Below are 46,967 nucleotides of genomic sequence, written 5' to 3'. Positions count from 1 at the left end.
CGGGACCGCCATTTTAATAAGGCTCGGTAGCTCAGTCGGTAGAGCAGAGGACTGAAAATCCTCGTGTCGGCGGTTCGATTCCGTCCCGAGCCACCATTTATTTTAATAAAATACGCCGGCTTAGCTCAATTGGTAGAGCAACTGACTTGTAATCAGTAGGTTGGGGGTTCAAGTCCTCTAGCCGGCACCATGTAAGTTTCGGAGGGGTAGCGAAGTGGCTAAACGCGGCGGACTGTAAATCCGCTCCTTCGGGTTCGGCAGTTCGAATCTGCCCCCCTCCACCATTTACATAGGGGCATAGTTTAAAGGTAGAACTGAGGTCTCCAAAACCTCCAGTGTGGGTTCGATTCCTACTGCCCCTGCCAAATATATTTACACAACATGGCGGTTGTGGCGAAGTGGTTAACGCACCGGATTGTGGCTCCGGCATTCGTGGGTTCGATTCCCATCAGTCGCCCCATTTTTATTTTAAAAATTACAAATAATCTAATGGATACTTACATATAATTAAGTAAGAATTCGATGGGCTATAGCCAAGCGGTAAGGCAACGGACTTTGACTCCGTCATGCGCTGGTTCGAATCCAGCTAGCCCAGCCATTTTTGCGGAAGTAGTTCAGTGGTAGAATACAACCTTGCCAAGGTTGGGGTCGCGGGTTCGAATCCCGTCTTCCGCTCCAATAAAATTTAATATGGCGGCATAGCCAAGTGGTAAGGCAGAGGTCTGCAAAACCTTTATCACCGGTTCAAATCCGGTTGCCGCCTTTTCTTTTGTGCCGATGTGGCGGAATTGGCAGACGCGCACGACTCAAAATCGTGTTCCTTCGGGAGTGTCGGTTCGACCCCGACCATCGGTATCAAGAACGGCGAAAAAAACTCTATACTAATTGTATAGAGTTTTTTTGTGTTTTCTTTTCATTACATGACAAAATAAGCACAAAAAGTGTACGGTGAGTAAACGGCGAAATATTAAAAGGCTAAAAACAAACATTCATTTTTATCCTTTTAATTGCGGTATTCTATAAAATTCCAGCAGAATATTGTATATATAATATTTCCTTCGAGCACTCTAGAGAGAATTTCTCCACCCCGGTGACATGAAGTTAAATCCCACGCCACCAGTAGATATTAGTACATGATCAGCTGTTAATTTCGTAATTTCTAAGAACTTCTTTTCAAACTCTTCTCTGTTGTATTTGTACATAGTTGAGTGGCATGACCACATGTGCGTTGAAGTACTCAACCAGTCTCCTAATTCCTTTAATTCAGAAAACGACTCAAATCGAATTGGTTCATCTAATTTCATGAATCTCACTTGATAGATAGTTGGGTTTAATTTTTCTCTTATTCCTTTAAAAGCATGTGATTTTTTGTCTTTTGAATGTGTCATAATTCACCCTCCATCTTTTCTTCAAATTTTTTCCTGTTTTTATTATACAACAATAGAAAACAATTATGGGAATAATATGGAAATCGGTATTAGCAATATAAAAAGACTCTAACAGAAATGTTAGAGTCTTTTTGTTAAATTATACTATGTGCTTCTAAAATTCGTAATAAACGTAGGAATTCATGTATAATATAACTTGTCGAAAGAACAAAATGATAGTGATTTATATTATGTCTGTAATATGAATCAAAAATGAACTTTTTATATTTCTTTTAAAAATGTGTTGAACACACAATATATTTCATATTAATATTTTTATGTAGATTTAAAACGGGAAAGAGAGTGGAAAGTATGGGCCGTAAATGGAACAATATTAAAGACAAAAAAGCATCAAAAGATGCAAATACAAGCCGTATATACGCGAAATTTGGGCGTGAAATTTATGTGGCAGCAAAACAAGGCGAGCCAGATCCAGAATCAAACCAAGCACTAAGAGTTGTATTAGAGCGTGCGAAAACATACAATGTTCCAAGAACAATTATTGATCGTGCAGTTGAAAAAGCAAAAGGCGGTTCAGAAGAAAATTATGACGAGCTTCGTTATGAAGGATTCGGACCAAATGGAGCTATGGTTATTGTAGATACACTTACAAATAACGTAAACCGTACTGCAGCAGATGTACGAGCTGCATTTAGCAAAAACAGTGGTAATATGGGTGTGAACGGTTCTGTAGCTTACATGTTTGATGCGACAGCTGTTATCGGCCTTGAAGGTAAAACATCAGATGAAGTTCTTGAAATTTTAATGGAAGCAGATGTAGATGCACGTGACATTCTAGAAGAAGAAGATTCTGTTATCGTGTATGCTGAACCAGATCAATTCCATGCAGTACAATCTGCACTTAAAGGTGCTGGGGTTGAGGAGTTTACAGTTGCAGAATTAACAATGCTTGCACAAAGTGATGTAACACTTCCTGAAGATGCTCAAGCACAATTTGAGAAAATGGTTGATGCATTAGAAGATTTAGAAGATGTTCAACAAGTTTATCACAACGTAGACTTAGGAGAGTAATACGATAGATGACCCTTTTCGCTTAGCGGATAGGGTCTTTTTTATGAAGTTAATTAAGGTGATGAAGTATTAAAGGTATTTTGTTGTAGGTAGGGAATATGATTATAGGGATATATAAAATATTCATTATCTCTAGGAGGCTTAATATGGAACATAAGACACCAAAGCATATCGTTGCTGTAGCCGGTTATTTAACAAATGGAAAAAATGAAGTGTTATTAACAAAAGTGCACTGGCGAGCTGATACGTGGGAGTTGCCAGGAGGACAGGTAGAAGAAGGCGAAGCGCTCGATCAAGCTGTCTGTAGGGAAATAAAAGAGGAAACAGGGTTAACGGTGAAGCCTATCGGAATTACAGGCGTTTATTATAATACTTCTATGCATATTCTAGCTGTTGTTTTTAAAGTAGCATATATAAGTGGTGAAATAAAAATTCAACCTGAAGAAATACAAGAGGCTAAATTTGTTGATTTAAATGAAGAGAACATAGATGAGTATATAACGCGTCCTCATATGAAATCCAGAGCGCTTGATGCAATGAGAGCAACACATTTTATTCCGTATGAAACGTGGGAAGTACAGCCATATAATTTAATAGGAAGATTGTAAAGAAAAGAGTAGCCGATTTGAGATACATTCGAATCACTACTCTTTTTTTGTATACTGTTTAAGAAAAAGGTCAAAATAATAATAGCACTAGTATTGATTTAAGGAACATTTGTTCTGTATAATAAATCTATATGTTATATACATTTAGATTACTAGATAGTCAAAAGTATATATATTTGTAGATGATATAATTAAAGTGTAAAGTGAAAATATAATAGTCTTAAGGGTTTCTCTATTATTGGTTATTCGTACTTTAACATAACCTATATTCAATATTTCAGATGAATAGTAGATAAAAAAATACTGTGATACAATACTTTTTTATCCCACTATTTGCTGGGCAGTAAGCCTGATTGATGAGGGCTCATTAAAGTTTCACTTTATACCTTACAATGATGTAAGGTACGTGTAAGAGAAATCGATGGGATATTTTTTTACAACAATGTATTCTTAAAGTAAGAGTTATATGCTGTGTGGAAAAGAGGTGTTCAAGATGAAAGAACGAGTATTATCTAGGGTGAACTATCATCAAAAAGTTGCATTAAATCCAATGACTAAACTTTTTTATAAAGCCATTATATTATTATTATTGTTAAGTTGTACGTTATTATTCATTGGAAATGTAATGATTGAGAAAAGTGATATTAGTAAATTACATGTACCGGCTAAGTTAGAGGTGCCAGAATCATTAACACATGCATTTATTGCGACAGAAGATAAAAGATTTTATCATCATAACGGTTTAGATTATATAGCAATTATTAGGGCATCTGTTGAGAATATAAAGGCTGGTGGTGTCGTGCAAGGAGGAAGTACAATTACACAGCAGCTATCTAAAAATGCCTTTTTAACGAATGAACGTACATTTTCTCGGAAGTGGAAAGAGATTTTTTATACGAAAAAAATTGAACGCACATTTACGAAGGATGAAATTTTAAAATTATATGTAAGTAATATTTATTATGGAGAAGGAGCATGGGGAATTGAAAAAGCAGCAAACCTTTATTTCGGTAAAAAGGTGAACCAATTAACGTTGGCTGAAAGTGCAATGATGGCTGCTGTAGTAAAAGCACCTGCTTATTACTCACCTGCACAAAATTATGATAAAGCAGTAGAGAGACGAAATGTCGTTTTGAGACTAATGGAGAAAGAAGGCTATATAAGCCATGATGAGTATGTTCAAGCAGTTAGTGAGAAATTGGTAATTCGTCATGATATAAAAATAGAGCAGTCGATGTTAAATAGCGCGCGTAAAAAAGCAGTAAGTTAAGAGAAGTTCCTACAGAGGAGCTTCTTTTTTTGAATAAATTGTGACAAATTGTGACACAATATCGTCACAATTATTGTGTTTTTGTAATTTATGTGAGCGTGTTCATTGCGTGACGTATATAAGTGTTGATATTATGTGTATTGTGTACAATGCTGTATACAGAATATGAATTTAAAGAGGAATGTATATGAAATCAAATAAACTCATGGCTCTTGGTATAGTTTTTTCTATCGCAGTATTAATTGTAATTGGAACAATTGCGTATAGCATCATAAATGACAAAAAAGATAAAGGGAATGAGATGTTTGCTTATTCTACGCAACAATCTTTAGGGAAAGATGATGCTCCAGTTAAGGTAGTTGAATTTGGAGACTTTAAATGTCCTGCTTGTCGTACTTGGGATGTAACAGTATTACCTCGATTAAAAGAAGAGTATATTGATAAAGGCAAAGTGCAGTTATACTTTATTAACTTCCCATTTATTGGAAAAGACTCAGATTTAGGTGCAGCAGCTGGTGAAGCAATTTATAAACAAGATAAAGATTCATTCTGGATCTTCTATGATGAGATCTATCAAAACCAAAAGAAAGATACAGAAGAATGGATTACAGAAGATTTGCTTCTTAGCATTGTGAAAGAGAAACTGCCGAAAGTTAATGTAGAGCAATTTAAGAAAGATTTACACAGTAAAGACATTAAAGAAAAAGTAAGTAAAGATTCAGATCGTGCTCAAAAATTAAAAGTTCAAGGTGCTCCTTCTGTATATGTAAACGGAAATCTTGCAAATCCTGATTTTGATAGTATGAAGAAGGCAATTGATAAAGAATTGAAAAAGTGATGAGGTCTCTCATCACTTTTTCGACTTTTTTCGATAAAATTCTTGCCTCTACTTTTTTTACATGCTATACTACTTTACATAAGTTATTCTAATATCTTATATGTAATTCATATTTGCGGGTGTAGTTTAGTGGTAAAACAAGAGCCTTCCAAGCTCTGGTCGAGAGTTCGATTCTCTTCACCCGCTCCAAATTTTATTAAATGTTTTTCTATAAATTGTGATCAACGCAGTGTTTCGTTTCCGAGATAAACGAGGCATTGCGTTTTTTAATGTTTGAAAAATATAATTACATGCGAAAATAGAAGTAAATAATAGTATTCCAAACGTGAATTACTAACCAATAGAGTGGTTACATAAGGGGTGGATTCATCTGAGGAGGCGATTAAGAGTGGATTTTGAACAATTAAAGCAAGATGTAATTGCGTATAGTAAAACAATTGGCATAGATAAAATAGGCTTTGCGAGCGCTTCTCCTTTTGAGGAATTAAAGCAGCGCTTAATCCAGCAACAACAATTAAATTATCAATCTGGATTTGAAGAGCCTGATATAGAGAAGAGAACGAATCCGCAACTGTTATTACCGGGTGCTAAATCAATTATTGCGATTGCTTTAGCATATCCTTCAAAATTAAAAAATGCACCATTAAGTAAGCGTGGAGAACGCCGTGGGATTTTTTGTCGTGCTTCTTGGGGACAAGATTATCATCTTGTTTTACGAGATCGTCTGCAAAAATTAGAGGCATATTTAATTGAAAAACTTCCCGATATAGAAGTGAAGTCCATGGTTGATACAGGTGAATTAAGTGATCGAGCTGTATCAGAGCGTGCTGGTATTGGATGGAGCGGTAAAAACTGCTCTATTATTACACCAGAATTTGGTTCGTACGTATACTTAGGGGAAATGATTACAAATGTTCCATTCCCGCCAGATAGGCCGATAGAAGATCAATGCGGGGGCTGTACGAAATGTATCGATATTTGTCCTACCGGTGCTTTAATACAGGGGGGACAGTTAGATTCGAAGAAGTGCATTGCGTTTTTAACACAAACGAAAGGATTCCTACCTGAAGAATATCGCGATAAAATAGGAAATCGCATATATGGATGTGATACGTGTCAGACTGTTTGTCCGAAAAACAAAGGAATGGATTTTCATAATCATCCTGAGATGGAGCCGGATCCTGAGCTAGTTAAACCATTATTAACGCCACTTTTAACAATTAGTAATCGTGATTTTAAAGAGAAATATGGGATTATGTCAGGGTCATGGAGAGGGAAAAAGCCACTGCAAAGAAATGCGATTTTAGCATTAGCACATTTTAAAGAAGCATCGGCAATTCCAGATTTAATTGGTGTTATGAAAGATGATCCAAGACCGGTACTACGCGGAACGGCAGCATGGGCACTTGGGAAAATTGGCGGAGATGGAGTAGGCGAAGCGATTGAGAAAGCGATGGAACGTGAGAAAGATGAAGAAGTGCTTCATGAAATGAATCGCGGGCTTGAATTGTTAGCACAGAAAAAAGAGTAGATAATATTTCCCTTTTTCATATTGTAATATGGGAGGGAGACAGAATGGTTGTAAAAACGAAGATTGAAAACCAAGTACAACAATTTTTAGCATATATAACGGAGAAAAGAACGAATGTGGATGGTATTGCTGAGGATTTACTACAAATGGCACTGAGAAAGAAACAATTGTTTCAAAGGCGTAGTGCACATATAGTGAAAGCAACTGCGGATGTTTCTTTCATTAGACAATTAAATAGTAATGACCATCAAGAAATTGATTATCAAATACATTTTAAATATTTAATTAAGCATAAAGAATTATTTTATATTGAAGAGGAACAATTAAAACGAAGAGTTTGTTTAAATAATAGTCGAATTATAGGCGATTCTGCTATTGAAGTGTCAGAAGAAATTAGAATGGGTGAGACATTAGAAAGGGATATTACGAAAGAGAAGTACGGTTCTTATCAGTATAATCGTTTAGAGGCAGTGAAATATGCAGAGCGTTGGTGGGATGACCGGAATCCTATGTATCGTAATTTCCCTGATAATTGTACGAATTTCATTTCTCAATGTCTTCATACTGGAGAAGTACCTATGAACGGGTATCCTAATATTCGTAAAGGATGGTGGCAAAGGGAGAATCAGTGGAGTTGGAGCTGGGCTGTTGCACATTCTTTTTATTGGTATTTGTCAGGTGCTACAACAGGACTTCGAGCAGAGGCGGTAGAGAGGCCAGAAGAACTTATTCTTGGAGATGTCATTGCTTATGATTTCGAGGATGACGGAAGATGGAATCATACGACGATTGTAGTAGCAAAAGATGCAGATGGTATGCCGCTTGTAAATGCACATTCAGCGAATAGCCGTCGACGTTATTGGAACTATGAAGACTCTAGTAAATATACACCACAAATGAAATATAAATTCTTTCATATTATTAATGGGTAGAGATTTTTCGCTCAAGTGGTATAATACGTAGTAGACAAAAAACAGAGGTGAATATCGCGTGGGAGTACATGTTGTTTTATATCAGCCAGAAATTCCAGCAAATACAGGGAATATTGCTCGTACTTGTGCAGCAACTGGAACAGAATTACATTTGATTAGACCGCTTGGATTTTCAACGGATGATAAAATGTTAAAGCGTGCAGGATTAGATTATTGGCAGCACGTAAAAATTACGTATTATGATTCAATTGAAGAATTTTATGAAAAAAATAAAGACGGTGAATTCTTCTATTTAACAAAGTATGGCGAGAAAGCTCATACAGCGTTTGACTATAGCAAGCGTGAGAAGGATTACTATTTTGTATTTGGAAGAGAAACAAACGGCTTACCAGCTAATGTAATCGAAGAAAACTTTGATCATTGTTTACGTATTCCAATGACAGATAAAGTACGTTCATTAAATTTATCTAATACAGCAGCAATTTTAATTTATGAAGCGTTCCGTCAACAAAATTACCCTGGATTAGATTTAGAAATCGTTTATTAAAAGTCGCCATATGGCGACTTTTTTTTATAAAATAAAAATAATATATAATCATACATTTAAAAGAGAGGACATAATCATATAGAATGGGATATATGATTAAAAATAGATAAGACGGGTTGAGATAAATATGAAGGAAGAATATAGTCATCAAAATACCTTTTTAAGTATGATAGATATGGATTTAATTAGACAAGGATTATTACATGCTATTCAAGATTTAGTATTCATATTGAAAGTTATTGATAATGAAACGTTTCAATATATGTATGTGAATAAAATAGGAATGGATTATGCTAGGTTAAGCGAAGAGTGCTATGGAAAAACTTTTGCAGAAGTATTACCAAAAGATATAGCGGGGATATTGCAAAGGCAATATGCAAAAGTAGTGAGAGAAGCGAAAGCACACACCTTTTGTGATGTAGTCAATTTACCAAAAGGTGAGATACATTATGAATCTTCACTTAATCCTGTATGCGATGAAGAAGGAATATGTCAATTTGTTATTTGTATTACAAGAGATATTACAGCTCAAATTGAGGAGAAGACAAAGATAGAGGAAAAACAAATGTTATTTAAGTCGTTACTGGAATATAATAATGACTCAATTATATCTATAGATTCTATAGGGAGAGTTACATATGCAAATCCGGCAACGTATGAAATATTTGGATACCGGTATGAGGAATTAAATAATAAATTTATTTTTGAATTCATTAATAAAGAATATGAAAAAGATTTTCAAATTATATTTAAGGGATCGATGCAAGGAAAAGCAAAACAAATTGTTTCAAAGAAATATGTTCATAAAGAAGGGTACGAGCTATATATTTCTTTGAGAACTATCCCGATTATTGTGAACGGTGAAATTGTTGGGATTTATATTGTTACGAGAGATGTTACAAGGCAAGTATTAAACGAAATGCGAACAGAATATTTAGCTTACTATGACCAGTTAACGGGATTAATGAATAGAATTTCATGTACAAATAAGTTAAATACTTTTTTAAATGAGAGTGTAAATTTTGCACTTGTATTTATAGATTTAGATGAGTTTCATCGTATTAATGATACATTTGGTCATAAAGAGGGAGATAAAGTATTACAAAAAGTTACAGAATGTTTAAGCAATCTAAAAATAGAAGATATGCACTTATTTAGAGAACACGATGATCAATTTGTTATGTTGATAGAAAATATAACGAAAGAATATGTAGAGGAAGTTGCAAAAAGCATACTGAAAAATATTAGTGAATATTTTGTAATCGAAGAAGAAGATGTATATTTAAGTGCATCAATTGGAATTGTAATGGCTCCAGCAGATGGAGAAGATGAAAAAATACTATTTCAGAGGGTCGATGCTGCTTTAGAAAAAGCAAAAGAAAAAGGAAAAGGACATTATCATTTTTATTGTAGTGGATTAGACTGTGAGCGTGAACAAAGGTTTATAATAGAAAACCAGTTACATCGTGCTATAGAAAAAAATGAATTTTTCTTATATTATCAGCCACAAATTAATATTGAAACGAAAAAAATAGCTAGTATGGAAGCTTTAATAAGGTGGGAGAATAAGGAATTAGGATTTGTTTCTCCGAACCAATTTATTCCATTGGCGGAAAGAACAGGATTTATTATTAAGCTCGATGAATGGGTAGTAAATCAAGTGTGTCAGCAACTGCGCGAATGGTTAAATAAAGGATATGAAGTGGTCCCAATTGCGGTTAATATTTCAGCTAGACACTTTCGTTCTATTACATTAATAGAGATGATTACACGGGCTTTAAATAAGTACAATGTATCAGCTCATTTATTAGCGATAGAGGTTACAGAAGGAGCTCTTATACATAAAGATATATCAAAGAGAGTGTTACTACAATTAAAAGAACAAAATTTAAAGATTCATTTAGATGATTTTGGAACAGGCTATTCATCTTTAAGTTATTTAAAAACATATCCAATTGATACTTTAAAAATTGATCGTTCTTTTATGGAAGGTATACATATAGATGAACGTGATACGAATATTACAGCTGCAATTATTCATTTAGCTCATACTTTAGAATTGAATATAATTGCAGAAGGAGTAGAAAAAAAGGAGCAAATACAGTTTTTGAAAGAAAAGAATGTGAAGCTTGTACAAGGTTATTATTATAGCCGACCACTATCCAAATATGATATGGAAAATATGTATTATAAATAAAAAAATGATGTGCTAAAAGCACATCATTTTTTATGTGTACCTGGTTTGTCATTGTAACCGGATGTAAAAATAGCTGTAAGAAATGTGAGTGATACACCTAAAATTAATAATAATTTCATACTAATATCCTCCTTACTTTTTTCGGTTCATGAGTTTTATTTATTATCCAAAATGTATGTAAGGTTCTTAGAAGAAAAGAATTTATTTATAATGAATAGCAGTGTAAAAACGTTAATACCTATATTATACAGAATTTTCTTTGAATTTTGGAGAGAATTTTAGCGTGCTATTATATATTTCGTTTTGATTTAAAGAATGTTTAAGGACATCCTAGCATACCTTTTATAATAATCCGATTGAACAAGGAGATGGGGGAGGAGCTATAATGGATATTCTAAAAAAGATTGAACAGCATCGAGCAGCAGAAGAACGTTTACAATGGGAAGGTACGTTTGCGGAGTATTTGGAGCTTGTGAAAGAAAGACCATGGGTGGCTCAAACAGCACACTCTCGCATTTACAATATGATAAAAGACGCTGGAATTGAAGAAGTTGATGGTAGAAGAAAGTATAACTTCTTTAGTAATCAGCTCTTTGGATTAGAGGATGCTCTAGAACGTCTTGTAGAGGAATATTTTCATCCATCTGCAAAACGATTAGATGTTAGAAAAAGAATTTTATTATTAATGGGTCCTGTTAGTGGAGGGAAATCAACGTTAGTTACAATGTTGAAACGAGGATTAGAAACATATTCAAGAACAGATCGCGGAGCAATTTTTGCAATTAAAGGATGCCCAATGCACGAGGATCCACTGCATTTAATTCCACATCATTTACGAGATGATTTCTTTGATGAGTATGGGGTTAGAATTGAAGGGAATTTATCACCACTAAATGTCATGCGTTTAGAGCAAGAATACGGATCAAGAATTGAGGATGTAGTTGTAGAGCGTATTTTCTTCTCTGAAGATCGCCGTACAGGGATTGGTACATTTAGCCCGTCTGATCCAAAATCACAGGATATTGCAGATTTAACAGGTAGTCTGGACTTTTCTACGATTGCAGAATATGGTTCAGAATCAGATCCGCGTGCGTATCGATTTGATGGAGAATTAAATAAGGCAAACCGAGGAATGATGGAGTTCCAAGAGATGTTAAAATGCGATGAGAAGTTTTTATGGCACTTATTATCGCTTACACAAGAAGGGAATTTCAAAGCGGGAAGATTTGCGCTTATTTCAGCAGATGAATTAATTGTAGCGCATACGAATGAAACAGAGTATCGCTCATTTATAGCAAATAAGAAAAATGAAGCATTGCACTCAAGAATTATTGTAATGCCAGTTCCTTATAATTTACGAGTAAGTGAAGAAGAACATATTTATGAAAAAATGATTCGTGAAAGTGATGTATCGAATGTTCACATTGCACCACATACACTTCGCGTTGCAGCAATGTTCACTATTTTAACTCGTTTAAAAGATCCGAAGCGTCCGGATATTGATTTAATTAAAAAGATGCGTTTGTATGATGGAGAAACGGTAGAAGGTTATAATGCGATTGATGTAGAAGAATTACAACGCGAATATCAAGATGAAGGTATGAAGGGTATTGATCCTCGTTATGTCATTAACCGAATTTCGTCTACAATCATTCGAAAAGAGGTACCATCTATTAACGCGTTAGATGTACTTAGATCTTTAAAAGATGGGCTAGATCAGCATCCATCCATTAGTAATGAAGACCGTGAACGTTACATGAACTTCATCTCATTAGCGAGAAAAGAATACGATGAAATCGCGAAGAAAGAAGTACAAAAAGCGTTTGTTTATTCATATGAAGAATCAGCTAAGACGCTTATGGATAATTACTTAGATAACGTTGAGGCGTACTGCAATAAATCGAAATTACGTGATCCGTTAACAGGAGAAGAAATGAGTCCAGATGAAAAATTAATGCGCTCAATTGAAGAGCAAATTGGAATTTCAGAAAATGCTAAGAAAGCGTTCCGTGAAGAGATTTTAATTCGCATTTCTGCTTATGCCCGTAAAGGAAAACGCTTTGATTATAATTCACATGAACGTCTTCGTGAAGCGATTCAGAAAAAACTATTTGCTGATTTAAAAGATATAGTGAAAATTACAACATCAACGAAAACGCCGGACGAAAATCAGCTTAAGAAAATCAATGATGTTGTTGCGCGTTTAATTGATGAGCATGGTTATAATTCTTCTTCAGCAAATGAATTACTACGCTATGTAGGTAGCTTGTTAAACAGATAGTTTGATAACAAAACGCTGTCTCTTGTATTTTGCGGGACAGCGTTTTATTATCCGTTCATATGTGTATAAAGTGTCATACCTTGTCCAAATGTAATAAATTAAGATGCAATTTTATGAATTTATTGTCAATTATTTTTACAATATGCATATGATAGAGTAACCAACCATTCATACGAAAAAAGCCAACACAATACAATATGTTGCAAAGTAAAAATGTGTGCAACAATGCATTGTGTTTCTTTCTTATCAGTGGCTGAATATTTCTTTCTATTTATGTGAGTGGCAAAATTTTGTTTAGGATGCTCGGGGTATTGTATGAAAAACGTTATAAATGTTTATGGGATGATTTTCTGTGGGCAGTTACCTTTCAAATATTCTAGCTTGCATATTACAGAACAAAATTTATAGATTGCTGTTCATACAGGAAGACAATTACAGTAAGGAGGGAAAGGAATGGGCGAAGAAAATCAACCAAATTATACGATTTCACAGGAAAACTGGTCCCTCCATCGCAAAGGATATGACGACCAACAGCGCCATCAAGAAAAAGTACAAGAGGCAATTAAGAATAATTTACCCGATCTTGTAACAGAAGAAAGTATAGTTATGTCTAATGGCAAGGATGTTGTAAAAATACCAATTCGTTCTCTAGATGAATATAAGATTAGATACAATTATGATAAAAATAAACATGTTGGGCAAGGAAACGGTGACAGCAAAGTTGGTGATGTCGTTGCGAGAGATGGATCAGGTGGTCAAAAACAAAAAGGGCCAGGAAAAGGGCAAGGAGCAGGAGATGCAGCTGGGGAAGATTACTATGAAGCTGAAGTCTCTATTTTAGAATTAGAGCAAGCGTTTTTCAGAGAGTTAGAACTGCCTAATTTAAAGAGAAAAGAAATGGATGAAAACCGGATTGAACATGTTGAATTTAATGACATTAGAAAAACAGGATTATGGGGAAATATCGATAAGAAACGAACAATGATATCCGCATATAAACGAAATGCAATGAGTGGTAAAGCATCTTTTCATCCAATTCATCAAGAAGACTTAAAGTTCCGCACTTGGAATGAAGTATTAAAGCCAGATTCAAAAGCTGTTGTATTAGCGATGATGGATACGAGTGGATCGATGGGAATATGGGAGAAATATATGGCACGTAGCTTCTTTTTCTGGATGACAAGATTTTTACGCACAAAGTATGAAACAGTTGATATTGAATTTATTGCTCATCATACAGAAGCGAAAGTCGTTACAGAAGAAGAATTTTTCTCAAAAGGAGAAAGTGGCGGAACAATATGTTCCTCCGTATATAAAAAAGCATTAGAACTTATCGATAATAAATATTCACCAGACCGCTATAATATTTATCCATTCCATTTTTCAGATGGTGATAATTTAACATCAGATAATGCTAGATGTGTAAAGCTTGTTGAAGAGCTAATGAAGAAGTGTAATATGTTTGGGTATGGGGAAGTGAACCAGTATAACCGCCATAGTACACTCATGTCAGCCTATAAAAATATTAAAGATGATAATTTCAGATATTATATTTTAAAGCAAAAAGCAGACGTATTTCATGCGATGAAAAGCTTTTTTAGAGAAGAATCAGGTGAGAAAATGGCATAACCTCTTTTAAAGAGGTTCTTTTTTTGTAAACTTTTTATTTTTTCAGTTGACAATGATAATGAAAATCATTATCATTTATTCGAGAAATGATTACATTTCGAATTATATATTTCGGAGGAGATGTAAAGTTGAAACAAAATAAAAGAAAACGTATAAATGCAATGATTATAGCGGCGGCGTTATCACTTCCGTTTGCTGTGTATTCAACACCTGCTTTAGCGGCAGTAGCAATTGAGGCGAATAAAACTGGACAAGGTTTAGAAGATGGTACATATGACGCTGTTATTAAAGCGTATAAAGATAAAACGAATGAAGAGTCTATGGCAGCTGTTTATATAAAGGATCCGAAATTAACAATTGAGAATGGAAAGAAAATTGTAACAGCAACATTAAGTGATAGTGATTTCTTTCAATACTTGAAAACAGAGGATATTCATACTCCAGGTGTGTTTCATGATGTGAAAGTAATATCAGAAGACAAAAAGAAAAATGGAACGAAAGTGATTCAGTTTGAAGTAGGGGAATTAGGAAAAAGGTATAATATGCGAATGCATATTTATATTCCAACAATGGCCTATGACAATAAGTACCAAGTACAGTTTGAAGTAAATACATTGAATTTAGATAAAGATGTTCCAGAAGCACAAAAGGAAAATAAAGAGGATAAAGTGGATCAACAAGATGCGAATGTAATAGTAGATAAGCAATTACAAAGGCATATTAATAAATATAACTTGAATAGAGAGAATCTAGATACTCCAATAACTAAGGAAGATTTATTAAAAGTTAAATCCTTAATAGTCGTTGAAGCTAAAAGTAAAGGAATAAAAGACGTAAGTGGTCTAGAATATATGACGAACTTAGAAAACTTAACGTTGGAAGAAGTTAAGTTAAAAAATATAAAATTTATCTCGGACTTGAGACAATTGAAATCATTAAGTATAACCTATGGTGAACTTGAAGATATTGGGCCTTTGGCTAAGTTAGAGCATATTGAGTTTTTAACTTTGAGAAACAATAAAATCTCAGATTTAAGCCCATTAAGCCAAATGAAGAAGATTAAAATGCTAGATTTAAATAGTAATTATATAAAAGATATTAAACCATTATTTACAGTGAAATCTTTAAGGACTTTGACTGTAGCAAATAATCAAATTAGTAATGATAACCTTGCTGGAATTGAGCAATTGAAAAATGTAAAAAACTTATCTTTAAGTAACAATGGACTTACGAATATTGAACATATTACATCAATGAAAAAATTAGTAGAGTTAGATCTTGCTAAAAATGAATTAGAAAACATCGAACCTTTATCAAGATTATCTACTGTACAATCACTTAATTTAGAAGAAAACTATATTTCAGATATAACGCCACTTAGTCACTTAACAGACTTATATGATTTAAAGCTAGGTTCAAATGAAATTTGTGATGTTAGACCTGTTCAAGAGCTAGGAAAAAGAATATATATCGATATTCAAAGACAAAAAATCTTTTTAGATAATGTAGAAAAAGATAAGGAAGTTAAAATACCTATCTATAATTTACAAGGAGAGCCACTTGATACTATTCAATTGAAGAGTGAAGATGGGATAGTTAATAATGGTTCTGTTAAATGGGGGACTACTGGTGAAAAAACATACGAATTTACGTTGGATATAAAGCCAGAAGAGAATCGTATTAAGTTTAATGGAACAGTAATTCAAAATGTTGTTGAAAGATTAGACGAAATCAAGGAAACAATAAAAGAGGATAATGAACAAAAGGAAAATGTAATTCTCGATAAAACTTTACAACAACATATTAATAAAGAGAATTTAGGTAGAGAGAATGTAAATGCTCCTATCACAAAAGAAGATTTATTACAGATTAAAAAACTAGAGATACTTAAAGAAAAAGGAAATGAGATAAAAAATATAACAGGTTTAGAGTACATGACGAACTTAGAAAACCTCACTTTAGAAGGAGTAGGCCTGAAAAATATTGAGTTCATCTCAAACTTGAAACAATTGAATAATGTGAATGTATCTCATAATCAAATTGAAGATATAACACCACTATCTTCATTGGAAAATTTACAGTGGTTAAATCTTGCGGACAATCATATTAAAGATGTAACGGTTATTGGTTCCATGCTAAACTTATTTAGCTTAAATCTAGCTGGGAATGAGATTCGTGATGTAAGGCCGTTAATACAATTAGGTCAGTGGGGAACAATTGATGTTAGAAGGCAAAAAGTCATTTTGGATGATGCAGAAATAAATAAAGAAGTGATAATTCCTATATATGATTTAGAAGGAGAGCCAATTGAAAAGATTACACTAAAGAGTGAAGGTGGAACACTTACTGATGAGGGAATTATTTGGAGTACTCTAGGGGAAAAAATATATGAATTTGATTTAGATGCAGATCATTATGAGACTGGCATATTATATAGTGGCATTGTAATGCAGAATATAGTAGAAAAATTAATACCAAAAGAAGAAGTGAAAGAACCAGCAAAAGAAGTTGAAGAAACAAAAGAAGAAGTGAAAGAACCGATAAAAGAAGTTGAAGAAACAAAAGAAGAAGTGAAAGAACCGATAAAAGAAGTTGAAGAAGTAAAAGAACCGGTAAAAGAAGTTGAAGAAACAAAAGAAGAAGTGAAAGAACCGGTAAAAGAAGTTGAAGAAACAAAAGAAGAAAACCGGTAAAAGAAGTTGAAGGTACAAAAGAAGAAGTGAAAGAACCGGTAAAAGAAGTAAAAGAGGAAGTAAAAGAGCCAACGAAAGAAGTTGAAGAAGCGAAAGAGGAAGTGGACGAGCCAACAACAGGAGTTGAAGGATCGAAAGTGGAGGTAAAAGAAACAGGAAAAAAAATTGAAGGTTCAAAAGACGCGGTAAATCAATCAGCAGTAGTCCAAGAACAAAACGTGAATAATCAAGTTGTGAAAGAAAATAAACCAGCTGTTAATAAGCAAGAAGAAAGTAAGAAATCATTAGGAGCAACAGGTGGACAAGAGAATACATCAACATTACTTTCAGGCATAGCGTTAGTTCTTTCAGCACTGAGTATGTTTGTATTTAGAAAGAGATTATTTAAGAAATGAAAAACGTTTTATCTTATTATAACGTAAGATGATTATATGAGTTTTTGAGAAGACATTATCATGGCGATTTCATTTTGAAATATGCTTATGGTGATGTCTTTTTTAGAAGGATATAAATGGAAAAGGTGTGAATATATTAGTGAAGGAGGAGAGGTTATGTATGTCAGTTCTATTTTGAAAATTGAAGAGGTGGCAGCATTTATTGCGAATATGAATAAAGATGCTACTCATCATGTTGGCTATTGTGGAGATGAGAAAGAGGAGTTGTTACAGACAATTATTCATGATTTTTCAGATATAGGCTGGGAACAATCTTTTGTTGCTACTTATGAGAATAATAATTTAATAGGTTTATTAGGATTTGATGTGGATGAAGTAAAGAAATGTGCAGAGATATGGGGACCGTTTATTATCGCAGAGAATTGGGAAGAAGTTGCTTTACATATGTGGAAGGAACTTATAGAAAAGGTGCCTTTTCATATTGAGAGATTTTATGGTTTTTATCATGTGGAAAATAATAATTGTGCCCGTTTAATGAGGAATTTACATGCAAAAGAACAAGGTCGACATAGTATTCTCGTTTTAAATAATATTGTGGAGCACCGTATTATATGTAATGTAGAAGAGGCTTTACCACAAGTGTTTGAGCAGTTTATCGCTTTACACAATCATGTGTTTTCTAATACGTATTATGACGGAAACGAAATTATTGAACGTTTAAGTAATACGAATAAATTATTTGTAAGTATGAAGAATGATAAGTTAGAAGGTTATGTATATGTGGAAGTAAATCCAGAGTTTCAAGAAGCGAATATCGAATTTATTGCAACCGCTGAAAATAGTAGAAGAAAAGGTGTCGGAGAGCGGTTATTACAAAAGGTAATTCAGTATATTATTTCCTTCCAAGGAATGAAGGAGATAGAATTATGTTTGAATACGAATAATGATCGTGCGATGAAATTGTACAAGAAAGTAGGATTTGAGGAGAAGGCATGTTTACAACACTATATAATAGAGTGAAAACCCATTCGTATGAAAATTATATTTCATACGAATGGGTTTTATTAATCTACTTTTCCCTCAGTTGTTACGGATTCAGAAGTAATTTGAGGTGCTAATCGTTACATAACCTTTTTTATTTTTTGAGATACTTCTTTTGTTTGCAAATTAACATCTTCTTTTCGCAGCTCCTTAAAGAGCGAAATGACCATAAGAACGACTACGATAGAAAATGGTAGTGCTGCGATGATAGCTGCGATTTGTAGTGCATTTAATCCTCCAGCTTGTAATAAAATAGCGGCAATTATCGCGATTGTTAATCCCCATATAAGTTTTAAACTATTTTTCGGTGATAAGCTTCCGTTACTCGTTTGCATGGAAACGACAAATGTTGCTGAATCGGCAGAAGTAACGAAAAATGTGGCTACTAGAATCAACCCGATAATCGTTAAAAATGTAGAGAATGGTAGGTGTGAAATAACAGCAAATAATCCAATCTCTGTACCATTTTTTGCAATTTCATCAGCTATTCCAAGCGATTGGAACATTTCCATATGGATTGCGGTACCACCAGATACTGCAAACCAAAATGTACAGATAAGAGTCGGGACTAATACAACTCCAAAAATAAATTCTTTTATTGTGCGCCCTTTAGAAATACGTGCGATAAATGTGCCGACGAATGGAGACCAAGAGATCCACCATCCCCAATAGAAAATAGTCCAGTTTTCAATCCAAGAAGAAGATTTTTCACTAAATGCTCCTAAATTTAATCCCATACTAGGCAAAGCTCCAATATAAGAACCGAGTGTAGATGTGAAATATTTCATAATAAATACGGTTGGCCCTAAAAATAAAAAGGAGACGAGTAAAATACCTGCAAGAGAGAAATTTAAGTTACTCAAATATTTAATCCCACGATCTAAGCCAGTTTGTGCACTCGTTAAATATAAAACGGCGAAGATGGCGATAAGTACGAGCTGTGTAAGTAAAGTGTTATGAATAGAAGGGAATAAATAGCTTAATCCTCCAGCAATTTGTTGAGCACCAATCCCAACAGATGGTACAATGCCAAATACTGTGGCTAAAACAGCTAAAATATCGACTGTTTTTCCGATACGAGAATTTTTCGATCGATTACATAATGGAGTAACTGTAGCCCCGATAGTGCTACCTTTTTGTTTGCGGAATGTGAAATATGCAATTGTTAAAGCGACCATTGCGTATAGTGACCATGGAAAGAGACCCCAGTGGAAAAATGAATATTGCATAGCGAGTTTGGCACTTTCCTCTGTCCCCGCTTTTCCTGTTAATGGATCTGTAAAATGTGAAATCGGTTCAGCGATTCCATAAAAGAGGAGTCCAATTCCCATTCCTGCCCCAAACAACATGGATAGCCAAGATGGATAATTATATTTTGGCTTTTCTCCATCTTTACCAAGACGAATAGAACCGTACTTGGAAAATGCTAAATAAGCAGCCAAAATAATCATTGTAGTCATAAGTAGAGAGTAAAACCATCCAAATTTATTGAGGATAAATGAGTTTAAAGAAGATGTAACACTTTGTAAATCGTAGCCTTGTATCCAACTTGCTGGGGTAATTCCCCATATAATGAATAATGTTGTTAGCAAGAAGGAGATATAAAATACACTGTTTTCTTTTTTTATCATAGAATCCCACCCTTATTTAATAAAGTTAACAATTATAATAATCATAACAATTAAGTTTTTAATTGTCAAAAAATTCCCTTTTTATAATGTGAAAGGATGCAATTTGTTTTAGGGAGGTAAAGAGCAATGCGTTCACGATATGTACAAATTATAGGAAGAAATAATATGAAATATTGCATTTTATATTGTTACATCCAGATTTTATGTTAAATTCTTGAATGGAATATTAAAATAGGGGGCAAGGATATGAACAAGAAATCAAAGATCAATAAAGTGATGCTTAGCATTAGTACAATGGCTTTATCGTTAGGCGCACTTCAAACTCATGCAGCAGCGGAAGAAAAAGTACCGTATAACGTGTTAAAAACGAAACCGGTTGGAATTGAAAAGTCGGTAGATGAAGTTGGACATATTTCAAAAGTTGATGAAACTTTATCATTTCAAGAACGTTTAAAAGTAGGAGATTTTTCACAGCGACCAGCATCTATTAAGAAGAAAACTGCAGTAAAGCAGGTTAAAGAAAGCTATTCAATGGCTGATTTAAACAAAATGAATGACCAAGAATTAGTTGAAACGTTAGGCAGTATTAAATGGCACCAAATTACAGACTTATTCCAGTTTAATGAAGATGCAAAGGCTTTTTATAAAGATAAAGGAAAAATGCAAGTCATTATAGATGAATTAGCTCATAGAGGTAGTACATTTACGAAAGATGATTCAAAAGGAATTCAAACGTTTACTGAAGTGCTGCGTTCAGCTTTTTATCTTGCATTTTATAATAGTGAATTAAGCGACTTAAATGAAAGAAGCTTCCAGGATAAATGTTTACCTGCTTTAAAAGCAATCGCAAAAAATCCAAACTTTAAGCTTGGTACAGTTGAACAAGATACAGTCGTATCTGCGTACGGTAAATTAATTAGTAATGCTTCAAGCGATGTTGAAACGGTTCAATATGCATCGAATATTTTAAAGCAATACAATGATAATTATACTACTTATGTAAATGATCGAATGAAGGGACAAGCAATATACGATATTATGCAAGGTATTGACTATGATATGCAGTCGTACTTAACTGAGGCTCGTAAAGAAGCGAATGAAACGATGTGGTATGGAAAAGTAGATGGGTTTATTAATGAAATAAATCGTATTGCTCTTCTAAATGAAGTAACGCCAGAAAATAAATGGCTCGTTAATAATGGCATTTATTTTGCTAGCCGTTTAGGGAAGTTTCATAGCAATCCAAATAAAGGATTAGAGGTTGTTACACAAGCAATGCATATGTACCCGCGCTTAAGTGAACCGTATTTTGTTGCGGTAGAACAAATTACAACAAATTATAATGGTAAAGATTATAGCGGGAATACAGTAGATTTAGAGAAAATACGTAAAGAAGGAAAAGAGCAATACCTACCAAAAACGTATACATTCGACGATGGATCAATTGTGTTCAAAACAGGAGATAAAGTATCAGAAGAAAAAATTAAGAGACTATATTGGGCTGCGAAGGAAGTAAAGGCACAGTATCACCGTGTAATTGGAAATGACAAAGCGTTAGAGCCAGGAAATGCGGATGATGTATTAACGATCGTAATTTATAATAGTCCAGATGAATATCAGTTAAATAGACAATTGTATGGATATGAAACAAACAACGGTGGAATTTATATTGAAGAGACAGGTACATTCTTTACATATGAGCGTACACCAGAGCAAAGTATTTATAGTTTAGAAGAGTTATTCCGTCATGAATTTACTCATTATCTGCAAGGGAGATATGAAGTTCCTGGTTTATTTGGAAGAGGAGATATGTATCAAAATGAAAGGCTAACTTGGTTCCAAGAAGGAAATGCAGAGTTTTTCGCAGGATCTACTCGTACGAATAACGTTGTACCAAGAAAGAGTATAATTAGCGGATTATCATCTGATCCTGCAAGCCGTTATACAGCAGAGCGTACACTATTTGCTAAATACGGTTCTTGGGATTTCTATAATTACTCGTTCGCATTGCAGTCTTACTTATATACGCATCAGTTTGAAACATTTGATAAAATTCAAGATTTGATTCGTGCGAATGACGTGAAAAATTATGATGCATATCGTGAAAATCTAAGTAAAGATCCTAAGTTAAATAAAGAGTATCAAGAGTATATGCAGCAGTTAATTGATAATCAAGATAAATATAATGTACCGGAAGTAGCAGATGATTATTTAGCTGAACATGCACCGAAATCGTTAACTGAAGTGAAAAAAGAAATTAGTGATACGTTGCCTATGAAAGATACAAAAATGACAAAACATAATTCTCAATTCTTTAATACATTTACATTAGAAGGTACGTATACAGGTAGTGTCACAAAAGGTGAATCAGAAGATTGGAAAGCAATGAGTAAAAGAGTAAATGAATCTTTAGAACAATTGGCGCAAAAAGAATGGAGTGGCTACAAAACTGTTACAGCATACTTCGTCAATTATCGTGTGAATAGCTCAAATGAATTTGAATATGATGTAGTCTTCCATGGAATCGCAAAAGATGATGGAGAAAATAAAGCTCCAACGGTTAATATAAATGGCCCTTATAGCGGTCTTGTAAAAGAGGGAATTCAATTTAAAAGTGATGGCTCAAACGATGAAGATGGAAAAATTGTTTCTTATTTATGGGAATTTGGAGATGGAAGCACAAGTGTAGAAGTGAATCCAGTACATGTATATGAAAGAGAAGGTTCTTATAAAGTATCGTTAAGAGTAAAAGATGATAAAGGCAAAGAGAGTAGAAGCGAAACAACTGTTACGATTAAAGATGGAAGTTTAACAGAATCAGAACCAAATAATCGTCCAGAGGAAGCAAATCGTATCGGGCTAAATAGTACGATAAAAGGTAATCTTATTGGCGGGGACCACACTGATGTTTATACATTTAATGTAGCATCAGCGAAAGATATCGACATTTCTGTTTTAAATGAGTATGGAATTGGGATGACATGGGTACTTCACCATGAATCAGATATGCAAAATTATGCAGCTTACGGTCAAGCCAATGGGAATCATATAGAAGCGAAATTTAATGCAAAACCAGGCAAGTATTACTTGTATGTATATAAATATGATAATGGCGATGGAACGTACTCATTATCAGTAAAGTGAAACTTTAATCATTCATCCCCCAATGATTATTAGCCCACACCAATCGGGGGAAAATAAGCGCTTTTCCAATGTATGTTTAACTTTACTTTTTGTGGAAAATAGTATATTATATAGATATATAATATATCGGTTATTTTCTAGGAGGAGCCTGTCACAATAGGTTTCTCCTGTTCTTTTTTAGGGGCCTGTTTTACAGGCTTTTCTTTAAAGAGCAAATAACTGAAAATTAAGAACTATAATCTTTGAAAGAGGTGGGGCATACACATAACAAAAAAGGGATTGTTTAAGAAAGGGGGATAAGAAATGGTCTTGTTTGGTTATCCACTTGAAACAATTTATTTATATGGATTTATTATTGCTACTATACTCACTGTTATTTATATCTTCTTTGGAGATATATTTGAATCGATATTTAGTTTTGGGGGCGGATCTGTATCCGTTGTTACTTTATTACTTAGTTTCTTCGCCATGTTATGTGGGCTTAGTTATATAGGAGAGTACTTATTTTCCTTTAATAGTATTACTATTTTCGGGGCTGCATTTGCTATATCTTTTATCGGTGTTTTCATCATGAAAATACTAATTTTAAAACCGATTGCAGAAGCAGAACAAAATACGATGCAACGTATGGATGAATTTATTGGTTGCAAAGGAGAAGTCATTACGACAATTCCTACAGAAGGATTTGGTGAAGTATTAATTTTATCCCAATTTGGAAGTAATGCAATCCCAGCTAAAACTGTTGGAAAAAAAGATATTTCGCAAGGAACAGAGGTTATTATCGAGGGAGTCCAAGATGGTGTTTTACTTGTACAAAACATCGCTTATTCTTTAAAAAAACCAAAATTATAAGGGGGAATTTACATGACGATTCCATTAATTATCGGTGGAGTTTTACTGGCAATTTTAATTCTACTCATTTTAGTATTCATTACGAAGTATCGTACGGTTGGTCCAGATGAAGCGTTAATTGTTACAGGGAACTGGCTTGGTGGAGGAAAGAATGTTGTTACCACTGATGATGGAAAGAAGATTAAGATTATCCGCGGGGGCGGTACTTTCGTAGTTCCAATTATGCAAAGAGCAGAGCCTTTAAGCCTATTAAACTACAAATTAGAAGTTGGTACACGTGATACGTATACGAAGCAAGGTGTTCCAGTTACAGTAAATGGTGTTTCTATTATTAAAGTAGGTTCTACAATTGAAGAAGTATCTACTGCAGCTGAGCAATATTTAGGAAAAGAAACAGAAGAGTTAAAAGTAGAAGCAAAAGAGGTTTTAGAAGGTCACTTACGTGCAATCTTATCTTCTATGACAGTAGAGGATGCGTATAGTAATAGAGAGCAATTTGCTCAAAAGGTACATGAAGTAGCTTCTACAGATTTAAAGAAGATGGGACTTCGCATTGTTTCTTTCACAATTAAAGAAATAATGGATAAAAACGGATACTTAGATGCGCTTGGTCAGCCGCAAATTGCGACAGTTAAGCGTGATGCAACAATTGCAAATGCAGAGCGTGAAAAAGAAGCACGTATTGAAAAAGCACGTGCTGAAAAAGAGGCAAAAGAAGCAGAATATCAACGTGATGCACAAATCGCTGAAGCTGAAAAACATAAAGAATTAAAAGTACAGTCCTATAAGAGAGAACAAGAGCAAGCACGTGCAGATGCGGATCTTTCTTACGAATTACAACAAGCGAAAGCACAACAAGGTGTTACAGAAGAGCAAATGCGCGTTAAAATCATTGAGCGTGAAAAGCAAATCGAGTTAGAAGAAAAAGAGATTGCGCGTCGTGAAAAGCAATACGATGCAGAAGTTAAGAAAAAAGCAGATGCAGATCGCTATGCTGTTGAGCAATCAGCAGAAGCAGAAAAAGTAAAACAAATTAAAAAGGCAGATGCGGATCAATATAAGATTGAAGCTGAAGCGAGAGCTCGTGCGGAAGAAGTACGTGTGGAAGGTTTAGCGAAGGCGGAAATCGAAAAAGCGCAAGGTCAAGCGAAAGCGGAAGTACAAAAAGCGCAAGGTACAGCAGAAGCAGATGTTATTAGATTAAAAGGTTTAGCAGAAGCAGAAGCGAAACAAAAAATTGCTGAAGCATTTGAATTATATGGTCAAGCGGCAATTATGGATATGGTTCTTAAAATGCTTCCAAGTTATGCGAAGGAAGTTGCAAGTCCGCTTAGTAATATTGATAAAATCACAGTTGTCGATACAGGCGGCGGTGGTAAAAATAGCGGGGCCGGAAAAGTTGCGGGCTATGCCACTGATTTAATGGCAACGATGCAAGAAACGTTAAAGGCTTCTTCTGGAATTGACTTAAAAGAGCTATTAGAAGGATTTGCAGGAAAAGGAGCAGTGCAACAATTATCAAGTGATAAACCTGTTGTATCTGTAGTAGAAGATGAGAAAAAAGAAGTAGAAAAAGATAAAGAATAATAAGGTGGAAAGAACCTCTAGTAAGTGAAATACTAGAGGTTCTTCTGTGAATTATAATATTTCGAATAATATACATTTTTATACATTGTTTTAATTATTTAATTTATATAGAATGAAAAAGATATGTATCAATTCTTTATGATGTAGAAAAAGATAGAGAGTCTCATCGATACATTTAAATCGTATTATTTTTATAGAAAGATTAAATGTTAATTAATTACATTTAAAACGGTATGGAGGGGTAGAAGTATGTTTCAAGGGAAACTAAGGAGTAGTAGTTTAAAAACAAAGTTACTTGTATCATTTATTATTATTTTAGTTCTTCCAAGTATTGTAATTGGTTGGACGTCTTATCAACAGGCGAAGACGAATTTTAATGAAACGATTTTAAACTCGGCGAAAGATAATATAAAAATTTTGGATAATGTAATTAATAAAGAATTGGATAGTAAAAAAGTAGATGCAACTTATTTTACGAAATTATTCACACAATCAAGTTACCAAGCAGATCAAATTCAAAACATACAAAATAAACTAGAAGAATACAATAAACTGCATCCAGAAATGGAAGCAATCTATACAGGATCTAGTAATGGACAGTTCATTCAATCACCAGCTATTCAGATGCCAGATGGATATAATCCTACAGAAAGAGATTGGTATAAAGAGGCCGTGAAGAAAAGCGGAGAAGTAATTGTAACTGCTCCATATAAGTCAAAAACGACAGGGAATATTGTTATTACACTAGCAAAGCAAAACGAGGATAAAAGTGGAGTTCTTGGGATTGACTTAATCATTAATGATATTGTTACTACTTCCAAGATGGTTAATATCGGTAAGGAAGGATATGTAGCGATATTTGATCAAGATAAAAATGTAGTAGCGCACCCGAAAATGAAGCCAGGAGAGAAATTAGAAGAGAAACTTAGTAAAGAATTGTATAAACAGGAAGCTGGGGATTTTCATTATTCATTAGATGGTGAAGATCGCAATATCACTTTTAAAACGAATAAGAAAACTGGGTGGAAAATAGCAGGAATTATGCCTTCCAAAGAAATTATCGAAGCGGCTGAACCTATTTTCTATAAAACAGTAACTGTTCTTGGAATTTCACTAATAATCGGTGGGATTGTAATTTACTTCATAATTGCGTCTATTATTAAACCGTTAAAACAACTTGTCATATCATCGAAGAAGATTAGTGAAGGTGATTTAACAGAATCAATTACAGTTCATTCTAAAGATGAAATTGGACAGCTAGGAGAAAGTTTTAACGAGATGGCTGCATCGTTACAAAGTGTCATTTCCAATATAAACACTTCAGCAAGTCATGTAGCGGCATCTTCAGAAGAATTAACAGCTAGTATGAAGCAGACAAGCGAAGCGACGGAACAAATTACACAGGCGATAGAGCAAGTATCAAGTGGTGCAGAAATACAAACGAAAGAAGTTGAAGAAGGAGCAACATTGTTAGAAGAAGTTACAGAAGGAATTCAGCGTGTTGCAGATAGTTCTTCATTAGTATCTACAGCCTCTATGTATACGAAGAAAAAAGCTGAAAATGGTGGGAAGTTAGTTGAACAAACTGTGAATCAAATGCAATTAATTCATGAGTCTGTTTCACAGTCAGACAAAATCATTGGTTTGTTAGACGATAAGTCGAAACAAATTGGAGCAATCCTTGAAGTGATTCAACATATTGCAGAACAGACAAATTTATTAGCGTTAAATGCGGCAATTGAGGCTGCGAGAGCTGGAGAGCAAGGAAGAGGATTTGCAATTGTAGCAGATGAAGTGCGAAAGCTAGCAGAACAATCAGGACAGTCTTCTACGGAAATTGGGAAACTAGTGAAAGAGATTCAATTTGATATAAAAGAAACAGTAAGCTCTATGAATCAAGTTGGAGCAGAAGTACAATCAGGACTTGTAGTTGCAAATGAAACGAAGCAAAGCTTTGCTGAAATATTGAAATCTACGGATGATACAGTTGTACAAATTGATAACATGGTAGATGTAGCAAAACAAATGACGGTAGATGCAAAACAAGTAAGTGCATCTATTAATGAAATTGCAGCTACAATTGAAGAAAATGCAGCAAGCGTTCAAAATATTGCTGGTTCCTCTGAGGAACAATTAGCTTCAGTAGATGAAATAAATGCAGCAGCAGTCCATTTATCACAAATGGCAGAAGAATTACAAGAGATGATTAGTAAGTTTAAAGTGTAATAACGAATGTTAAGAAACGAGGTAGTAATTTTACTTCGTTTCTTTTTTTATGAAGAGAAAAAGAAAGAAATATAGAGTAACCGTGTTATGATTAAGTATAATTAAAGAGACTGTATATTCTTTAAATTCTATCTTTAATCATGTTAGGGGAATGGTTTTGAAATTAAAAAAATTAAAACTCCAACCGAGAATTACATTAACTATTAGTACACTTATTTTAGTTGTACTTATGCTAACGAGTTATTTATTTTATTACATATTATCTGAAACGGTAGAAGAGCAAATTGGCAAAAGGGCTTTGCATGTTGCGAAAACAGTTGCTGCTATACCTGAAATAAAGGAAGCTTTTCAAAAAGAAAACCCAGCTTCTATTATTCAGCCGATTGCAGAAAGAATTCGAATGGATACAGAGGCTGACTTCATTGTAGTTGGAAATAAAGAGGGGATTCGATATGCACATCCTGAGCGAGATAAAATAGGAGAAGCGATGATTGGTGGAGATAACAAAGGCGTTTTATTAGAAGGAAAATCATATGTTTCGAAAGCAACTGGATCATTAGGCCCTTCATTACGCGGAAAAGTTCCAATCCGTAATCAGGAAAATGAAATCATTGGTGTGGTGTCTGTTGGATTTTCAATGGATGATATTCATGGAGCGGTAGAGGTGTATGGAAAGCGTGTATTTTGGATTACAATAATAGGGCTATTAATTGGAGTAATCGGCTCTATATATTTAGCGGCAAGTATAAAAAGAATGATGTTCGGTATGGAACCAGAAGAAATTTCATCTTTATATGAAGAGCATAGTACAGTGATTCAATCTGTACGTGAAGGGATTATTGTAATCGATAAAAATGGCATGATTAGTTTAGTCAATCAAGCAGCTTATGATATTCTTTCGCTAGATAAACAACAAAATATTATTGGGGAATTTATTTTAAATGTAATTCCTAATTCAACGATACTAGATGTACTTCAAACTGGTGAAGAACAGTTTGATCGCCAATTAAATATAAAAGGACAGGCTGTTATTGCGAACCGTCTACCTATTAAAGTAAAGAATAAAGTAACTGGCGTTGTATCGAGCTTACGTTTGAAATCTGAAATGGATCAGTTAACAGCAGAATTATCTCAGACGAAGCAATATACAGAGGCATTACGAGCGCAAGCGCACGAATATAACAATTTATTGTATACGCTTTCAGGTCTTATCCAATTAGAATCATATGAAGATGCTTTAGAGCTTATTCATAAGGAAACAGCGGTATATCAAGATTTTGTTCAATTTATTATGAAGCGGATTCAAAATCCATGGCTAGGTGGAATTTTAATTGGATTTTATAATAGAGCACGAGAGTTGAAGATTGATTTTATGCTAGATAGAGAAAGTGGTTTAGACAAATTAAGTCCACATATTGAGAGTAATTATGTCGTTTCTATTTTAGGAAATTTAATTACGAATGCATTTGAAGCAATTGAAAAAAATGAAGAGAATGATAAGAGAGTAAGGATGTTTGTAACTGATATTGGAGAAGAAATATTAATTGAAGTGGAAGATTCAGGACAAGGGATTCATGATGAAATAATTACTAGCATATTCTATAAAGGCTTTTCGACGAAAGAAGGAGGAGAGCGAGGATATGGATTAGCAAAAGTGAAAGAGTTAGTAGAAGATTTAAATGGAAGTATTGCAATTGAAAAAGGGGATTTAGGTGGTGCGTTATTTATTATTGCACTACCGAAAGAGAGAGGCGAATAGTAATGGGTGAGGAGATTGAAGTATTAATTGTAGAAGATGATATTCGGATTGCTGACATTCATCGTCGTTTTACTGAGAAAATTGAGGGATTTAAAGTAATTGGAACGGCAACGACTGGAGAACAAGCGAAAGAATGGCTAGAGCTTGTGAAGCCACAGCTTGTTTTATTAGATGTGTACTTACCTGATATGCAAGGAACGGAACTTGTCACATATATTAGGCATCATTTGCACGATACAGATATTATTATGATTACAGCGGCATCGGAAACAGATGTAGTGAGGCACGCCCTGCGGGGCGGAGTAACAGATTATATCGTAAAGCCACTAATGTTTGACCGATTTAAAGCAAGTCTGGAAGGCTATCAAAAAAAGATTATACAGTTAAAGAAAAATAATCAATTATCTACGGAGCAAATTGAATATTTATGGTCTCAAAGAGGGGTGAAGGGAGATCAAATAGAATATGCCCCGAAAGGGATAGATCCTTTAACTTTAGCGAAAATAAAAAAGCATATGTTAACAGTTAATGAAGAAGGGATTACAGCAGAGGTGCTAAGTTCAATGGTAGGCGTAAGCCGATCAACTGCAAGGCGTTATTTAGAGTATTTGATATCTGGGAAGAAAGTCCACGCAGAGCTAATATATGGAAGTGTTGGGAGACCGGAGAGACGTTATTTTCTTGTTTCTTCATAATAAAAAACAGTGGAGGATTTTATTCCTTCTACTGTTTTTTTTGCATCTTATATTGGAATAATCCCAATTACAATTCCGGTAATTAACATAACCATTGTCGTTCCAACGGCCCATAATAAAGTGAAGCGTTGATGTTCACCGAAATCAACTTTTGCCATTCCGACCAATAAATAAGTGGAAGCGACAAGAGGACTTAATAAGTGAACGGGTTGCCCAAGTAAGGAAGCACGTCCCATTTCAGCTGCACTAATTCCGTAAGTAGCAGCAGCCTTAGTTAAAATAGGTAATACCCCAAAGTAAAATGCATCATTGGACATGAAAAATGTGAATGGCATACTAAGAAGAGCTGTAATAATTGGCAATTGTGGTCCAAGTGCATCTGGTATAAGAGTTACTACACTGTTAGCCATGGCATCTACCATTTTTGTTCCAGATAAAATACCAGTGAAAATACCGGCAGCAAATACGAGAGAAACAACTGCTAATACATTCCCAGCATGAGAAGCAATACGTTCTTTCTGTTGCTCTAAGTTTGGATAGTTAATCATAACAGCGATAGCAAAAGCGACTGTAAATAAAACAGGTAACGGCATAACTTCTAGTATGAGACAGACAAGTAATGTGGCGGTTAATAAAAAGTTAATCCATAGAAGTTTAGGGCGTTTATGCACTGCTGCTTCGACAGTTGCAGCTTGCTCATCCATTGTTTGCATTTGTTTTAAATATTGTACATCCATAATTCCTAAACGTTTTCTTTCTTTTTTTCCAAGATAGTAGGCAACGAAAACAACCCAAATTGCACCAGCAATCATTCCTGGAATAAGAGGTGTAAATAATTCGGAAGCCTCAAGTCCAAGTGCGCTCATAACACGAGCTGTCGGTCCACCCCAAGGTGTAAGATTTGTTACCCCTGCCCCTAACATAACAACTCCAGCTAATATGAGGGGGTTCATTCCAAGGCGCTTATATAGTGGATACATTGCGGAAACTGTAATCATGTATGTTGTTGTACCATCACCATCTAGAGAAACGATAATAGTCAATATAGCCGTTCCGACAACGATTTTTAAAGGATCTCCTTTTACAAATTTTAAAATCTTACTAATGACAGGATCGAATAAACCGCTATCAATCATAATCCCAAAATATAAAATAGCGAACATAAGCATAATCCCAGTAGGTGCTAGTTTTTGAATTCCCTCTAACATCATAGGCCCCATATTTGCATAAAATCCTCCAATTAATGCGAAAGTAATTGGAATTAATATTAATGCTACTAGTGCTGACATACGTTTCGTCATAATTAAAAACATAAAGACAAATACCATCGCAAATCCAAGTAGTGCTAACATGTAATCTCCCCCTCAAAAATGATTACGCTTTCAAAATAAAATAAAAATTCAGAAAAAAGTTTTTTTGTTTATCATAAAAGCATCTATTTGAAAGGTAAATAATTTGAAAAATAACATCATTAGAAGCATAATTTTTATTTTGTTCATTTTGTTCACGGTAGTTAATTTGAATTTTTAAAAAGTAAGCTGCTTCTCGTAAGAATGGTAGAATAAGATGAAAATAGTGAAGTGTGAAATAGGGAGTAGATGTTATATGAAAACGAGAATTGAAGAGATTTATAGCTCTTATGAAGGAAAAGTAGAGGAGATTTTTATTAATGAATCTTCTTACGTATATGAATGGGAAAAATTACTGATGATCCGAAAAAATGACGGTGAGCTTAAAAAAATTGCAGTCGGGATTAGTGGAAATATAAGATTGGTAAATGTAGAAGTTGGACAGGAAATTAGTGCGGATACATTATTAGTTAAATTAGAAGATGATTTGTTAATTACAGGTTGCGAGTGATGAGAGATGTGTAGAAATAACTACACATCTTTTTTTGTTTCCTATATTACAAAAAGCACATTGTTTTTTCACAAATCTCACACAACCTTTTGGTATTCTTTTCGTGGAGTATACGGTTTCTAGGGAGGAATATTGATGAAAGTAAAATATGTCGTACTTGCTATATGTTTATGTTTCGTATTTACGGTAGTCGGGTGTGGGAAAAAGGAAACAGCAGCTGTTGCCATTGATGAGAAACATGATAAATGTGATATTTGCCAAATTGGGGTAACAGATAATCAATTTGCAACAGAAATTATTTTAGAAAATGGAAAAGCGTTAAAGTTTGATGATATCGGTTGTATGTATAAATGGATGGAGATCAACTCAGATGAAAAGACGAAAGAGAAATTTGTCCGAGATTATGATTCGAAAGATTGGATTTCGTTAGAAGACGCTACTTACGTATATGATAAAACAATAACGACACCGATGGCTTATAATGTCATCTCATTTAAAAATAAAAAAGATGCAGAGAGCTTTGTATCTAACTATAAGGGGAAAGTTCTTTCGTATAAAGAGCTAGCAGAGCATAAATGGGAAATGAATAAAGAGATGATGGGGAAACCGAAGGCAGGAAATCATGGTGGACATCATTAATAATAGAAAAAGACAACTATATAGTTGTCTTTTTCTATTATTACTCAGGTGCAAATATAGAAAAGGTGTAAAATTTTTAGAAGAACGGTTACAATGGAATATAGTAACCTAAAGCAATCATTTATCCCGCATTAACGGGCGGTAAGATCCCCACCTCAAAATTTAGTGAAAGCAAAGAAGTTAGGTGGAGTCGGGCTGCCCGTAAAAGCCCAACTGGTGTGGGCTAATAATTAGTGGTGGATGAACAAAACCCCCACTAATTAAAGTTTCACTTTATGTACTTTTTAGAAATGTATACAAATGCGGTAAAAACGTGCTAAACTAATTGCTTCATAATGTTAATGATGGGGCCATCAGGCGTATCATTTCAATAGGTTGAGAAACATAGTATAAGCTTAAGATAATCCGATTAAAGAAGGAATCTAAAGGGCTTATGGATAAATGTACTCAAGAAGAGTTATTGTATGTGATGGAGGAATGGTTAAGAAAACATTATCTTTCATAGGAGCTGTAGTTGTGAGAAAACAAAAAATTTTATTATGTATTTTATTAGGACTTTTAATGACGGTAGTGGCTTGCGATAAGCAAGAAGAACCAGAATCGAAACCGGTTCATGTGAAAAATGAGAAGAAAAAAGAGAAGCATAAAGAACAGGAAGAATCTAAAGAAGAGAAAAGTATAAATTTAATGGACAAACAGTTGTTACTTTCAGCTACTCTTGGAGACACAGAGACAGCTATGAAGTTGATTCAGGATGGAGCGAATATAAACGTAGAAGGTGACAACGGAGAAACGCCTGTCCTTGCAGCGACGTACCAAAATCATGTAGAGACAGTTAAAGCATTAATTGGTGCAGGTGCTAATATTGAAATTAAAGATGAGAAAAAAAGTAATCCACTTCTTTATGCAAGTAGAGAAGGATATACGGATATTGTAAAAGTATTAATTAATGCAGGAGTTAATACGAAAGAAACGACTAGGTCAGGTGGGACAGCACTTATTTCTGCATCTGAGCGTGGCCATGTAGAGGTTGTTAAAGAATTATTAGAGCATACAGATATTGATGTGAATTATAAAAATGAACGTGGTGGAACAGCGTTATTAGAAGCAATTGTATTAGGAAATGGTAGTGAAAACCATAAGAAAGTAATTCAATTACTTATTGATCACGGTGCAGATGTAAACATGGCTAACAAGGAACATCTGACACCACTGCAATACGCTGAAAAAAGAGGTTTTAAAGATATTGTAAATATGTTGAGGGTAGCTGGAGCGAATGAAGTAGTACAGCCACAACAACCAGTAGAGTAAAAAACGAAAAATAATCCCATTTAGATAGACAGAATGAAGAAATCAGTTAGTATGATGGATTCAGTAATGTGTATTTGAATGGGATTTTTATTTTGAACATGAAAAATAGATTATGAATGGATGGTAAATGGAGTAAATAAGGAGGCAACCTTATTTGGCAATTGTAAAAAATGAAAAAGTAGTTTCTGTTTGTTGCATTGCCAGAAGTACGCCCGTAGCTGCTGAGGCAAGTGTGGAAACTTTAGCTGAGTTTCAAGGGAACGGATATGGTACTGATGTTGTTACAGCCTAGGCCATATCAATACAAGAGAAAAGGCGCATTCCACTTTATAGTACTGCTTGGGATAACTTTAGTTTGCAAGCAGTGGCAAGCAAACTAAAAATCATTAACTATGGAATGAATTTACATATTGATTGAATTTTAAGTATTGTTTCGTTCTATTTATTTATATTTTAATATCTAGATTAATGTAAATAATGATATGGTGAATATTAACATTCGATTAACACCTAATTAACAATCTATCAAAACTGACTTAATAAATGCGTAATATAGTAAAGGTAACAAAATAACTAGGGTAGAGAACATTTGAGAACACCCACTTACATATAATGTGCCACTTTCTTAGGTGTGCTCTATTCCCTAGAGTTCAAATAAGGAGAAAGGCGTTCTATGTAAGTAGGTGTTTTTAGTTTGGATAAAAATAGAACAGTTAGGTGGAATAAATGTTTAAAGAACCTTATATTGCGATGATAAAGGATTGGAAAGGATACAAAGCATACAAAAAATTGCCGAAAACAGTTTTTCTTATGACTGGTTCAATGCTGGAATTACCAGAGCGTGTATATGAATTGCAGAAACATGGACATGATGTATTTCTTCATTGTGATTTTATACAAGGCTTAAATACGAATACAGAGGAAGCGCTTTTGTATATTCAAGATGTTATCGGGGCACAAGGTATTATTTCAACAAAGGGTTCAACAATTCGAAATGCTAATAAAATTGGATTGAAAACAATTCAACGTATTTTTATTGTAGATACTTTATCTCTTACTAAATCAATTGAAAATTGTAAAACGACTAAACCAAATGCAGTAGAGATTATGCCGGGGATTATGCCTTCTATTATTAAGCAGCTAGTAGAGGAAATAGAGTTTCCTATTATTGCAGGAGGGCTGATTCAAACGCGAGAAGATGCGGAAATTGCAATTCGTGCAGGAGCAAGTGCGATTTCAACAAGTCATTATGAAGTATGGATACAAGAAGAAAAAAGGAGTGCAACCTTGTGATTGAATTGAAAAATGTTTCAAAGGTATATAAAAATGCAGAAGAGACAGCGGTTAAAGGCGTATCGGTTCATATTAAGAAGGGTGAATTTTTTGTTTTAGTTGGACCTTCGGGATGCGGGAAAAGCACATTATTACGAATGATCGCTGGCTTAGAAGAGATTTCTTCAGGAGATTTAATTATTAATGAACGTGTTGCAAATGATCTAGAGCCGAAAGACCGTAATCTATCAATGGTATTTCAAAATTATGCATTATATCCACACTTATCTGTAGAAGAAAATATTTTATTTGGACTTAAGGTAAGAAAAGTACAAAAAGAAGAGCGACAAAAGCGATTAATGGAAGCTATTGAAATGGTAGGACTGAAAGAGTATGTGAAAATGAAACCAGGCCAATTATCAGGCGGACAAAGACAGCGTGTTGCACTTGCCAGGGCAATTGTGAGTCAAGCGCCAATCTGTTTAATGGATGAACCACTTTCGAATTTGGATGCGAAATTACGTGCGCAAATGAGAATTGAAATTAGAGAAATTCAGCAGCGATTAGGAATTACGATGATTTACGTTACCCACGATCAAATAGAAGCGATGACTATGGGTGATCGTATCATGGTTTTAAATAAAGGAAGTATACAGCAAGTTGGAACACCACTTAACATATATAACGAACCAGCAAACGAATTTGTTGCAAGCTTTATAGGTTCTCCTTCTATGAATATAAATGATGGGGAAGTAAATAAAGAAAAAGGTGTATTACATATAGGACAATTGCAAATTCCATTATCTATTAGACAGTTAAAGCAATTACCAGAAGGAACAATTCGCATAGGCATGCGCCCTGAGCATATTGCACTGTCTGAGGAGGGACAAGAAGTGACGTTGCAATCTGTAGAAGTATTAGGGAATGAATCTATATTGAACTTTGCGGTAAATGGAACAACTTGGAGTGCGAAAGTTATAGGACAGTTACTCCTGAACAAAGGTGACAAAGTAAAATTATTATTCTCGCAAGAAAAGTTATGCTTCTTTAACGAAAACACGAATGAACGCTTAAAAGTGGTAGCTGAAGAAGAGTTGAAAGTGGTGGCGAAATAATGATCGAAGTAAGTAAGTTACCAGTTCAAACAAAGGTGTCAAAAAAGAAAAAATTATGGGAGAGAACGAAAGATTTAAGAATAGGATTATTGTTTTTGGCGCCATCTATTTTGCTATTTTCGATTTTTCTGTTCTATCCATTGTTTAGGACGATTTATTATAGTTTTTATTTAACCGATATACATGGAGAAGCTAATCTTTTCGTTGGCTTAGAAAATTATCAATATTTATTCTCTGATCCAGCCTTCTACAAAAGTATAAAATCAACTTTATTATTTGTTTTATATACAGTTCCTACGAGTATTATATTTGCTTTGTTTCTTGCATTGATTGCAAATGGAAAGGTAAGAGGTATTGGGTTATTCCGAGTTCTGTTTTCTTCGACGATGGGAATATCAGTAGCTGCTAGTGCAGTGATTTGGCTATTTTTATTTCATCCAAGTGTAGGATTATTTAATAATATATTAGCCTCTATGAACCTTCCTGCAATCGCATGGTTAACGAGTCCGGACTGGGCACTATTCTCTGTATCAGTTACAACAGTTTGGGTGAATACAGGTTTTGCATTTTTAGTTATATTAGGTGGTTTACAAAATATTGATACGTCTTTATATGAGAGTGCATCTATAGATGGCGCTAGTTATTTATATAAGCTTCGCCGTGTTACATTACCGATGCTATCACCAACTTTATTCTTTATTGTAACAGTAACATTAATTAGTGCGTTCCAAAGCTTTGGACAAATTGATATTTTAACGCACGGTGGACCAAATGATGCAACGAATTTAATTGTGTACTCGATTTACAAAGAGGCGTTTGTGAATCATCAATTTGGAACAGCAAGTGCACAAGCGATGGTATTATTTGTTTTCATTTTCGTTGCTACATTACTTCAATTTAAGTTTGCTGAGAGAAAGGTGCATTATAAATGATTGTTAAACAGTGGAAACAAAATTTCCTATTATACATGCTACTCATTATTAGTGCAGTGATGGTATTTTTTCCTGTACTGTATGCTTTTTTAATAAGCTTTATGACACCAGACGATATTCAAATGAGAAGGTTATTTCCGACCCAGTTTACTTTTGATAATTTCATTAATATTTTTCAAAAAGTACCGCTTTTTACATACTTATATAACAGTTTAATTGTATCGACAGTCGTTATGATTGGACAACTTATCGTATCAAGTTTAGCAGCTTATGCTTTTGTTTTTCTTCAGTTTAAAGGGAGAAACTTAATTTTCTTCCTGTTTATTTCAACGATGCTTATTCCGTGGGAAGCAACGATGGTGCCTAACTTTTTAACGATTCAAAACTTTGGCTGGATCAATAGTTTCGCCGGGATGACAGTGCCGTTTTTTGCAACAGCTTTCGGTATTTTCTTGTTACGCCAACATTTTATGACACTCCCGAATGAACTGAAAGAAGCTGCTTTTATTGAAGGGATTGGAAATATAAGATTTTTATTCAGCGTTGTAATACCGTATTGTAAAACGAGTTTTATTACGCTTGGAGTATATAGCTTTTTAACAACATGGAATATGTATTTATGGCCACTTTTAGTGACCACTGATGAAAAAGTAAGAACAGTGCAAATCGGTGTAAAGCAGCTTCAGTCTCAAGAAGTTGCAACTGATTGGGGAAGCGTAATGGCCGGTGTTACGGTTATCGTTATTCCAACATTGATTTTACTATTTTTAGGGCAAAAGCAATTACAACAAGGATTAACAAAAGGTGCAATTAAATAACTAAGAGAAGGTGGGATTTAAATGAGTCTAGTTAAAAAAGGTGCTGCTCTATTAATGGTAGCAACAATGGCATTATCTAGTGCAGCTTGTTCAAATAGTAAAACAGAGGGAAAACCTGAAGCACAGGCAAAAGTAGCACCAGTTGAAAAAAATGGTGATAAAACTGTAATTCGCTTCTGGCATGCGATGGGTGGAAAAACACAAGGAGTATTAGATGGTCTTGTTGCAGACTATAATAAGTCGCAAAATAAATATGAGATAAAGGCAGAGTTCCAAGGGACATATGAAGAGTCTTTAACGAAATTTAGAACGATGTCTGCAACGAAAGAAGCGCCAGCTCTTGTTCAATCGAGTGAAATTACAACGAAATATATGATTGATAGTAAAAAAATCACACCAATTGATAGCTGGATAAAAAAAGATAAGTACGATACGTCAAAATTAGAAAAAGCAATTACAAATTATTATTCAGTTGATGGAAAAATGTATTCTATGCCATTTAATTCATCTACACCAGTATTAATTTATAATAAAGATGCTTTCGCAAAGGCGGGCTTAGATCCAGAGAAAGCTCCAAAAACATATGCGGAATTACAAGAAGCAGCGAAAAAGTTAACGATTAAAGAAGGCGGAAATGTAAAACAATATGGATTCTCCATGCTTAACTACGGTTGGTTCTTTGAAGAATTGTTAGCGACACAAGGTGCTTTATATGTAGATAACGAAAACGGCCGTAAAGATGCTGCAAAGAAGGCGGTATTCAACGGTAAAGAAGGACAGAAAGTATTTGGAATGTTAGATGATTTAAATAAAGCTGGCGCCCTTGGAAAGTATGGAGCAAGTTGGGATGATATTCGTGCCGCGTTCCAGTCTGGACAAGTTGCTATGTATTTAGATTCTTCAGCAGGTGTTCGTGATTTAATCGATGCATCTAAGTTTAATGTAGGTGTTTCATATATTCCGTATCCAGAGGATTCGAAACAAAATGGTGTTGTTATTGGTGGAGCATCATTATGGATGACGAATATGGTTTCAGAAGAAACGCAACAAGGTGCTTGGGACTTTATGAAATATTTAACGAAGCCAGACGTACAAGCAAAATGGCATACTGCAACAGGTTATTTCTCAATTAATCCAGATGCATATAATGAGCCATTAGTAAAAGAGCAATATGAAAAATATCCACAGTTGAAAGTAACAGTAGATCAATTGCAAGCGACGAAGCAATCTCCAGCAACACAAGGGGCTTTAATTAGTGTATTCCCAGAATCACGAGATGCAGTTGTAAAAGCATTAGAAGCGATGTATGACGGGAAGAATAGTAAAGAAGCGTTAGATGAAGCTGCCAAAGCAACAGATAGAGCAATTAGCATTTCAGCTCGTACGAGTCAAAAATAAGAGAAAGCCGTATCCTTAAAAGGGATACGGCTTTCTTTATAGGGAGATAAGGGATCAAAGAAATGATGAAGTCTTATCTCTTTTATATGAGTAAAGGGTCTAGAGTGAATGTTGTCCTTTTCATTATTTATTTAACTCCATTGCGACTTGTTTACCATTTACGAAAACCTCTACTACCGCTACTACAACTTCCATTACTTTTTTCATCTCTCATCTCTCCTTATTTTTTGTTTCATTTCTTACTCTCAGTATAAGGAAATACAGTAATTACAACTATCGAATTGGATGACAAGAGACTTACATTGTTGTAAGGATAATAGTTTAGTTTGTAATAAAGTGAAACTGTAATCAGTGGGGGGCTTACTGCCCGTTAATGCGGGATTTCAATTCTGAACTTTCTGTCGTTTTGAACTATAATTAGAAAGAGGGGGGATAATATGAAAAGAATTCTTGTTATTAGTGATATTCATGGAGAGATAGAAAAGTTCGAACAGTTATTGGAAGAAGCTCAATATGATGCGAAACAGGATCAATTAATCTTACTGGGAGATTATGTAGATCGTGGTCCAAATGCGCGTGCTGTAATTGAAAAGGTAAGAGAATTGAAAAAAGAGGGAGCACTCATTTTAAAAGGAAATCATGAAGATATGATGATTAAGGCGTTAACGACAAATGAGGAACGTTCATGGAACCATTGGGTAAAAAGAAATGGTGGAGATAAGACATTATATAGCTATGGATTTGTAGAAGAAGATATTGCGGTTAATGAGAAAGACTTCCAAAAACCGATTTTACACTCTCGTGTATTAGAGGAACATATAAAGTTTATTCAAGAATTAGATCATTACATTGAAACAGAAGAGTATATATTTGTACATGCTGGGGTTGAACCGATGAAACGAGTTTCTGAATCTGAACCATATACATTAATGTGGATCCGTAATGAATTTCATAATGGATATAGCGGTGAAAAGGTTGTTGTATTTGGGCATACGGAAACAAAAACGCTTCATGGTAGTGAGGATTGCGGAGTGTATTTTGGTAGTAATCGTATTATTGGGATTGATGGCGGGGCTGTGTATGGCGGTCAGCTAAATTGTTTAGAGTTGCCGAGTAAAAAGGTATATGTAATAAAAAATTGAAAGAGATAAGAGGAATCTTATTTCTTTCAATTTTTTATTAAGCTAAATTTAAGACAAAGTTTTTATAATAAAACTTCAAAATTTTAGAAGGAAATAGTTAAAAATGAAATTACGTAATGTAACTACATTCTTTTGTTATAAAGAGAAGAAATGTAATAATAAATAGAATTGAACTATTTGATGGAAGGTGAGAGCATGCGTTTACTTGTAGTAGAAGATAATGCTTCGTTATTAGAGTCTATCGTACAAATTTTACGTGATGAATTTGAAGTAGATACGGCAATAAATGGAGAAGATGGATTGTTTTTAGCTCTTCAAAATATATATGATGCAATTTTGCTGGATGTGATGATGCCAGGGATGGACGGATTTGAAGTGATTCAAAAAATACGAGATGAAAAGATTGAAACACCAGTCCTGTTTTTGACAGCGAGAGATTCTTTAGAAGATCGGGTGAAGGGATTGGACTTTGGTGGAGATGACTATATTGTTAAGCCATTTCAGGCCCCTGAATTAAAAGCGAGAATTCGTGCTTTACTACGCAGAAGTGGTAGTTTAACAACGCAGCAAACAATTCGTTATAAAGGGATTGAATTGTTCGGAAAAGATAAAGACGTTCAAGTAGATGGACAAAGTATTAAGTTGACATTGAAACAATATGAGCTACTAGAGTATCTCATTCAAAATAGCGGGAAGATTTTAATGCGTGAACAAATTTTTGATCGTGTTTGGGGATTTGATTCAGATACTACAGTAGCGATTGTAGAAGTATATGTGCATCATTTGCGTAAAAAATTAGAACCATTCGGTTATCAGAAAGATATTCAAACCGTTCGAGGTATTGGATATATATTAAAAGAACAATGAAAAAAGGAAGTATGTTTCAAAAAACACGCATTCGTTTGACTATAGTGAACTCATTAGTATTTATTCTATTAATAGGTATATTAGGTAGTATTATTTATTCATACACATATAAGCGTATTTATAATGAAGTGGATCAATCTATAAAAATGATGGCTCAGTATAGAGAAAAATTAGATGTTAAAATACCACCAAGAAAACGCATGGAGAATATCCAAATTGGAGATCCGCGAGTAACTAGAATAACTTGGAATGGAAAAATAGTGAAAATAGAGGGCGATAACCGTAAATTCCGTTCTATTTTTGAAGAGAATTTGGAAAGTTTTTCTCCCGAAAAATTAGAGGAGTTACAAGATATTGAAATACAAGGACGATATTTTAGAGCATTTTCGCTTCAAAAAGATGGAGAAATAGTTCAAATCGTGCGAGATATAACAGCGGAAGAAGGAATGTTAAATACTTTATTTTTAATTCTCGTTATAGGTTGTAGCATAGGAAGCCTCTGTGCGATAGGTATTGGCTTTTTCCTAGCTGGTAGAGCACTTGTACCTATTCAAAGTTCATGGGAGAAACAGCAACAATTCGTTTCTGATGCATCACATGAACTCAGGACACCACTTGCAGTTATTCAATCAAAAACGGATGTTTTATTCCAGTCACCATCCGCTACGATAGAAGAAAAAGCGATGGATATTTCTACAATTTCAAAAGAATGTAGGCGGTTATCGAAACTCGTTAGTAATTTATTATTGCTAGCACGTTCTGATTCTAATCAAATTGAGATGGATAAGAAAACATTTGAACTTGATAAATTGTTAGAAGAAATAGTAGCTCCATATAAAGAGATTGCTTCTTATCAAGAAAAAGAAATGATGCTAAAAGTAGAACGTGGTGTATCTTTTATGGCTGATAGAGAGCGGATTCATCAAATGATGGTCATACTGTTAGATAATGCGATGAAGTATACAAACGAAGGTGGGCATATTCAAATTGATTGCACGCAAACGAGTAGTTCAATTCGCATACAGGTGAAAGATGACGGGATAGGAGTGAAAGAAGAAGATATTCCGAAATTATTTGATCGTTTTTATCAAGGGGATAAAGCAAGAAGTACGTCAGAAGGAGCTGGATTAGGTCTTTCAATCGCAAATTGGATTGTAGAAAAGCATTACGGAAAAATATCAGTAGAGAGCAAATGGGGAGATGGCACTTGTTTTGAAGTGATTTTCCCTAAAAACCAAAAAATATAAGTAAGAAGACGACCTTGTTTTTACAGGGTCGTCTTTTTTTAAGGTAAAGTTAAGAAACTATTTATATTATGTATGGCATAAAGAAAGTTCGTTACATGAAGAAGAGACTAGGTGTATGTGAGTGGGGGTTATCAATCATAATGTTATCTCAAGCAGCGATGAGATGTATGTATAGTATTAAAAAAACTAGGGGAATGATGGGAAAGAAAGTATAAGAGGGAGGAATTAATTTTGAAAAAGAAAATGATGACGGTATTCACTATTGGAGTAATGAGTTTAAGTATATTAGGGGGTGCCTCTCCTTCTGAAACACAAAAAGGAAAGACAGATTACACGCAGCGCAGTAAAGAACAATTGAACAATGGTAAGATACATGCAGTGCATACAGAAGAAAAAGCAGAGAAACTAGGTATTGAAACGGAAGGAAAAGAACAAATTACACTAGAAAAAGAAATTCATGAAACAGAAGTAGGAAGGGAAGCAGAGCAGTTAGGCATATCGATTGAAGGAAAAGATGTTGGGACGCTGTCAGAAGAAATCTATGAAACAAAAGTAAAGCAAGAAGCGTTAAAGCTAGGTATATCTATAGAGAATACATCAATTGTAGATTTAATTACTCAAATTAATACGATTAAAATTAAAGATGAAGCAGATAAATTAGGTATTTCGACAGATGGAAAAGAAATCGAAGACATCGCGGAAGAAATCTACGGAAAGAAAGTAAGAGAAGAAGCAGAAAAGCTAGACATTTCTCAAAAAGGAAAAGAAATTGAAGAGTTAGCACAAGAAGTGTACGAACAAAAAGTACAAGAAGAAGCAAAAAAACATCATATTGATTTGTATGGTAAAGATATATATCAAATATTAAGAGAAATTAATGAACAAAAGGTGCTACAAATGGCAGATGAGCTTAATATGGATAAAATGAATATGAATATTCAAGAGTTAGCGGAAAAGATAAAAAAAGATCAGCCTGAAAAAGGAAAAGAACTAAATTTTGTACCGATGGTACGAACGGATGCTGACGCATTTTATTCTTATTTAACGAATTAATAAGGGTGTGAAAGCGATAAGAAAATTGAAGTGGTATATATGTACAGCTTTACTAGGTGCAGCAATATGGAGTGTATATACAAATGGAATTCCAAAGTATGTAGAGAAGTTAACATTCTCAAATATACAAAGAGGAAAAGAAACGGAGTTTAGTAATAACGATGAAAAAGTCATCTTATCAAATGTTCCCTTAATTCAGCAGTTACCAGAATTGGATAGAGGCTGTGAAGTGACGAGTTTAGCGATGATGTTACAATACGCTGGTGTTTCAGTGGATAAGATGACATTAGCAAATGAAATAAAAAAAGTTGATTTTATAGACGATGGTGTGCGCGGGAATCCAAATGAAGGATTTGTAGGTAATATTTATACATTTTCTGAATCGGGATATGGTGTATATCATGGGCCACTTTTTCAGTTAGCGGAAAAATATTTACCTAATAAAGCTGTAGACTTAACAGGGAAGAATATAGAAGAAATTTATAAGAGTATAAAAGCAGGGCAACCTGTAGTCATGATCACAAATGCAACATTTGCACCATTAGATGCAGATGAATTTACTACATGGGAAACAAATAGTGGAGATGTTTCTATTACGTATAATGAACATTGTATTGTACTTATCGGGTATGATCAGGAATCTGTATATATTCGAGATCCACTTGAGGGTAGCTTAGATGTAAAAGTACCGAGAGAAACCTTTGAACAGGCATGGGCGCAAATGGGAAGTCAGGCAATTAGTTATGTAAAGAGCGTCAAATAAATTAGGACGAAGAGTTTTAGTAATATGACTATAAGGCGAAGGATAAAGATTTGAGGATTATAAGAGAAGTTTTATAGAGTATAAGCTGTTAAGAAATAAGAGAACTTTAGCATATATAATGCTAAAGTTCTCTTATTTTTATGATTAAAATACGTATAAGGAGTGAATATGCAAAAATGCATAATTGACGAAAAAATTACATGTTATCATTATATATTGTTTTATATATGTTAATTGTATAAAATGACACAAGTATCCACATTACATAAAGGAGGCTTATTATGCAAAAAATATTTAACTGGGTTAAATGTATGAGTATCAATAAAAAATTAATCATTTCATTTTTTATTATTTTAACTATACCAGGAATTATTATCGGTGGTGTTTCATATCAAACTGCCAAAACAAATTTTGAACATCAAATGACAGCTAAAGCAAAGGAGAATATTTCGATTTTAAATACTGTTATTTCTCAAAATATAGAAGAGAAATTTGTTGATGCGACGTACTTTGCAGACATCTTAACAGAGGATACATATCCAAACGGACAAGAAGAAATAGTAAGAACGAAGTTAGCGCAATATATAAAGCTTCATCCAGAAGTAGAAGGTATTTATATTGGAACAGAGACGGGAAAGTTTATAAGAGAACCATTTATCCAGATGGCTGATGGGTATAATCCAACAGATAGATCTTGGTATAAAGAAGCACATGAAAATAAAGGAAAAGTAATTGTTACTGCACCATATCAGTCAGCATCTACAAAAAATATGGTAGTGACAATTGCAAAAGAAGTAAAAGATGGTAAAGGTGTTATAGGAATTAATTTAAACTTAGATAACATCTTAAAAATTTCCAAAATGATTAACATTGGTGAAAAAGGTTATACAGTTATTTTAGATCAAAATAAGCAAATTGTTAGTCATCCATCTAGAAAACCAGGTGCAAAAGTTACTGATCCTTGGATTAAACCAATTTATGAAGATAAACAAGGAAATGTGTCTTATACAGAACAAGATGATAAAAAGAATTTAATCTTTGCAACAAATGAGAAAACGGGCTGGAAAGTAGTTGGCGTTATGTTCGATGAAGAAATTACCCAAGCTGCCAGTCCAGTGTTTTATAAGACTTTGATTGTCATTGCTATCGCTATTGCATTTGGTAGTATATTAATTTATTTCATTACAAAGTCTATTACAAGGCCATTACGAAAAATAGCTGAATCGGCATATAAAATTAGTAAGGGAGATTTAACAGAGAAAATTACAATCCATTCCAAGGATGACATAGGGAAATTAGGGAATTCATTTAATGAAATGTCTACGTCTTTACAAGATGTTATTACCCAAATTAGCTTTTCAGCAGAACATGTTGCAGCATCGGCAGAAGAGTTAACAGCGAGTGTACAGCAAGCAAATGATGCGACAGATCAAATTACAATTGCAATGGAACAAGTATCAGGTGGGGCTGAATCACAAAGTCAAGGTGTTGAAGAAGGTGCGGCTACATTGCAACAAGTAAATACAGCAATTCAAGATGTAACTGGAAGCGCAGAGTCAATTTCTATTTCCTCATTACATGCGCGAGAAAGAGCTGAAGAGGGAGAAGATTTAGTTGAACAAACTGCAAAACAAATGCAGTCTATTTCTAGGTCGGTATCCGAGTCAGATGCTATTATTAAACTGCTTGATGAGAAATCAAAGCAAGTAGGAGCTATTTCTGAAGCAATTCAAAACATCGCAACTCAAACAAACTTATTAGCTTTAAATGCGGCTATTGAAGCAGCAAGAGCAGGTGAACAGGGACGAGGATTTGCTATTGTAGCAGATGAGGTTAGAAAATTAGCAGAGCAATCAGGAGAGTCATCTGGAGAGATTGCAAATTTAATTGCAGAAATTAAGGCGGATATTGAACATACTGTTAAGGCGATGGATAATGTGAATGGAGAAGTTCAACAGGGCCTTGATGTTGTAACAAAAACGAAAGTAAGTTTTACGGAAATTTTAAGTTCTACTACACATATTGTTTCTCAAGTTAATCAAATGGTAGAAACAACGAAGAGAATTGCTGGAGATGCAAATGAAGTGACAAATGCTATTGATGAAATTGCAGCTGCTGCAGAAGAAAATACAGCTAGTATGCAAAGTGTTGCAGCTTCAACAGAAGAACAGGTTAATTCCATGGAGGAAATTAGTTCAGCTTCGCAAAACTTAGCTGAGATGGCAGAAGAACTAC

Annotated in this window: 34 protein-coding genes, 10 tRNA genes and 4 pseudogenes (1 of these 48 cut by a window edge); 45 read left to right on the top strand and 3 right to left on the bottom strand. The window is 34.3% G+C overall.

Features of this window, described 5'->3' with window-relative positions:
- The first annotated feature begins 20 nt into the window (after window positions 1-20).
- The 9 genes from DN404_RS05855 (at window position 21) to DN404_RS05815 (ending at window position 855) form a co-directional block, all read left to right on the top strand.
- Window positions 21-96: transfer RNA gene (locus tag DN404_RS05855), tRNA-Phe, on the top strand.
- Window positions 97-114: 18 nt separating this feature from the next.
- Window positions 115-190 (top strand) — tRNA-Thr (locus DN404_RS05850).
- Window positions 191-200: 10 nt separating this feature from the next.
- Window positions 201-284, top strand: a tRNA-Tyr gene (locus tag DN404_RS05845).
- 7 nt (window positions 285-291) lie between these two features.
- Window positions 292-365: transfer RNA gene (locus tag DN404_RS05840), tRNA-Trp, on the top strand.
- A gap of 19 nt (window positions 366-384) precedes the next feature.
- A tRNA-His gene (locus DN404_RS05835) sits at window positions 385-460 on the top strand.
- Window positions 461-523: 63 nt separating this feature from the next.
- Window positions 524-598 (top strand) — tRNA-Gln (locus DN404_RS05830).
- 5 nt (window positions 599-603) lie between these two features.
- Window positions 604-678, top strand: a tRNA-Gly gene (locus DN404_RS05825).
- 14 nt (window positions 679-692) lie between these two features.
- Window positions 693-763, top strand: a tRNA-Cys gene (locus tag DN404_RS05820).
- A gap of 10 nt (window positions 764-773) precedes the next feature.
- Window positions 774-855: transfer RNA gene (locus DN404_RS05815), tRNA-Leu, on the top strand.
- Between the two features lie 212 nt (window positions 856-1,067).
- Here DN404_RS05815 and DN404_RS05810 read toward each other — a convergent pair.
- A complete protein-coding gene (locus DN404_RS05810; RefSeq protein WP_000149746.1) occupies window positions 1,068-1,388 on the bottom strand; it encodes a DUF3884 family protein in 321 nt (106 codons plus the stop codon).
- Between the two features lie 351 nt (window positions 1,389-1,739).
- Between DN404_RS05810 and DN404_RS05805 the strand changes: the two genes are divergently transcribed.
- From DN404_RS05805 to DN404_RS05745, 13 genes and pseudogenes are all read left to right on the top strand, one after another.
- On the top strand, window positions 1,740-2,459 hold the full coding sequence (locus DN404_RS05805; protein WP_000532952.1) for a YebC/PmpR family DNA-binding transcriptional regulator: 720 nt from the start codon (window positions 1,740-1,742) through the stop codon (window positions 2,457-2,459).
- A gap of 146 nt (window positions 2,460-2,605) precedes the next feature.
- Complete coding sequence (locus DN404_RS05800; protein ID WP_025710393.1) at window positions 2,606-3,067, top strand: NUDIX hydrolase; 462 nt, start codon at window positions 2,606-2,608, stop codon at window positions 3,065-3,067.
- A 493-nt stretch (window positions 3,068-3,560) separates the two neighbouring features.
- Entirely contained in the window at window positions 3,561-4,337 is a 777-nt protein-coding gene (locus DN404_RS05795) for a transglycosylase domain-containing protein (RefSeq protein ID WP_000664715.1), read from the top strand.
- A gap of 187 nt (window positions 4,338-4,524) precedes the next feature.
- A complete protein-coding gene (locus DN404_RS05790) occupies window positions 4,525-5,175 on the top strand; it encodes a DsbA family protein (protein ID WP_000841309.1) in 651 nt (216 codons plus the stop codon).
- A gap of 115 nt (window positions 5,176-5,290) precedes the next feature.
- Window positions 5,291-5,364: transfer RNA gene (locus DN404_RS05785), tRNA-Gly, on the top strand.
- 199 nt (window positions 5,365-5,563) lie between these two features.
- On the top strand, window positions 5,564-6,706 hold the full coding sequence (gene queG, locus DN404_RS05780) for a tRNA epoxyqueuosine(34) reductase QueG (protein WP_149214812.1): 1,143 nt from the start codon (window positions 5,564-5,566) through the stop codon (window positions 6,704-6,706).
- A gap of 44 nt (window positions 6,707-6,750) precedes the next feature.
- Window positions 6,751-7,638 carry an amidase domain-containing protein gene (locus tag DN404_RS05775; protein WP_000260591.1) on the top strand — a complete coding sequence of 296 codons (888 nt, stop codon included), beginning with the start codon at window positions 6,751-6,753 and terminating at the stop codon, window positions 7,636-7,638.
- A gap of 58 nt (window positions 7,639-7,696) precedes the next feature.
- A complete protein-coding gene (gene trmL / locus DN404_RS05770) occupies window positions 7,697-8,185 on the top strand; it encodes a tRNA (uridine(34)/cytosine(34)/5-carboxymethylaminomethyluridine(34)-2'-O)-methyltransferase TrmL (protein ID WP_000538147.1) in 489 nt (162 codons plus the stop codon).
- Window positions 8,186-8,312: 127 nt separating this feature from the next.
- Entirely contained in the window at window positions 8,313-10,382 is a 2,070-nt protein-coding gene (locus DN404_RS05765) for a sensor domain-containing protein (protein WP_000657158.1), read from the top strand.
- Between the two features lie 385 nt (window positions 10,383-10,767).
- Window positions 10,768-12,663 (top strand): PrkA family serine protein kinase, encoded by a 1,896-nt coding sequence (locus DN404_RS05760; protein ID WP_000353273.1) that lies wholly within the window; start codon window positions 10,768-10,770, stop codon window positions 12,661-12,663.
- A gap of 453 nt (window positions 12,664-13,116) precedes the next feature.
- Entirely contained in the window at window positions 13,117-14,292 is a 1,176-nt protein-coding gene (yhbH, locus tag DN404_RS05755) for a sporulation protein YhbH (RefSeq protein ID WP_000503519.1), read from the top strand.
- A gap of 128 nt (window positions 14,293-14,420) precedes the next feature.
- A pseudogene (locus DN404_RS05750) lies at window positions 14,421-17,380 on the top strand (NEAT domain-containing protein).
- A 156-nt stretch (window positions 17,381-17,536) separates the two neighbouring features.
- The gene (locus tag DN404_RS05745) at window positions 17,537-18,400 is read left to right on the top strand and encodes a GNAT family N-acetyltransferase (RefSeq protein ID WP_006925081.1); all 864 of its coding nucleotides are present in this window, start codon (window positions 17,537-17,539) and stop codon (window positions 18,398-18,400) included.
- 101 nt (window positions 18,401-18,501) lie between these two features.
- On the opposite strand, the gene opuD is transcribed toward DN404_RS05745, so the two are convergent.
- Window positions 18,502-20,052: a glycine betaine transporter OpuD gene (gene opuD, locus DN404_RS05740; protein WP_149214811.1), complete on the bottom strand. Its 1,551-nt coding sequence runs from the start codon at window positions 20,050-20,052 to the stop codon at window positions 18,502-18,504.
- A 246-nt stretch (window positions 20,053-20,298) separates the two neighbouring features.
- Between opuD and colA the strand changes: the two genes are divergently transcribed.
- The 7 genes and pseudogenes from colA (at window position 20,299) to DN404_RS05710 (ending at window position 30,315) form a co-directional block, all read left to right on the top strand.
- On the top strand, window positions 20,299-23,196 hold the full coding sequence (gene colA / locus DN404_RS05735; protein ID WP_001036404.1) for a collagenase ColA: 2,898 nt from the start codon (window positions 20,299-20,301) through the stop codon (window positions 23,194-23,196).
- A 303-nt stretch (window positions 23,197-23,499) separates the two neighbouring features.
- On the top strand, window positions 23,500-24,048 hold the full coding sequence (locus DN404_RS05730; RefSeq protein WP_000242444.1) for an NfeD family protein: 549 nt from the start codon (window positions 23,500-23,502) through the stop codon (window positions 24,046-24,048).
- A gap of 12 nt (window positions 24,049-24,060) precedes the next feature.
- Window positions 24,061-25,635, top strand: coding sequence for a flotillin family protein (locus DN404_RS05725; protein WP_000155019.1), 1,575 nt, complete (start codon window positions 24,061-24,063; stop codon window positions 25,633-25,635).
- A 249-nt stretch (window positions 25,636-25,884) separates the two neighbouring features.
- Window positions 25,885-26,919 (top strand): annotated as a pseudogene (locus DN404_RS31265) (HAMP domain-containing protein); the annotation flags it as partial.
- Window positions 26,914-27,861: a methyl-accepting chemotaxis protein gene (locus DN404_RS31260; RefSeq protein WP_370512796.1), complete on the top strand. Its 948-nt coding sequence runs from the start codon at window positions 26,914-26,916 to the stop codon at window positions 27,859-27,861. The pseudogene DN404_RS31265 and the gene DN404_RS31260, both read left to right, overlap by 6 nt.
- Before the next feature lie 151 nt (window positions 27,862-28,012).
- Entirely contained in the window at window positions 28,013-29,620 is a 1,608-nt protein-coding gene (locus DN404_RS05715) for an ATP-binding protein (RefSeq protein WP_002060713.1), read from the top strand.
- A gap of 2 nt (window positions 29,621-29,622) precedes the next feature.
- On the top strand, window positions 29,623-30,315 hold the full coding sequence (locus DN404_RS05710; RefSeq protein ID WP_000503461.1) for a response regulator: 693 nt from the start codon (window positions 29,623-29,625) through the stop codon (window positions 30,313-30,315).
- A gap of 47 nt (window positions 30,316-30,362) precedes the next feature.
- On the opposite strand, the gene DN404_RS05705 is transcribed toward DN404_RS05710, so the two are convergent.
- A complete protein-coding gene (locus tag DN404_RS05705; protein WP_086384845.1) occupies window positions 30,363-31,667 on the bottom strand; it encodes a CitMHS family transporter in 1,305 nt (434 codons plus the stop codon).
- A 253-nt stretch (window positions 31,668-31,920) separates the two neighbouring features.
- Here DN404_RS05705 and DN404_RS05700 point away from each other — a divergent pair, with 253 nt between their 5' ends.
- The 16 genes and pseudogenes from DN404_RS05700 to DN404_RS31400 form a co-directional block, all read left to right on the top strand.
- The gene (locus tag DN404_RS05700; protein WP_000857376.1) at window positions 31,921-32,175 is read left to right on the top strand and encodes a hypothetical protein; all 255 of its coding nucleotides are present in this window, start codon (window positions 31,921-31,923) and stop codon (window positions 32,173-32,175) included.
- A 135-nt stretch (window positions 32,176-32,310) separates the two neighbouring features.
- A complete protein-coding gene (locus tag DN404_RS05695; RefSeq protein WP_000865665.1) occupies window positions 32,311-32,814 on the top strand; it encodes a nitrous oxide reductase accessory protein NosL in 504 nt (167 codons plus the stop codon).
- A gap of 441 nt (window positions 32,815-33,255) precedes the next feature.
- Window positions 33,256-34,125 (top strand): ankyrin repeat domain-containing protein, encoded by an 870-nt coding sequence (locus tag DN404_RS05690; RefSeq protein WP_000287336.1) that lies wholly within the window; start codon window positions 33,256-33,258, stop codon window positions 34,123-34,125.
- Between the two features lie 142 nt (window positions 34,126-34,267).
- A pseudogene (locus DN404_RS05685) lies at window positions 34,268-34,543 on the top strand (GNAT family N-acetyltransferase); the annotation flags it as partial.
- Between the two features lie 308 nt (window positions 34,544-34,851).
- Entirely contained in the window at window positions 34,852-35,418 is a 567-nt protein-coding gene (locus DN404_RS05680) for a glycerol-3-phosphate responsive antiterminator (protein WP_000472003.1), read from the top strand.
- Window positions 35,415-36,512 (top strand): ABC transporter ATP-binding protein, encoded by a 1,098-nt coding sequence (locus DN404_RS05675; RefSeq protein WP_000571390.1) that lies wholly within the window; start codon window positions 35,415-35,417, stop codon window positions 36,510-36,512. Before DN404_RS05680 ends, DN404_RS05675 begins: the two co-directional genes overlap by 4 nt.
- Window positions 36,512-37,444 (top strand): carbohydrate ABC transporter permease, encoded by a 933-nt coding sequence (locus DN404_RS05670; RefSeq protein WP_000573797.1) that lies wholly within the window; start codon window positions 36,512-36,514, stop codon window positions 37,442-37,444. Before DN404_RS05675 ends, DN404_RS05670 begins: the two co-directional genes overlap by 1 nt.
- Entirely contained in the window at window positions 37,441-38,262 is an 822-nt protein-coding gene (locus tag DN404_RS05665; protein WP_000635946.1) for a carbohydrate ABC transporter permease, read from the top strand. The genes DN404_RS05670 and DN404_RS05665 overlap by 4 nt, the downstream gene beginning before the upstream one ends.
- A 21-nt stretch (window positions 38,263-38,283) precedes the next feature.
- Complete coding sequence (locus tag DN404_RS05660) at window positions 38,284-39,660, top strand: ABC transporter substrate-binding protein (protein ID WP_000060602.1); 1,377 nt, start codon at window positions 38,284-38,286, stop codon at window positions 39,658-39,660.
- 437 nt (window positions 39,661-40,097) lie between these two features.
- Window positions 40,098-40,802 carry a metallophosphoesterase family protein gene (locus DN404_RS05655; protein ID WP_000821975.1) on the top strand — a complete coding sequence of 235 codons (705 nt, stop codon included), beginning with the start codon at window positions 40,098-40,100 and terminating at the stop codon, window positions 40,800-40,802.
- A gap of 195 nt (window positions 40,803-40,997) precedes the next feature.
- Complete coding sequence (locus DN404_RS05650) at window positions 40,998-41,669, top strand: response regulator transcription factor (protein ID WP_001238623.1); 672 nt, start codon at window positions 40,998-41,000, stop codon at window positions 41,667-41,669.
- Window positions 41,666-42,916, top strand: a complete 1,251-nt coding sequence (locus tag DN404_RS05645; RefSeq protein WP_000715832.1) for a sensor histidine kinase — start codon at window positions 41,666-41,668, stop codon at window positions 42,914-42,916. Before DN404_RS05650 ends, DN404_RS05645 begins: the two co-directional genes overlap by 4 nt.
- A 231-nt stretch (window positions 42,917-43,147) precedes the next feature.
- A complete protein-coding gene (locus DN404_RS05640; RefSeq protein ID WP_149214810.1) occupies window positions 43,148-43,969 on the top strand; it encodes a transporter in 822 nt (273 codons plus the stop codon).
- 7 nt (window positions 43,970-43,976) lie between these two features.
- Window positions 43,977-44,732: a C39 family peptidase gene (locus DN404_RS05635; RefSeq protein ID WP_002023225.1), complete on the top strand. Its 756-nt coding sequence runs from the start codon at window positions 43,977-43,979 to the stop codon at window positions 44,730-44,732.
- Window positions 44,733-45,013: 281 nt separating this feature from the next.
- Window positions 45,014-46,057 (top strand): annotated as a pseudogene (locus tag DN404_RS31405) (HAMP domain-containing protein); the annotation flags it as partial.
- Window positions 46,049-46,967, top strand: partial view of a methyl-accepting chemotaxis protein gene (locus DN404_RS31400; protein ID WP_433846465.1) — the 5' portion only. Its footprint extends 29 nt past the window's final position; only the first 919 of its 948 coding nucleotides appear in the window; its start codon is at window positions 46,049-46,051; its stop codon lies beyond the right edge, outside the window. The pseudogene DN404_RS31405 and the gene DN404_RS31400, both read left to right, overlap by 9 nt.

The organism is Bacillus sp. TE8-1 (assembly GCF_008368855.1).
Taxonomy (GTDB): Bacteria; Bacillota; Bacilli; order Bacillales; family Bacillaceae_G; genus Bacillus_A; species Bacillus_A cereus.
This window is presented reverse-complemented; position numbering and strand designations above follow the sequence as displayed.

What these genes read in the sequence shown, in the direction of transcription:
- DN404_RS05810 (WP_000149746.1), bottom strand. Translation starts at nt 1,388, where the DNA reads ATGACACATTCAAAAGACAAAAAATCACATGCTTTTAAAGGAATAAGA.
- DN404_RS05805 (WP_000532952.1), top strand. Translation starts at nt 1,740, where the DNA reads ATGGGCCGTAAATGGAACAATATTAAAGACAAAAAAGCATCAAAAGAT.
- DN404_RS05800 (WP_025710393.1), top strand. Translation starts at nt 2,606, where the DNA reads ATGGAACATAAGACACCAAAGCATATCGTTGCTGTAGCCGGTTATTTA.
- DN404_RS05795 (WP_000664715.1), top strand. Translation starts at nt 3,561, where the DNA reads ATGAAAGAACGAGTATTATCTAGGGTGAACTATCATCAAAAAGTTGCA.
- DN404_RS05790 (WP_000841309.1), top strand. Translation starts at nt 4,525, where the DNA reads ATGAAATCAAATAAACTCATGGCTCTTGGTATAGTTTTTTCTATCGCA.
- DN404_RS05775 (WP_000260591.1), top strand. Translation starts at nt 6,751, where the DNA reads ATGGTTGTAAAAACGAAGATTGAAAACCAAGTACAACAATTTTTAGCA.
- DN404_RS05765 (WP_000657158.1), top strand. Translation starts at nt 8,313, where the DNA reads ATGAAGGAAGAATATAGTCATCAAAATACCTTTTTAAGTATGATAGAT.
- DN404_RS05760 (WP_000353273.1), top strand. Translation starts at nt 10,768, where the DNA reads ATGGATATTCTAAAAAAGATTGAACAGCATCGAGCAGCAGAAGAACGT.
- yhbH (WP_000503519.1), top strand. Translation starts at nt 13,117, where the DNA reads ATGGGCGAAGAAAATCAACCAAATTATACGATTTCACAGGAAAACTGG.
- DN404_RS05745 (WP_006925081.1), top strand. Translation starts at nt 17,537, where the DNA reads ATGTATGTCAGTTCTATTTTGAAAATTGAAGAGGTGGCAGCATTTATT.
- opuD (WP_149214811.1), bottom strand. Translation starts at nt 20,052, where the DNA reads ATGATAAAAAAAGAAAACAGTGTATTTTATATCTCCTTCTTGCTAACA.
- colA (WP_001036404.1), top strand. Translation starts at nt 20,299, where the DNA reads ATGAACAAGAAATCAAAGATCAATAAAGTGATGCTTAGCATTAGTACA.
- DN404_RS05730 (WP_000242444.1), top strand. Translation starts at nt 23,500, where the DNA reads ATGGTCTTGTTTGGTTATCCACTTGAAACAATTTATTTATATGGATTT.
- DN404_RS05725 (WP_000155019.1), top strand. Translation starts at nt 24,061, where the DNA reads ATGACGATTCCATTAATTATCGGTGGAGTTTTACTGGCAATTTTAATT.
- DN404_RS31260 (WP_370512796.1), top strand. Translation starts at nt 26,914, where the DNA reads ATGGCTGCATCGTTACAAAGTGTCATTTCCAATATAAACACTTCAGCA.
- DN404_RS05715 (WP_002060713.1), top strand. Translation starts at nt 28,013, where the DNA reads ATGGTTTTGAAATTAAAAAAATTAAAACTCCAACCGAGAATTACATTA.
- DN404_RS05710 (WP_000503461.1), top strand. Translation starts at nt 29,623, where the DNA reads ATGGGTGAGGAGATTGAAGTATTAATTGTAGAAGATGATATTCGGATT.
- DN404_RS05705 (WP_086384845.1), bottom strand. Translation starts at nt 31,667, where the DNA reads ATGTTAGCACTACTTGGATTTGCGATGGTATTTGTCTTTATGTTTTTA.
- DN404_RS05700 (WP_000857376.1), top strand. Translation starts at nt 31,921, where the DNA reads ATGAAAACGAGAATTGAAGAGATTTATAGCTCTTATGAAGGAAAAGTA.
- DN404_RS05695 (WP_000865665.1), top strand. Translation starts at nt 32,311, where the DNA reads ATGAAAGTAAAATATGTCGTACTTGCTATATGTTTATGTTTCGTATTT.
- DN404_RS05690 (WP_000287336.1), top strand. Translation starts at nt 33,256, where the DNA reads ATGTACTCAAGAAGAGTTATTGTATGTGATGGAGGAATGGTTAAGAAA.
- DN404_RS05680 (WP_000472003.1), top strand. Translation starts at nt 34,852, where the DNA reads ATGTTTAAAGAACCTTATATTGCGATGATAAAGGATTGGAAAGGATAC.
- DN404_RS05670 (WP_000573797.1), top strand. Translation starts at nt 36,512, where the DNA reads ATGATCGAAGTAAGTAAGTTACCAGTTCAAACAAAGGTGTCAAAAAAG.
- DN404_RS05665 (WP_000635946.1), top strand. Translation starts at nt 37,441, where the DNA reads ATGATTGTTAAACAGTGGAAACAAAATTTCCTATTATACATGCTACTC.
- DN404_RS05660 (WP_000060602.1), top strand. Translation starts at nt 38,284, where the DNA reads ATGAGTCTAGTTAAAAAAGGTGCTGCTCTATTAATGGTAGCAACAATG.
- DN404_RS05655 (WP_000821975.1), top strand. Translation starts at nt 40,098, where the DNA reads ATGAAAAGAATTCTTGTTATTAGTGATATTCATGGAGAGATAGAAAAG.
- DN404_RS05650 (WP_001238623.1), top strand. Translation starts at nt 40,998, where the DNA reads ATGCGTTTACTTGTAGTAGAAGATAATGCTTCGTTATTAGAGTCTATC.
- DN404_RS05645 (WP_000715832.1), top strand. Translation starts at nt 41,666, where the DNA reads ATGAAAAAAGGAAGTATGTTTCAAAAAACACGCATTCGTTTGACTATA.